This is a genomic window from Enterobacter sp. PL_is514, from assembly GCF_055816715.1.
In genome coordinates this window covers 336321-393737 of record NZ_JBVPGN010000027.1, presented here as the reverse complement: position 1 = coordinate 393737, position 57417 = coordinate 336321, and the positions used below count along the sequence as shown (strand labels likewise).

Below are 57417 nucleotides of genomic sequence, written 5' to 3'. Positions count from 1 at the left end.
AAAAAAAGCCTTGTCACCAAAAACCTTGAGTTCCAGCGGCTTCAGTAAATACCCGGAATCATTGAAGGATGAATACAGGGATTTATTGTCAATAATCAGTGCATTTCCTTCGACCATGGATGGGTCGCATTTCGTCAGCACTTTCCAGTCTCGCGCCGTGGTCAGAACGGTTTTCCAGCCATAACGCTTAAAGCCATCGATGGCAAAATTAAGGCGAAACAATTCCGACTGCTCGATAATGCTTCTGGTGCATTTTTTAAAGAGGGCATACAGCACTTTTTCCAGATTGGCTGCTATCCCTTCCGCCCGGGCTCTTTTTATTAATCCGGTTAATTCTGGTGCGATACTTTTAGGAAAACGTTTATCTTTCCAGGCTTTGTTCAGCCAGTTCGAAATAAAAACGTGTTCACTCACCTGATTTGTTGCTTTACCTTCCTGTCTGGCTAGGCCCAATGCCACCAAGGCACACCAGGCGAAGTGACCTAACTGGTCGGTGGTTTGTGATTCAAAGGTATCCAGCATTTTAGTGCCCCCTCAGTACTCAAAAGGGAGGGATTCCGGCGACCGGTCAGAACCGGAACCCCTTATGGTTTACTTATTCCAGATTGGCATGACGAGCAAACATGTCTTCATACTCGATTCCTTTGCGACGCATGATGGTGAGCACGATGCTGTCGCAGGTCAGGAACAGTAACTGTTCAAACGACGACCCCAGAGGCTGGATAGTTGGGATCCCCTTCCCTTCACCACTTTTGCGCGTCGAGCCCGGCAGTTTGATGACGGCGCTGGCCAGCTTGCCAATGCTTGAGTCGTCATAGATGGAGATCAGAGCAATCTTCGCTTTCTGGGCAACCGCTTTCTGCGCCATGGAGACCAGACTACCGGTTTCACCCGAGCCGGAGCCAATGATCAGCAGGTCACCTTCTTTCGCCGGCGGCGTGATGGTTTCGCCAACAAGATAGGTCTCATAACCGAGGTGCATCAGACGGTTCGCGAAAGCGCGGATCATAAACCCTGAGCGACCGGCACCTGCCAGAAACAGTTTGTTTGCTCCTTCAATTTCAGCAATCAGCTTGTCGACGTCAGCCTGATTAACATGTTCAGCCAGACCAGTCAGCTCCTGCAGAATTTCACGTAATTCTTTCGCCTGCATAATCAAGCTCCCTTACGCATTGCCGCTTTGATAGCAGCAGCTTCTTTTGCAGGATCAGGGTTGTGAGTGATGCCTGAGCCTACAATGATGATGTCGGGATTCAGAGCTACATATTTTGCGACCGACTTAGAGTTGATACCGCCGGCAACAGAAATTCCAGCTTCACGAGTGTGCTCAACCATTACACGCAGATCTTCGATGGGCTCGCGTCCTGCGGCCTGTTGGTCAGCACCGGTGTGAACAGACAGAATATGGGCTTTGACTTCTTCCAGCTGGCGGATACGTTCTGGCATGTTTGGTACGCAAATCATGTCAACAACGACTTTTTTGCCCATTTTGTTTGCAATATCTACACAACCTTTCACGGTCAGGATATCGGTGACGCCCAGAACGGTGGCGTAGTCCGCACCCGCCTTGAATGCCATTTCAGATTCGTAGTAACCGGCATCCATGATTTTCAGGTCGGCCAGCACCTCCAGTTGCGGGAAACAGCGTTTAATTTCGGTAACCGCCTTCAAACCTTCGTGGATAATAAACGGGGTACCAACTTCTACGATGTCAACGGACTCTTTTACTTTGTCCAGGAATAACAGCGCTTCGGATAACGGCATTTCGTCCAGTGCTAATTGAAGTTTCATTTGTGCCTCTCTTATTTCTGCAGTTCTTTAAAAGTCAGGAAATTTTTAACAATCTGTTTTGCCAGCGGCGCTGTGGCAGGGATGTTTGAATATTTCTCGATTGCAGCTTCAATGCCGTTCTCCGCAATAGCTCGCTGCAATTCAACCGCCTGTTCATCTTCTTCGTTGACGAAGGCATAAGCGGCAGCGATCACTTTCGGGTACAGCTGTTCTTCACCGAACAAATTCCAGTATGCTTTCGCTGGGGCTACCAGACGGTCGGTGTCGTTCACCTTACGAATCGGAGAGCGGCAAACGCGACGGGTATCATCTTTCACGGTACCGGAAGTCCAGATGGCAATGGTCTTTTTGATGTAGTGCTTCATCTCATCTTCACCAAAGCCATATTCTTTGATCATGACCTGTGCCGATTCCCACATCAGATCTTCCACCTGCTTAACGATTTCGGCATCGGCGAAACCGTCCTGTACATACGGGTAGCCTTTCAGGTAGCTGAGGTAACCGGCTGCAGCATGTCCGCAGTTCACGACATACAGTTTGCGTTCAATGAACGGCTTCAGGGTTTCCACATAGTCTGCACCCTGGATAGGCTGGCTTTTCGGATCAACCAGCGCGCTGCTTTCGATCATCAGCTCACAGTTGGAATCGATATCAAGACAGGTTTCACCGTTACGAACGTTGGTCAGCGCCAGACGGTCAACGGAGGTGTTCACAAAGTTACTGACCTGATGCAGCTCTGCGTCAGTAATGATGCCGGTGTTAACCACTTCACGACGCAGGCGATCGGAGGCAAACAGGGCGTTTTCACAGGCCAGGACGTTGATTTTCGGCTGACCGGAAACCAGACGCTGTTTCAGACCTTTCGCCACCACGGCTGCGATTTTCGGCAGGTTATCTGCCCACACGGAGGTGGTGAGAATATCGCACTCTTCAATGGCCTTAATAGCTGCATCCTGTTCGTCTACCAGGTAAATACCGGCGACGTTGGTGACTTCACGTTTTGAATAGCCTTTATCGATCCAGTAAAAGTAATAGCTTCCGTTCTTGTTAATCGCGTCAATCATCGGCTTATTAACGTCGAGGAACGTAATGAAATAGCCTGAGTTATTCAGCAGATCACCGATAAAACCGCGACCGATGTTACCTGCACCAAAATGGACAGCTTTCATACCAACTCCTTCTGAAATATTTCGAGAATTTCTTGAGCACTTTTCGCCTGCAGGATCTCGTCAACGTTCTCCTGCTCTGAACAAATCATTGCAATCTGACCCAGGATGTCCATGTGCTGGCCATCCCGGCCAGCAATACCAATAATCAGTTTGGCGACATCGTGTTCGGAGTACTGAACACCTTCAGGCACCACGACCACAGAAATCCCTGATTCTTTGATGAAACCTTCGCTTCCGGAAATCCCGTGTGGCACAGCAACATTATTTCCTACGTAAGTCGAAATAACCGCTTCGCGCTGTAACATACAATCGACATATTCCGGAGCAACGTAGCCATTTTCTACAAGAATACGTCCGGCTGCCTTTATCGCTTCATCACGATCCTGGAATGAGGCGGATAACGTAATATTGTCAAGTTTTAAGATTTCCATAATTATCCTTATGCGTTGTTTTCTTTTACCTGGTGAATAATTTCGTCGTACTGTGTTGCTTCCACAAAGTTACGGATACCCATGAAAGAAACATTCGGTCTGCTGACATTGGATTTCGCCCGCTTCATTAAGTCGAAGTGCGTAATAATGAGATCCACGTCGTCAGGCAGATTACTGATGGAAGCATTTTTGACTTCGACACCTTCAATCTGCGCCTTTTTGAGGCGGTTACGGAGTACGGATGCCCCCATCGCACTGGAGCCCATTCCGGCATCACAGGCCACGATGATTTTCTTGATCTTCACACCAGGCACTACCGTATTCTGCGCATCTACAGCTGCAGCAGCAGGCGTGTTTTCAGAAACTTCCACAACATTCTCAGCTGTCGCTGCGGCGGCCAGTTCCTGTGCTTCCAGCTCCGCATCACGGCGAGCATCCATTTTCAACAGGGCACCGGCAATGGCCATGGACACCAGGCAGCCAATTCCGTAACCAAGAATGTTGGCGATGAAGGACCCTTTCGGTGTCATCATCAGGAAAGCGATGATACTGCCCGGGGATGGGATACCTACCACACCACCGTCCATCGTCTGGAAGATGAACAGGGAAACCATGCTGCCGACGATTGGCGCGATGATCAGTTTTGGTTTCATCAGGACGAACGGGAAGTAAATCTCACCGATACCGCCAATGAAGTGGATAAGCGCAGCAGGTGCGGCTGATTTTCTCGCCATGCCGCGACCAAAGAACATGTATGCCAGCAGGACACCCAGTTGCGGACCACCGTTCGCTTCCACGAGGAACAGAATCGACTTGCCGTGTTCTACCACCTGCTGTATACCCAGCGGCGCCATGATGCCGTGGTTAATCGCGTTGTTCAGGAACAGAACACAGGCAGGTTGAACAAAGATCGCGGTAAACGGAATCAGACCTTTATTCAGCGCCCAGTACACGCCCTGTGCTAGCGTGGACAAAATGACAGAGAAGATGGGTTCAACAACCGCATAACCCGCCACCATCAGCAGCGCGGCAACAATACCGATACTGAAGTTGTCGATAAGCATTTCAAAGCCAGGCTTCACCTTTCCTTCAAACAGCTTATCCACTTTCTTGATTATCCAGGCCGCCAGTGGCCCCATCACCATCCCACCAACCAGCATGGTAATGTCGGAGCCAATCACAACGCCCATGGTGGCTGCGGCACCAATAACACCTCCGCGTTTACCATAGACGTTATACCCGCCGGTATAGCCAATCAGCGCAGGTAATAAATAGGTGATGGTCGGTCCTACCAGTTTGGCCAGATATTCATTCGGGAACCAACCGGTCGGAATAAACAGTGCAGTAATGAGACCCCAGGCAATGAAGACACCAATATTTGGCATAACCATTCCACTGAGGAAATTCCCCATTCTCTGTATTTTAACTTGCAGAGAAACTTGTTCTTTGCTCATGGCTTAATACCCTTGTAAGTGTAGAGGTAGGTACTGTTCATTTGGGTTTATTTTGTACGTCCTGTAGCATGCTTAATATCAAACTACCGTCCAGAGTGCCGTAGATATAAAAAGGAATAATCTGCACATCCCGGCAATAATCATCTGCGGACAGATGAAAGTCTTTCAAAAGAAATTCCAGGTGAGGCGCAATTAAGACTGAATCATATTCACTGAGGGCTTTCTTAAAATCAGACTCCGGACGATTTTCCACAATCACATCCAGGCCAATTTTTGCAGCCGCTTTTCTGACATTAATCGCCAGAAATGCGCTGGAAGCTCCGCTACCGCAAATAAGACATACCTTCTTCGCTGCGCCAGGCATCGTTTATTCTCCCAGTCCTGAAGCAATTCCTTCGGAAATAGCTTCAATTGCCTTTCTGGCATCTTCACCTGTTGCCTCCACACGAATTGTGTGACCACTACGTACACCTATTCCCATCAGCTTCATCAGGCTCTTGGCATTAACCGGCTTCCCGGCGGAGGTGACGTTGGCAATCTGAATATCGCTGCTGAACTGTTTGGCTATATTAACCAGCACAGCCCCGGGGCGAGTATGCAAACCACTTTTGTTGTGAATGACAAATTCGGCTGACTCAGGATTCATCTTTCTTCTCTCTTGAGGTTATTAATTTTATGGCAATACTAATGCAGAAACCGTGCCATATTTTTATTCCATATAAAAATCAACAACATAAATCTTAAAAAAAATGTGTTTTAAACGTGTTGCTGAAAAAGTAATGTTGTACCCATGTGTTTTCAGACAGATAGACACACTTTTGAAAATCACGATCTCAGCCACAAATAGCAGCAGAAGTGTGACTGTGATTGAAAATATTGATTAGGGTGGAGGCCGAATTGCGGCACGGTGCAGGCCAACAACATCTGCGCCGGTGCCGTTTATTACCTTATGAAGGATATCCTTATGCCGTCTCTCTTTTCTGTTTTCAGCGCCGGTGAAATTCACTTCGGGCGTGGGCAGCTTGATACTGTTGCCGGATGGGTTGCTCAGCGTTCGGAGCGGGTGATGCTGGTTCACGGCTCTTCTTCTGCACGCGCGGCTGTGCTGCTCGGACAATTAGCCGGGGCCGGGCTCGATGTCCATACATTCTCCGTAGCCCGGGAACCCAGTCTGGAAGATATCCGGAATGGTGTTGAACAGGCTCGCGAAGCCAGTATTGAAGTGATCGTCAGTTTAGGAGGCGGTGCCGTCATTGATGCAGGCAAAGCTATTGCGGCTCTGGTGCCAGCCAACGGCAGCATCATTGAATATCTGGAAGTGATCGGGAACGGACGTTTACTGGAATCTGCTCCCCTGCCCTTCGTGGCCATTCCGACCACGGCAGGCACCGGGGCGGAAGTCACCAAAAACGCGGTCATTAATGTTCCTGAACAACGCCGGAAGGTAAGTCTTAGGGATAAACGCATGCTGCCCGATCTGGCCGTGGTCGATCCGTCATTAACAGACAGAACACCACGATCAGTGACCCTGGCCTCGGGGCTGGACGCCCTCACCCAGGTGATCGAACCATATGTATGTAACCGGGCTAATACATTCACCGATATGCTGTGCCGTGATGCTATTCCCCGCGCGATGAATGCCCTGAGAACACTGACGGAGAAAGAATGTACCACCAGTCGGGATGAAATGGCCTGGGTCAGCCTGTGTGGTGGTCTGGCACTGGCTAACGCCGGGCTGGGAGTGATCCACGGTCTGGCCGGTCCGCTCGGGGGGTTATGTGATGCTCCCCACGGAGCGCTATGCGGTACGCTGCTGCCCTATGGCCTGGAATTGAATCTGGAAAATGTCGCGTCAGAAGAAAGCCTTAGCCGCCTCGAAGAAATTCGTGACGCCCTGGCGCTCAGCTTTAGTGTCCCTACCACACAGGCTTTCACAGCCCTTGCGGACTGGAGCCATCGCCACGGACTGGGTACCCTCAGGGAACTCGGTGTACCTTATGAGGCACTTGAGGCGGCAGCGGAAGCGGCACTCAATGCCTCATCCATGCGCGCCAATCCGGCGAAACTAAGTCAGTCGCAGCTGCTCAGTCTGCTGCATAAGGCCTGGTAATGAGAGGGCCCGAGAACCGGGCCCACTGACGTTCATGAGAGGAAGAGCGTTTCCACATCCTGCCAGCTATTAACCCTCCGGTATCCTTCCGTATCAAGGTTATGGGGGGCAGAAAACAGGATCCCTTCTCCCTGGAAGGTTAGAAAATGTCGCGGTGTGTCATCGATCAGGTAATCAGCATGAACAATGCTCTTGTTGCCACAAAACACCACGTTTTTAGGGCTGATGAAGGGGAAATTTTCCTGGAGCCAGTGATACTTGGCATTAAAAGAACCCGGCCAGTCCATGGCGGCACTGGTAATAAAGATTTCGTACCTGTTATGCAGAGCTTCCACCACCCTCTGACTGTCCGGGATCACCGGCATATCGCGGAAAAAACCGTCCTCACAAATCATTGCCCGCATCTCCGCCAGCAGTTGTGGACGGAACTCCTCAACCGTTTTGCCGGCCAGATCGGTGACCGTAATGTTTTCACAGAAACGGGCATTAAAGGAAGCAATAAACTTGCAGTTGAAATCGGCGATAACTTCATCCATGTCGATGGCAATTCTTTTCATAAAACCCGGATCCTTTTACTTGTTTATCGGATGAGGCTTAGGTGCGCTGGCTCCTGACGAAAAACGCCAGGTCAGAATAGCGTAGATTTATTTCTCAGGGGAAACCTGATCCGGCCTTAAATGGCCAGTAATGCATTCATGTCCGAACCACCTCCCCCGCGAATGTTGACTGAAGATAGAGTTATGCAGGAAGTAAGTCTGAGCGAACAGGCCGTTTTCATTACGGCCCTAATGTGAGAGTGCTTAACGGGCTTCACGCATTTGTTGTTTGATGGCTGCCGCTTCGTCTGCGGGGGCCGGGTGATGAATCAGACCTGCGCCGACAATGATGATTTCCGGACGCAGATCAATGTACTTCCAGACGCGACGACTGTTGATCCCTCCCGCGACAGCAATCTCAGCCCTCTTCGTGTGGGCGACCAACAACTGTAAATCTTCTATTGGCTCCCGACCGACGGCCTGTTGATCAACACCGGTATGAACAGACAGGACATGAACTCCCATATTTTCAAGTTCTGTGATACGTGTCGGCAGGTCGTTAACACACATCAGATTTGCCACCACTTTTTTCCCTAATTGACCCGCAATGTCAAGGCAGCCTTTGATCGTCAGCGGATCGGTGACACCGAGTACCGTGACATAATCAGCGCCGGCGCGATACGCTTTTCCCGCTTTGAAATAACCGTCATCCATGATTTTTAGGTCTGCCAGAATTTCGAAGTGTGGAAAACATCTCTTTATCTCGGAAACTGCCCTAAGCCCCTCACGAATAATGAAAGAGGTGCCAATTTCAATGATATCGATTGAATCTTTTACTTTATCAAGAAGAATAAGGGATTCTGACAATCCCAGTCCGTCCAGTGCAAGTTGCAGTTTCATGTGAACCTCTTTTCCTTTGGCCTGCAATATCACTGGTGAATAACAGGAATTATGCAAAAATCCTGAAACGAGTAACTTGCTTTATTTTGGCCTTATCATGCAGATGATCATATTGTTTAGCCTTTTATAAAAGCAAGTCTCATGCCACACAGTCATTAATACATTTCATCATGTTGTATTGTAAGGTTATTTTTGTGGACTGAATTACCTAATTGACACGTAAACAAACACTATAAGGAATGTATTCGAAACACGTTGATACACATCAACAGATTGTGACTAAAACTTTGCTTTATAACATTACCGTAACGTAATTCTGGACATTTATTTGTTTTCTGACATGATCCCGTCGATGAGACAGCCAGGTATAACTTGAAAAGGTTAACTATTTTACACACGTTTTAATTCTATCTGCATTAACCATTTCTGCTAATGCTCTGGATATATCCAGTTATATTTATCCAGAATATAAAAAAGGGAACAGCATGAACAACATAAATTTTTTATTCTGTATTTCTCTAATTATTTCAGCGATAGTAGTTAAAGGCATTCTTTCATTAAAGATGTTTTTTTCCAGAAAGCAAAGCACAACGCAGCTTGTTAACATGGGACGTTATAAAATAAAAGCGTCCAAGTACTGGGTTGGTGAGGCTATAGGATGGTTTTTGTTTGCCTTTTTTTTGATAATTATAGTTTCAATACTAAAGTAAACTTTAATCAGTTTAATTATCTTTTTCTGACAATCTCGGTCTCAGGTCTCGCAGGAAATAGAAGTTTTTCCTACACCTCCCTTACCGATAAAAAACAGGTAATGCGGGATATTCTGTAAGAATTTCATATGTCCTCCTGACATACTCAGCAACAGGAAGTATTGCCACCACAGCAGTTGGTGGGAGCTAATCCCACTTTCTCCAGCAGAATGCCGAACCAGCGAGCCAGCTCAGCACGTTTTGGATACCGCCCTGCCATCACCGTTTCGCCGCCCAACAGCAGTAGCCGAAGCCCTTCTGCTCGAGATGCTTCGAGTAATGCTTTCGCTTTCTCATTCTGAATAAAGCTCATGGGCTGCTGCGCCAGGTTGTAACGCTCAACCTGTACGACACGTCCTTTCAGCCACTGCACATCTGCAGAAAAATCAACCAGAACCTGATCGACATCTGAGCCACATACGCAGGTACAGTAGCACATTGCCGGGTCAAACATCGTTAAGGTCCTCATTCTGAATACCTAACATTTGAAAAAACATATATGTTCAGGCAAATTTTTTAGATGCAAACAGCCTTACCGCTACCAGAGCAGTTTGCCGATGCTAGCTTACGGGCGATGGCCTGTATGTCGTCCTGTTGGCTTAACCAAGCCTGCTCAATCACCTGAGCGGCCCAGGAAGGAATATGCGGGGATAAACGGTAGTGAACCCACTTGCCCTGTTTGCGATCCAGTAATAGACCACTCTCCCTGAGCATCGCCAGATGGCGTGAGATCTTGGGCTGTGACTGATCCAGCGCTGTACAGAGATCACACACGCACAGCTCTCCCATCTCTCTGAGCAGCAACACAATGCCTAGGCGGGTTTCATCGGAGAGGTTTTTGAAGAGTTGTAATGCTGTAAAAATCATAGTCGTTCCCCTACCTATCTGGCTCTATGATACTCGGCTAAAGATTACTTGCAAGATCATATACGGTAAAACAAATATATAGAATAAATAGCGAACGCACAAACTTGTGCGTTCGCTATTAACTAAAGGAATCATTCAGTAAGCCGACAAGTATCGACAAAAATATCGAGGTTTAAATCCAAAGGTTTTGATAAAAATGCTCTCTCATGCTTCCCATCACCAATAAAGAATAAATTCGTACCATCAGGAAAGTATCGATTCTTAATATCTTTCACCTTGGCTCTTCGGAATGCATTTACATCTTTACCATCTTTCAAGAGGTTATCTTCAGAATACTCAGATATCGATATAAATGATTGAGTATCTGTCGGAAGATTTCTTCCAACAAACGAAAGTATGAGATCAAAATTTCTGTCGTCGATATCTTCTTTTAGAATCGCATCAAGCATAAATGGAAGTCGATGTATATTGTCTGTTTCTCTTATTAAAGAATTTAATGCAAAATGATATGACATTACAGTTTTGTGAAGCTCAACGCCTTGAAAAGGGAACGAGTTTATTTTATAAAGATCTGTATATCTAGGTTCTGTTACATTGAATAACTGCATGTCATTAAGATATTTTTTAAATATCCCCTTGAAATCTTTTTCTTTGTTAAACCGCTCGACAAAAAGAGACTGCTCCTCTCCCATCCCATCAATCAACCCTTTAATTTCATCAGACCTTTTTGTATGTTCTTCTATCTCTTCATGAATATTGCTTAACAGACGTATGTTTGCTTTATTATCGATCCATGTATTAACAGATATATTTTGTGATTTTTTCTCAAGAAAATATGAATAGTTTGAAGATATATCAATTTCTAACTTTTTAATCTTCGCAAGTGAACTATTAATATCAGACTGTATCTTTTGTATTTTATTATTTATTTGCTCTGATAGTTTATCAGTATCATTGATGTTTTGATAATAACCATATAACCCCTCTAGGGAATAAGAAAGTATTTGCGTACATGCAGGACAACGGTCAATATTGTTATAGTTTTGGTTTTTGATATTTCTTTTAGTTCTTCTTAGGATCTTGACATGATTTTTAGTTAAGGATAATTTATTACACAAACTCGTATATACATCACGTTCTTCGTCTAATGATGCAACTAAATTTATATAATCATCAATATACTTCTGTGCCTCATCGCCGAATTCTTCATCCAGTAATTTAGAAACAACAAAGTGAGGCTCAGTGCTATATTTACTCAATGAGGAGATCTTCGACTGAAGTTGCGCCCGCTCTTTTGTTAACTTATAAAAATATTCTTTATCAAAAGAATTTTCTATGCCAAGATAATAATCAAGATACGTGTCTTTAAAGTCCTTATAAAAACCAAGGTTAGAGAATGACTCTCTTAAATAAACCCACCCTACAGATTGAGAAATATAGTAAGGCAGGAACATACATTCTATCGATGCTTTTTTTAGCTCCCCCTTCTGTTCTAAAAGCATGTTAAAATCAAATAATTGAGATAACATTTCCTTAAGTTTCACATGTTCAACTCGACCATCAGAGTCAATACCATGAAAACTAAAAAGATCCCCCCCATCCTCTTTTAAATATATGCTACCGAGCTCTCTTACTATTATATATTTTTTATCTACACCTCCTTTAGTGATGCTGAAATCCAATCTGAACGTAGGTTTGTATCGAATAATTTCGCTCAAACCATCTTTAACATCATTAATTCCAAAGGTAAATAAAATGCTCTGTATTAAAGTACTTTTACCCGAGGTATTACACCCACTTATTATGTTTATTTTATTTGAAAACTTTTGGTCGTAATATAAATTATGACTTTCAGAGACAACAAACAATCTATCAAACTTTATAATTGTCTTCATGGTATACCTTAATCGTAGCACTCAACGTAAGAACACAGAACTGCAAAAAATGTATCAATATTATCCAAGTTTATAGAATGAGATTTTCTAATATTATCAACATATGCAGTTAATGCATCTTGCAGAGAAATATATTGAGTTGTGTAATCATTATTTCTAACAAAGTCTTTAATAATTTGATAATCGTAATTACTCATATCCTTGAGTAGTTCAAAAGAGTTAAGTATATAGTTTTCATGATTTTTCTGTATGCTAAGTGGTATTCTAAATTTCATTGAGAATTGCTTTGCTTCGGCACGCCAATAGTCGAATGCCTTTTGCTGTGAATCAATAATATTCATGACTTTTTTTATATCTTCGCCTTCAACCCTTTTTGTTGGATCAAGCAGGCATATTTCCTGCCCTTGGTTATATACAGTCTCTACATCCCTAAATAGAGTAAGTATTACATCAATAGCTGCTTTCGGATCAGCTATATGAGGGAATTTTCTAACCATGAGTCCAATAAGAGATTCTTTTTGTTTCGCAGCAGTTCTTGGGAAATCGACCCACTGAATATGTAAGTTATCTAACTCTTGCCGATGAAAAACCGAAGATTCTTCATTGCAAACTTCTGTTATTCTATTTTCGATTTTAACTTTAATACTTTCATGTAAATCATTATAAACACAGGTGGAGTTTTGCTCATTTATCTTTACTATCTGCTCAGTAGCACCTTCAGCTTTTAACTTCTTCAGAGGCGAGTATTTTAACTCTATTTCTGTATTTGATATAAATGTTAACTGATGCCTATAATCCTCACTTTTTTCGAAAGAGTCATTTTTAAGATTATCCCCAACTAATAGAATTTTAGATACCATCTCAGAAAATCTAGCATCGATAGTCCATATTTTTCCGCTAAGTTTTTTTGCTTGGTAGGCATATATCTCGTTAATATAAGCTAAACAGTCAGTTTTATAGCAAAAAAGAAAATCATCATGATGTTCAATACAAATAAAGAAGTTTTTGTCAATGAAAGAATTAAAATTATCTAACAAAAGATATAATGCACAGTTTCTTTGAAACTCGAAACCAGTTAAGGCATCTACCCCAGCATTTACCGCTTTATTTTTAGCCACCTCATTCTCCTACAATAGCTAAAAATTCCAATTGTTATCCAGCTGATTTAGTGGATGCAAATGAAACAATTTAAGGCGATATGTATCACGAAAATCAAAAAAAATAAAATTATAGAATCATATTTAGTGATCCAATGCACTGTTTAATATACTGTTTTTTTATACAGCAATGAACAATAATGACCTTGGAAAAAGGAAAGACATCAAAAACTCGTTTTCCCTATTCTCAGACTTATACAAACTTAGTTAAACACGCTTCGACATAATCCCCATACCACTGCATCATCTCCTTCCTCCCCTCCAGATATTGAGCATGGTTATACGTTCCACGAATTGAGTTCTTATCGACGTGAGCCAGTTGTAACTCAATCCAGGCAGAGTTGAATCCCTGCTCATGCAAAATGGTACTCATCGTGTGGCGGAATCCATGCCCTGTAACGCGCCCGGCATAGCCGATACGCCTTACCAACACAGTTAATGCCATATCACTCATTGGTTTCTTAGGATTATTACGTCCAGGGAACAGCAACGCTCCTGCTCCAGTCATGGGTTTAAGCTGATTAAGCAGGTCAATTGCCTGGCTTGATAACGGAACCAGATGAGGTCGGCGCATTTTCATTCGCTCTGCTGGCACGTTCCAAACCTTCCGCTCAAAATCAAATTCCTGCCACTCCGCTTGCCTCAACTCCCCAGGCCTTACTCCTGTCAGAATAAGTAATTGCATCGCAATCTTAACAAGCACACTACCGGCATAGGTGTTCAGAGTCCGAAGAAACTCTGGCAATTCATCCTGGGTTAAAAAAGCATAGTGCTCTTTCTCATGAGGAGTCACGGCGCTGGCTAGATCTGGTGCTGGATTGTACTCGGCCCTGCCAGTCACAACAGCATACTTCCAGACTTCTCCACAGCGCTGGCGAACCTTACGGACCTTCTCAGTTGCCCCTCTAGCTTCTATCTTTGAAAGAACTGCAAGCAACTCCATCGGCTTGATATCTTTGATTGGCCGGTGACCGATATAAGGGAACACATCCTTTTCAAAGGTTCTCAGCATCTCTTCGCGGTAGGAGACAGACCAGCGGTCATAGCGACGCTGATACCACTCCCGCGTGATAGCCTCAAAAGAGTTTTCTGCGTCTTGTTGACGACTTAGTTTCTCAATTTTCCGTTCAAGAGAAGGATCGTTGCCAGCCGCTAATGTCCTTTTAGCATCCTCTCGCTTGCTTCTGGCTTCAGCTAAAGAAACATCGGGGTAAACGCCAATAGCGAGCAGTTTCTCTTTACCTAGTGAACGGTACTTGAGACGCCAGTATTTTTTGCCATTGGGATTAACCAGCAGGTAAAGACCACCACCATCAGCCAGTTTGTAGGGCTTCTCTTTAGGTTTTGCAGTTTCAACCTGACGAGCTGTCAGCTTCATTGGGGGTACCTCTCAGCAGGGGGTACAATTATACCCCCATCCATACCCCCACATTGAGCTTGACCCTGGGGGAGTACAATTGAGTTCAATAGACTAATAGAATGCTATAACTGCTTATTTATCAAGGGAAAATTGAGTTGGGTAGACTTCAGGAGACTGGAGTTTGGAGCGGGCGAAGGGAATCGAACCCTCGTATAGAGCTTGGGAAGCTCTCGTTCTACCATTGAACTACGCCCGCTTTGAGGTGCGTAAGGCATTATAGACCTTACGCACCTTCATACAAGCCTCTTCACAACTAACCGGCGATTAAATAATCACTTAGCACTTCGGTTTGCTGCCGGGCGCAGGAAGATAGCGCTGCGGATCGATGGCCGTCGCCTTATAGCGAATCTGGAAATGCAGCTTCACCGCATCCGTACCGGTGCTGCCCATGGTGGCAATCTTCTGCCCGGCTTTGACGTTCTGCCCGTTGTTGACCAGCATCGTGTCGTTGTGCGCATAGGCCGTGATGTAGTCTTCCCCATGCTTAATCATGATCAGGTTACCGTAGCCGCGCAGCTGGTTACCGACATAAACCACCTTCCCGGCTCCGGAGGCATAAACCGGCGTACCGCGCGCAGCGGCGATATCAATACCCTTGTTACCACCTTCAGAGAGTGAGTAAGGGGCAACCACTTTACCGCTGGCAGGCCAAATCCAGCAGCGCTGTCCAACCGGCGGCCATGACGATTGCGGCACCTGATAGGACGGCGTCACTTTGGCGGTTTTGCCTTTCGAAGAGGACTTTTTACCCGAGGACGATCCGCCGCTCACCTTCAGCTGCTGCCCCACCTCGATGGTGTAGGGCGGAGAAAGGTTATTCATCCGCGCCAGATCCTTCACGCTGGTCCCCGTTGCGCGCGAAATCCGGTATAGGGTGTCCCCGCGTTTGACGGTGTAGACCGAACCGGAATAGCTTCCCGTATCCGAAGATTTGCTTCCTGAACAGCCTGCCAGGAATAGCGTCAGCGTCAGGCAAAAAACAGCGGTAATGGGATTTTTCGTCAGGCTTCCTGCAAACAAAACAGATCCTCGGTCAGCGTGAATGGCGCCCTATGATAACAGCCAAAACGAACAGGGGTCATGCCCTTTTCCGCTCTACGAGCCAAACCGTTCGTATAAGAATGCAGTATAATGCTTCGGCTGATGGTGCTGAACCACTCGGCATTTTGGCACTGGAGCATCAATGAGTATTCAAGAACACGTTATTTTGGTAAACGACCAGGGAATGGTGATTGGCACTCAGGAAAAATATGCCGCGCACACGTTACATACCCCGCTGCATCTGGCGTTCTCTTCCTGGCTTTTTAACGCAAAAGGCGAATGTCTGATCACCCGGCGCGCCTTAAGCAAAAAAGCCTGGCCCGGCGTCTGGACCAATTCCGTCTGCGGCCACCCGCAGTCCGGCGAAGAGACGATACAGGCGATAATCCGCCGCTGCCGCTTTGAAGTGGGCGCGGAACTGGCCGATATCACCGCCGTCGCCCCTGAATTTCGCTATCGGGAAACCGACCCGTCCGGGATCGTGGAAAACGAAATTTGCCCGGTATTCGCCGCCCGCATCACCAATGACGTGACGATAAACGAAGATGAAGTGATGGACTATCAGTGGGTTGAGCTGGACGCGCTATTCCGCGCGCTGGACGCGACGCCCTGGGCATTTAGCCCGTGGATGGTCATGGAAGCGACGACCGCCCGCGAAAAACTCAAAGCCTTCGCGGCGCAATAAAAAAGCCCCTTTCGGGGCTTTTTTTACATCTTAATGTCTTATTTCACCGGGCGCATCGCCGGGAACAGGATCACGTCGCGGATGGTGTGGCTGTTAGTGAACAGCATTACCATACGGTCGATACCAATCCCCAGACCCGCCGTTGGTGGCAGGCCGTGCTCCAGCGCGGTCACGTAGTCTTCGTCGAAGAACATCGCTTCGTCGTCGCCTGCCGCTTTCGCGTCAACCTGATCCTGGAAGCGCTGAGCCTGGTCTTCCGCATCGTTCAGCTCGCTAAAACCGTTACCGATTTCACGGCCGCCGATGAAGAATTCGAAGCGGTCAGTGATCTCCGGGTTCTGGTCATTACGACGCGCCAGCGGAGAGACTTCAGCCGGGTACTCGGTGATGAAGGTCGGCTGAATCAGGTGCGCTTCGGCCACTTCTTCGAAGATCTCGGTCACGATACGGCCCAGACCCCAGCTCTTCTCAACCTTGATACCGATGCTGTCGGCGATCGCTTTCGCAGAATCGAAGTTATCCAGATCCGCCATGTTGGTTTCAGGACGGTATTTCTTGATCGCTTCGCGCATGGTCAATTTTTCGAAAGGCTTACCGAAGTCGAAGACTTCTTCACCGTAAGGCACTTCGGTGGTGCCCAGAATGTCCTGAGCCAGGGTGCGGAACAGGGATTCGGTCAGCTCGATCAGATCTTTGTAATCCGCATACGCCATGTAGAGTTCCATCATGGTGAACTCTGGGTTATGACGAACGGAGATACCTTCGTTACGGAAGTTACGGTTGATTTCGAACACGCGGTCAAAACCACCAACCACCAGACGCTTCAGGTACAGTTCCGGCGCGATACGCAGGTACATGTCCAGGTCCAGGGCGTTGTGATGAGTGATGAACGGACGCGCAGACGCGCCGCCAGGGATCACCTGCATCATCGGGGTTTCCACTTCCATAAAGTCGCGGTTCACCATGAACTGGCGGATACCGGCCATGATCTGGGAGCGAATTTTGAAGGTCTTGCGGGATTCATCGTTAGAGATGAGATCCAGGTAGCGCTGACGATAGCGCGCTTCCTGATCCTGCAGGCCGTGGAATTTGTCCGGCAGCGGGCGCAGGGCTTTGGTCAGCAGACGCAGCTCGGTGCAGTGGATAGACAGTTCACCGGTTTTGGTTTTGAACAGTTTACCTTTCGCGCCCAGGATATCGCCCAGGTCCCACTTCTTGAACTGCTCGTTGTAGATGCCTTCCGGCAGATCGTCACGGGAAACGTACAGCTGAATACGGCCACCAACGTCCTGCAGGGTCACGAAGGAAGCTTTACCCATGATACGACGGGTCATCATGCGGCCTGCAACGGCCACTTCGATATTCAGCGCTTCCAGCTCTTCGTTCTCTTTCGCGTCGAAGTCAGCGTGCAGTTGGTCTGAGGTGTGGTCACGACGAAAATCGTTCGGGAACGGCACGCCCTGCTCGCGCAGCGCTGCCAGCTTCTCGCGGCGGGTTTTCAGTTCGTTGTTAAGATCGACTACCGCGTCAGCGCCCTGTGCTTGTTGTTCAGACATGTTGGTTCCTCATAACCCTGCTTTCAAACTTGCTTCGATAAATTGGTCCAGGCTGCCGTCCAGCACCGCCTGCGTGTTGCGGGTTTCAACCCCGGTACGCAGGTCTTTGATGCGGGAGTCATCAAGGACGTAAGAACGGATCTGGCTGCCCCAGCCGATGTCGGACTTGTTGTCTTCCATCGCCTGTTTCTCAGCATTTTTCTTCTGCATCTCCAGCTCATAAAGCTTCGCTTTCATCTGCTTCATGGCCTGGTCTTTGTTCTTATGCTGGGAACGGTCGTTCTGGCATTGCGTGACCAGCCCGGTTGGAATGTGGGTAATACGCACCGCCGATTCCGTACGGTTAACGTGCTGGCCGCCCGCGCCGGATGCGCGATAAACGTCGATACGCAGGTCCGCCGGGTTAATTTCGATATCGATATCTTCGTCAACTTCCGGGTAAACGAACGCGGAGCTGAAGGAGGTATGACGACGGCCGCCGGAGTCGAACGGGCTCTTACGCACCAGGCGGTGAACGCCGGTTTCAGTACGCAGCCAGCCGTAGGCGTAGTCACCGATGATCTTGATGGTGACGGATTTAATACCGGCCACTTCACCTTCAGACTCTTCGATAATTTCAGTTTTGAAGCCGCGCGCTTCTGCCCAACGCAGGTACATGCGCGTCAGCATGCTGGCCCAGTCCTGCGCTTCAGTACCGCCAGAACCTGCCTGAATATCAAGATAGCAGTCAGCGCTGTCGTATTCGCCGGAGAACATGCGACGGAATTCAAGCTGCGCCAGCTTCTCTTCCAGCACGTCGAGTTCTGCCACGGCTTCGTTAAAGGTTTCTTCGTCGTCGGCTTCGACGGCCAGCTCCAGCAAACCGGAAACATCTTCCAGCCCCTGGGCCATTTGATCCAGCGTATCTACGATAGCTTCGAGAGAGGAACGCTCTTTACCCAGCGCCTGTGCGCGTTCAGGTTCGTTCCAGACGTCCGGCTGTTCCAGCTCGGCGTTTACTTCTTCAAGACGCTCTTTCTTGGCATCGTAGTCAAAGATACCCCCTAAGAACGTCAGAGCGCTCCGTGAGGTCCTGAATACGGTTTTTTACCGGATTAATTTCAAACATGGTCTGTTTTCTTTTATGGACTTGTCAAAATGCGGTGATAAGAGCGGGATTGTACCGAATCCACGCCCTTTTTTATAGAGATTACTGCCGCTAAATTGGCCAGATATTGTCGATGATGATCTGAAGGGTGCGGTTACCGCGAAACTCGTTGATGTCCAGTTTGTACGCCAGCTCGACCTCGCGTACGCCGTTGTCCGGCCATACCGCCGTATCAACGTTAAAGGCAATGCCGTCCAGCAGCGGGCCGCCGCCCACGGGCTCGACCATCACTTTTAGATGACGTTCGCCGACGATACGCTGTTGCAGCAGGCGGAAACGGCCGTCGAACAGCGGCTCCGGGAACATCTGCCCCCATGGACCGGCATCGCGGAGCATTTGCGCCACGTCCATCGTCATCTCAAGCGGTGAAAGCTCACCATCGGACACCACTTCCCCCTGCAACAGGGCCGGGTCGATCCAGTCGGTGACCAGTTCACCAAACAGCCGCTGGAACTCGTCGAATTTCGCCTCTTCCAGCGACAGGCCCGCCGCCATTGCATGGCCGCCAAACTTGAGCATCAGGCCCGGGTACAGCGTATCGAGGCGCTCCAGGGCATCACGCATGTGCAGACCCTGGATTGAGCGGCCAGAGCCTTTGAGCGTGCCGTCGCCCGCGGGGGCGAACGCGATCACCGGACGGTGGAAACGCTCTTTAATGCGCGACGCCAGAATACCGACCACGCCCTGATGCCACTCTGGATGGTACATCGCCAGGCCGCCCGGCAGCGTATCGCCGCTGCGCTCAAGTTTTTCGCACAGGGTCAGCGCCTCGGCCTGCATCCCCTGCTCAATCTCTTTGCGGGTCTGGTTCAGGGCGTCCAGCTCGTTGGCCAGCACGCGCGCTTCACCGATGTTGTCGCACAGCAGCAGCGCCACGCCGACGGACATATCGTCCAGCCTTCCGGCCGCGTTCAGACGCGGCCCGAGGGCAAAGCCCAAATCGCTTGCCGCCAGCTTGAGCGGATCGCGGTTGGCAATCTCCAGCAGCGCCTTGATCCCCGGACGGCACTTGCCTGCCCGGATGCGGCTTAAGCCCTGCCAGGTCAAAATGCGGTTATTGGTATCGAGCGGCACCACGTCCGCGACGGTACCCAGCGCCACCAGATCGAGATATTCGGCCAGGTTCGGTACGGCAATACCGCGGGAGTCGAACCAGCCCTTATCGCGTAACAGGGTACGTAACGCCAGCATCAGATAAAACGCCACGCCCACGCCTGCGAGGGATTTCGACGGGAAATCGCAGTCGCGCAGGTTGGGATTAATAATCGCTTCCGCATCCGGCAGCGTTTCGCCCGGCAGATGGTGATCGGTGACCAGCACCGGGATCCCCAAAGCGTGAGCATGATCGACGCCCGCATGGGAAGAGATCCCGTTATCGACGGTCATGATCATCTGTGCACCGCGGGCGTGGGCCTGATCGACCACTTCCGGGCTGAGGCCATAGCCGTCTTCAAAACGGTTCGGCACCAGATACGTGACGTTATCGCAGCCCAGCGCGCGCAGGCTGAGCACGCTCAGCGCGGTGCTGGTTGCGCCGTCGGCGTCGAAATCCCCTACCACCACAATCCGCGTTCCCTCACGAAGCGCGTTGTAGAGCATTTCAGTGGCTTTTTCGATACCGCTCAGCTGCTGCCAGGGCAGCATCCCTTTCACGCTGCGTTCAAGATCCTCAGCGCTACGCACGCCGCGGCTGGCGTAGAGGCGCTTAAGCAGCGCCGGGAGTTCGTCTGGCAAATCAACCGGTTCAACCGCCTCGCGGCGGCGCAATTTTATTGGGGCTTTCACGCGGATTATTTACCACCAAACTGTTTCTGGTGCGCGTCGAGGAACTCTTTCATCTCTTTCGGTCCCTGATAGCCTGGAACGACATAGCCGTTGCTCAGGACAATCGCTGGCGTACCGTTAACGCCAAACTGCACGCCAAGCGCGTAGTGGTTAGCAATATCAATGTCGCAGGAGGCCGGCTTAACGCCTTTGCCGTTCATCGCGTCGTCAAACGCTTTGTTGCGGTCTTTCGCACACCAGATGGCCTTCATGTCCTGCTCTGGCTGGCTCTGCACGCCCGCGCGCGGGAAGGCCAGGTAACGCACGGTAATACCCAGCGCGTTGTAATCTTTCATCTCTTCATGCAGCTTGTGGCAGTAGCCGCAGGTGATGTCGGTGAAGACGGTAATGACGTGTTTTTCCTGCGCCGCCTTATAGACGATCATCTCTTTTTCGAGCGCGTTCAGGTTTTTCATCAGCAGCTGGTTGGTGACGTTCACCGGCTGCGCGCCGCTCACGTCGTACATTGGCCCCTGAATAATGTGTTTGCCGTCTTCGGTGACGTACAGCACGCCGCTGCTCGTCAGCACCGTTTTCATGCCGGCAACCGGTGCAGGCTGAATATCGCTGCCGGTGACGCCAAGCTTAGCGAGCGACTGTTTGATGGCGGCGTCGTCCGCATGGGCGAAACCGGTAAAGGAGGCTGCCAGCAGGGTGAACAGCGCGAAAGACTTTTTCATATGTGATCCTGTTACAATTCGTCGGCACTCACGCACGAGGGTGGTGCTGTTGGTGTAGCTGCCGCAGGCGTTCCGTCGCGACATGGGTGTAAATTTGCGTCGTGGAAAGATCGCTGTGCCCCAGCAGCATCTGCACCACACGTAAATCAGCGCCGTGGTTTAACAGATGCGTCGCGAAGGCGTGACGCAATACGTGCGGCGAAAGCTTTTCACTGTCGATACCCGCCAGTGTGGCGTAATGCTTGATGCGATGCCAGAACGTTTGCCGCGTCATCTGCTGCGCGCGCTGGCTTGGAAACAGGACGTCGATAGACGTACCATTGAGCAGCCACGGACGACCATGCTCCAGGTACGTTTCCAGCCAGTAAACCGCCTCTTCACCCAGCGGAACCAGCCTTTCCTTGTTTCCTTTACCGATGACGCGCACCACGCCCTGACGCAGGCTGATGTCGCTCATCGTCAGACCAACCAGTTCCGAAACGCGCAGGCCGGTAGCATACAATAGCTCAAGCATGGCTTTATCGCGTAACTCCAGCGGCAGGTCAACTGCCGGTGACTGCAATAATCTCTCAACTTGTGCTTCGCTGAGATCTTTCGGCAGCCGCTGCGGGAGTTTAGGGGATGCCAGCAGCGCGCTGGGATCGTCCTCGCGGATCTTCTCACGATAGAGATGCTGGAACAGCCGACGCATGGCGCTGAGTAAACGTGCGGAACTGGTGGCTTTATAGCCCCCCGCGATACGTTCCCCCAGCAGCGCCTGCAAGTCGTCACGCTGTGCACTCGCAAGGGATAACCCCCGGTGCGCAAGCCACTCCACCAGCATGGTGAGATCGCGACGGTAGGCGCTAAGGGTATTCTCGGCCAGGTTTTTCTCCAGCCACAGCGCGTCGAGAAACTGTTCGATCAGTGCGAGATCCTTTTCCACATCAGCCCCTTTGATTCTGCAGTCAGGCCATTATGCCTGATTGCGACCGGTTTCTGGTACACTACGCGCAAAGTCAAAGCAAGAATTGAGATAGTTACGCGATGAATATTGGTCTGTTCTATGGTTCCAGCACCTGCTACACCGAAATGGCGGCAGAGAAAATTCGCGACATCATTGGTCCGGAACTGGTGACGTTGCATAACCTGAAAGATGACGCGGTCGCTCTGATGGAACAGTACGATGTGCTGATCCTCGGCATCCCAACCTGGGATTTTGGTGAGATACAGGAAGACTGGGAAGCCATCTGGGATCAACTCGATTCAGTCAATCTCGACGGCAAGATCATTGCCATGTACGGCATGGGGGATCAGCTGGGGTACGGGGAGTGGTTCCTGGACGCGCTCGGCATGCTGCACGATAAGCTGGCGCCGAAAGGGGTATCGTTCATCGGCTACTGGCCAACCGAAGGTTACGAGTTCACCAGTAAAAAGCCGATTATTGCCGACGGCGAGCTGTTTGTTGGGCTCGCGCTGGATGAAACCAACCAGTACGATCTCAGCGATGAGCGCCTGCAAAGCTGGTGCGAGCAGATCCTGGGCGAAATGGCAGAGAAGTTTAGCTAACGCGCGTTACCCCTGCGTCGTCTGTTGTAGCAACATCCGGCGCAGGTCTCGCCACTCGGCAGCATCCATACTGTCAGCCGCCAGCCAAAGATGCTGGCAACGCCCGCCGTCCACCTTGCGTAACCGTAACATCATGCCGCAGTTGAGCATCCAGGGCATACCGAGAATATCCCACTCTTTTCCCTGCCAGCGCAGGCGGGAATCCATCAGTAGCTTGATCTCTCCCTGACGGGCATTAATGCGACGCTGGCTGCGTACGCTGTCAAACACGACAAACGAGAGTAACAGCAGCCACAGCGGCGTATAGCTCAGCGGCCACGGCATCAGTAACACAAAGGCCGCAACCAGGCCGTGGAGCAACAAAGACATCCACTGCGAGCGCCACGAGACGCGAAGATCAGATTGCCACAGGACCACGTTCCCGATTCCGTGTTTGAATTAATTGCACCATCCGTTGCAACTCGGTGTCGGCGGGTTTGCCGTGGTTCATCAGCCAGTTGAATAAATCCGGATCGTCAGACTCAAGCAGTCGAACAAACAGACGCTTATCATCGTCGCTTAAGGTGTCATACTCATATTCGAAGAAAGGCATGATGGAAATATCAAGTTCACGCATGCCGCGGCGGCACGCCCAGTGAATACGGGCCTTGTTGTTAATATCCATGTTCAGTTTCCTGCATTACGTTTGGCACAGTCGGTACCCCCTTCAGTGTTCTTTATTTCTCTACGGGGACACCAGCTAGTGTAACGTGTTTTTGACCGTTTCATTACTGGAATATTGCGATCGCCGAGCAGGCTTCCAGAATAATCCCCACAAAGACAGCGGATTACATTATTTTGCGTAGCGCTACGCATAACCGGTTTAAGGCACAAATGGTCTGCTGAAAGCGCTTGCATTGCCTGCAGGCTCTTTTACCATTAGGCATTATCAAAGCGTTAAGCAATTCAGGATATCGTTATGGCCTTTACACCATTTTCTCCTCGCCAGCCCGCCGCCTCTGCGCGTCTGCCGCTGACGCTTATTTCTCTTGATGACTGGGCGCTGGCAACGCTCACCGGTGCCGACGCCGAAAAATACCTGCAGGGCCAGGTGACCGCCGACGTCAGCCAGATGACTGAACACCAGCACCTGCTGGCCGCGCATTGCGACCCAAAAGGCAAAATGTGGAGCAATCTGCGTATCTTCCGCCGCCAGGACGGCTTTGCCTTTATTGAGCGCCGCAGTCTGCAAGAGGCCCAGCTCAAGGAGCTGAAAAAGTACGCGGTCTTTTCCAAAGTTACTATCACCCCGGACGACGAACATGTCCTGCTGGGTGTGGCCGGTTTCCAGGCGCGTGCGGCGCTGAAAAATCTGTTCAGCGAACTGCCGGATGCGGAAAAGCAGGTGGTCAGCGAAGGCGCGACATCCATCCTGTGGTTTGAACACCCGGCGGAGCGTTTCCTGTTAGTTACGGATGCGGCAACTGCCGAACGCGTCACCGAGGCGCTGCGCGGCGAAGCACAGCTCAACAACAGTCAGCAGTGGCTGGCGCTGAACATCGAAGCGGGTCTGCCGATCATTGACGCCGCAAACAGCGCGCAGTTTATTCCTCAGGCAACCAACCTGCAGGCGCTGGGAGGAATCAGCTTTAAAAAGGGCTGTTACACCGGCCAGGAGATGGTCGCGCGTGCGAAATTCCGCGGGGCAAACAAACGTGCGCTGTGGACGCTGGCGGGCCATGCCAGCCGTGTACCTGAAGCGGGTGAAGACTTAGAGCTGAAGATGGGTGATAACTGGCGCCGCACCGGCACCGTATTAGCCGCTGTACAGCTGGATGATGGACGTCTTTTGGTTCAAGCCGTCATGAACAACGACATGGAGGCTGACAGCGTGTTCCGCGTGCGTGACGATGCGAACACACTGAGCATCGAGCCGCTGCCGTATTCTCTGGAAGAGTGATGCTGTATCGCCCGGTGGCGCTGCGCTTACCGGGCCTACGGTTTTGGTGTCCTCCCTCTCCCTGTAGGAGAGGGCCGGGGTGAGGCACGGTGTAAAAAACTACACCTGCCCCACATACAGATAAATAGCCAAAAAGTGGCACACGCTGCCGCCCAACACAAAGCCGTGCCAGATGGCATGGTTGTACGGGATGCGCTTGCAGACGTAGAAGATCACGCCGAGCGAGTACACCACACCGCCTAAGGCCAGAAGCGTCACGCCCCCTACCGACAGTTTGACCGCCAGTTGATACACCACAATCAGCGACAGCCAGCCCATCGTCAGATAGGTGACCAGTGACAGCACCTTAAACCGGTGTGCTATGGTCAGCTTAAACAGGATCCCCAGCAGTGCCAGGCTCCAGATAACAATCATCAGGCCACGCGACAGCGGCGAGTTAAGCCCCACCAGCAAAAACGGCGTGTAGGTGCCTGCAATAAGAAGATAGATAGCGCAGTGGTCAAATTTCTTGAGCCACGTCTTGGCCCGCTGATGCGGGATCGCGTGATACAGCGTCGACGCCAGGAACAGCAGGATCATGCTCCCGCCATACAGGCTGTAGCTGGTAATGGCCATCGCGCTGGCATTGGCGTCCACCGCCTGCACCAGCAATAACACTAAACCGACAATCCCAAACACCAGGCCAATGCCGTGGCTGATGCTGTTGGCTACTTCCTCAGCCAGCGAATATCCCTGTGCGATTAATGGTCTGCTCACCATACAAAACTCCGGGAAAACAAAAGATGATTATTCATCGCATAACTATGCTAACTGAGAATGATTCCAGTGAACACCTGTTAGCTAAAATAATTTCATTTCAAAATTTATACCTAAAAATCATAGATATAAAGAAATCTTTCACCTAACAATTGTTCACACAAAAATTTAATCATTATGAATCAAGAGCATAAAAATGGATCCTGCCGTCCGGGTGCATGTTATGATGTGACGATGAGGTCAGAATAAGAGTTATGCCATTGTGAGTATGTTCACCCACTCCGCCATTGCCAGTCTCAATAACCTGGAGATGATGGTCTACAACTATGTCATAAAAAATCGTGACAAAGTCATGTACATGACCATCCGCGAGCTGGCGGATGCGGCAGACGTCTCAACCACCACTATCCTGCGCTTTTGCCGCAAGCTTAACTGCGAAGGCTATTCTGAATTCCGCGTGCGCTTTAAGCTTTATCTTGAACAGAACGAGCCCCAGCAGGCGAACTTCGGTGCCAGCGAAATTATCAGCTTTTTTAAAAGCGTGAATAATGAAGAGTTCGACGCGTTATTAGATAGTGCGGTCGATATTATTTTATCGTCGGAACGTATTATATTTGTCGGCGCAGGGACATCGGGCTCGCTTGCAAAATATGGTGCACGTTTCTTTTCTAATATCGGGAAATTCAGCAACCATATTGATGACCCTTATTTCCCGGTCACCAATGATATGGCGAAAAATGCGCTGGCGATCGTGCTCTCCGTCTCGGGCGAGACCGAGGAGATCCTGCGCTTCGCCAGCCAGTTCAGCCTGCATCACTGCAAAGTGCTCTCCATTACCAGCCATGAGCACTCGCGCCTCGCAAAGCTGGCGGACTTTAACCTCTCCTGGCATGTTCCTCAGACGCGTATTGCAGGCGTCTACGACATCACCACGCAAATTCCCGTCATTTATATTCTGGAGTCTCTGGGACGTAAACTGGCGAAGAAACTCACAGAATAAAACACCCTGTTTTTTTGATGTGACAAATCACATTATGCACACCTTGTTATATCGTGACATTTAATTTCGCTCTGCTAGACTCGATGCCAATAAGCCATTTATTGAGAATAGCAGCGATGAAAAAATTGACCTTACCAAAAGATTTTTTATGGGGCGGCGCGGTTGCGGCTCACCAGGTAGAAGGCGGCTGGAACAAAGGCGGTAAAGGGCCAAGCATTTGCGATGTATTGACCGGCGGCGCACACGGCGTACCGCGCGAAATCACGCAGGACGTGGTGCCGGGGAAATATTATCCCAATCATGAGGCGATTGATTTCCACGGCCATTATAAAGAAGACATCAAGCTGTTTGCCGAGATGGGCTTCAAGTGTTTCCGCACCTCTATTGCCTGGACGCGTATCTTCCCGAACGGTGACGAAACGCAGCCAAACGAAGAAGGGCTGAAGTTTTACGACGACATGTTCGATGAGCTGCTGAAGTACAACATTGAACCGGTAATCACCCTCTCCCACTTCGAAATGCCGCTGCACCTGGTGAAGGAGTACGGTAGCTGGACCAACCGTAAAGTGGTCGATTTCTTTGTGCGCTTCGCGGAAGTGGTCTTCGAGCGCTACAAAAACAAGGTCAAATACTGGATGACCTTCAACGAAATCAACAACCAGCGCAACTGGCGCGCGCCGCTGTTCGGTTACTGCTGCTCGGGCGTGGTCTATACCGAACATGACAATCCGGAAGAGACCATGTACCAGGTCCTGCACCATCAGTTTGTGGCCAGCGCCCTGGCGGTGAAAGCCGCGCGCCGCATTAACCCAGAGATGAAAGTCGGCTGCATGCTGGCGATGGTGGCGCTCTATCCGTTCTCCTGCAAACCGGAAGACGTGATGTTCGCCCAGGAATCAATGCGCGAGCGCTACGTCTTTACCGATGTCCAACTGCGCGGCTACTACCCGTCCTACGTGCTGAACGAATGGGAGCGCCGTGGCTTCTCCATTAAAATGGAAGCGGATGACGAGCAGATCCTGCGTGAAGGCACCTGCGACTACCTGGGCTTCAGCTACTACATGACCAACGCGGTGAAGGCGGAAGGCGGTACCGGCGATGCCATTTCCGGTTTCGAAGGCAGCGTACCGAACCCGCACGTGAAGGCCTCCGACTGGGGCTGGCAGATTGACCCGGTAGGCCTGCGCTATTCCCTGTGCGAACTGTACGAGCGTTACCAGAAACCGCTGTTTATCGTGGAAAACGGCTTCGGCGCCTACGATAAAGTCGAAGAGGACGGCAGCATCAACGATGACTATCGTATCGACTACCTGCGTGCCCACGTGGAAGAGATGATCAAAGCCGTGACGCACGATGGCGTGGATCTGATGGGCTGTACGCCATGGGGCTGTATCGACTGCGTATCGTTCACCACCGGCCAGTACAGCAAGCGCTACGGCTTTATCTATGTGAACAAGCACGACGACGGCACGGGCGACATGTCGCGTTCCCGTAAGAAGAGCTTCGAGTGGTATAAAGGCGTGATTGCCAGCAACGGCGAGGCGCTGTGATTTTTTGCCCGGTGGCGCTGCGCTTACCGGGCCTACTACTCGTGTAGGCCGGGTAAGGCGAAGCTGCCACCCGGCTTTTATTTCCCGCCCGCCAGCTCTATAAAACTGCCCGTTACGTACGACGCCTTCTCGCTCAGCAGCCAGACAATCGCCTGGGCGACCTCTTCCGGCTGGCCGCCGCGCTGCATCGGCAGCAATGATTTCACGCGATCCACCCGCCCCGGCTCTCCGCCTGAGGCATGGATATCGGTATAGATCAGACCCGGACGGACGCAGTTAACGCGAATGCCCTGCGCCGCGACCTCAAGCGATAAACCCGTTGTCAGCGAATCCACCGCCCCCTTCGACGCGGCATAATCCACATATTCACCCGGCGCGCCCAGACGTGACGCCGCGGAAGAGACATTCACTATCGCCCCGCCCTTGCCGCCGTGTTTGAAGGACATGCGCTTTACCGCTTCCCGGCAGCAGAGGAAGTAGCCCGTGACGTTGGTCGCCAGGACGCGGTTAATGCGCTCAGCGGAGAGATTCTCGATAGTGGATTGCTCAAACAGAATCCCCGCATTATTCACCAGCGCGGTCAGCGGCTCACCTTCACGATCGAGGCTATTAAACATCGCCAGCACCTGAGCTTCATCGCTGATGTCTGCACGGACGGCAAAGGCTTTACCGCCTGCATCCACAATCTGCCTGATGACGTCCGTCGCGGCGTTAATGTTGTGATGATAGTTCACCGCCACGGTGTAGCCTTCGCGAGCCAGCTGCAGCGCGGTGGCTTTCCCGATGCCGCGGCTGGCGCCGGTGACCAGTGCAATTGCCATTATCTTCTCCCAATAAAAAAGCCGGGTGGCGGCTTCGCCTTACCCGGCCTACGTTACTACAGCAGCAATGTTACTGGTATTCGCTCATCGGCACGCAGGAGCAGAACAGGTTACGGTCGCCGTAGACGTCATCAAGACGCTTCACGGTCGGCCAGTATTTGTTCGCCACGCCTGCCGGGAAGACCGCCAGCTCGCGGGAATAGCCGTGGTTCCACTCTGCCACCATTTCGTGCTGGGTGTGCGGGGCGTTAACCAGCGGGTTATCTTCCAGCGTCCACTCGCCGTCCTGCACGCGGTCGATCTCCATGCGGATGGCCAGCATCGCGTCGATAAAGCGGTCCAGCTCGGCTTTGCTTTCAGATTCCGTTGGCTCCACCATCAGCGTGCCCGCAACCGGGAACGACATGGTTGGCGCGTGGAAGCCGTAGTCGATCAGACGCTTGGCGATATCCAGCTCGCTGATGCCGGTCTGCTCTTTCAGCGGACGAATATCCAGAATGCACTCGTGCGCCACGCGACCGTCGCGGCCGGTATAGAGCACCGGGAAGGCGGACTTCAGGCGAGTCGCAATATAGTTGGCGTTCAGGATCGCCACCTGGCTCGCCTGCTTCAGCCCTTCCGCGCCCATCATGCGGATATACATCCAGCTGATTGGCAGGATAGAGGCGCTACCGAACGGTGCCGCTGAGACCGCGCCCTGACGGGTCAGCATGCCTTCAATCTGCACCACGCTGTGGCCCGGCACAAACGGCGCCAGGTGCGCTTTCACGCCGATAGGCCCCATGCCCGGGCCGCCACCGCCGTGCGGAATGCAGAAGGTTTTGTGCAGGTTCAGGTGCGACACGTCCGCGCCGATAAAGCCCGGCGAGGTAATGCCCACCTGAGCGTTCATGTTTGCGCCGTCGAGGTATACCTGACCGCCGAACTGGTGCACGACTTCACACACTTCACGGATGGTCTCTTCGTACACGCCGTGAGTGGACGGATAGGTCACCATGATGCAGGAAAGCTTGTCGCCCGCCTGCTCGGCTTTCGCACGCAGGTCGGCCAGATCGATGTTGCCGTTCTTATCGCACGCCACCACCACGACTTCCATGCCCGCCATCTGGGCAGAGGCCGGGTTGGTACCGTGGGCGGAGCTTGGGATCAGGCAGATATCGCGGTGACCTTCGTTGCGGCTTTCGTGATAGTGACGAATCGCCAGCAGGCCCGCGTACTCGCCCTGCGCGCCGGAGTTCGGCTGCATGCAGAGCGCGTCATAACCGGTCAGCTTCACCAGCCAGTCAGAAAGCTGGTTGATCATCATGTGATAACCTTCCGCCTGCTCTGGCGGGCAGAACGGGTGCAGTTCGGAGAATTCAGGCCAGGTGATAGGGATCATCTCTGCCGCGGCGTTCAGCTTCATGGTGCAGGAGCCCAGCGGGATCATCGCCTGGTTCAGCGCCAGATCCTTGCGCTCCAGGGAGTGCATATAGCGCATCATCTCGGTTTCGCTGTGATAGCGATTAAAGACCGGATGCGTCAGGATGGCGTCGTTACGCAGCATGCTGTCCTGAATGGAGCGGCTGTCAAGCGCAACTTCTTTGTCGAGCGCATCAATGTCCAGACCGTGCGCGTCACCCAGCAGCACGCTGAACAGGTTCAGGATATCGTCACGGGTGGTGCTTTCATCCAGCGTAATGCCGACGGCGTTGTGGATGTCGCTGCGCAGGTTAATCTCTGCCGCATTCGCACGCGCCAGCACGGCGGCTTTGTCCGCCACGTCCACGCACAGGGTGTCGAAGTAGTGAGCGTGGCGCAGCTTAAGGCCTTTCTGCTGCAGACCGCAGGCCAGAATATCGGCCAGGCGGTGAATGCGGCTGGCAATGCGTTTCAGGCCAGCCGGGCCGTGGAACACGGCGTACAGGCTGGCGATGTTTGCCAGCAGCACCTGTGAGGTACAGATGTTGGAGTTCGCTTTCTCGCGGCGGATATGCTGCTCGCGGGTCTGCATCGCCATGCGCAGCGCGGTGTTACCGGCAGCATCTTTTGAGACGCCGATAATACGGCCAGGCATGGAGCGTTTGAATTCATCTTTCGCGCCGAAGAACGCCGCGTGCGGGCCGCCGTAGCCCATCGGTACGCCGAAGCGTTGTGCGGAGCCGAATACGATATCTGCGCCCTGTTTACCCGGCGCCGTCAGCAGCACCAGCGCCATAAAATCGGCGGCAACGCTGACAACCACTTTGCGGGATTTCAGCTCGGCAATCAGCGCGCCGTAGTCGTGTACTTCACCCGTCGTACCTACCTGCTGCAGCAGCACGCCGAAGACGTCCTGATGATCCAGCACTTTGTCAGCGTCGTCGACGATCACGTCAAAGCCGAAGGTCTCTGCGCGAGTACGCACCACGTCCAGCGTCTGCGGATGCACGTCCGCCGCGACGAAGAAGCGGTTGGCATTTTTCAGCTTGCTCACGCGTTTTGCCATCGCCATCGCTTCGGCGGCGGCGGTGGCTTCATCCAGCAGAGAAGCAGAGGCGATATCCATGCCGGTCAGGTCCAGCGTCACCTGCTGGAAGTTCAGCAGCGCTTCCAGACGGCCCTGGGAAACTTCTGGCTGATACGGGGTGTAAGCGGTGTACCAGCCCGGGTTTTCCAGCATGTTGCGCAGGATAACCGGCGGCAGCTGCACGTTGGTATAGCCCATGCCAATGTAAGACTTATAGCGCTTATTCAGGCCGGCAATAGCCTTCAGCTCCGCCAGCGCGGCGAATTCCGTAGTGGCTTCCCCCACCTGAGGCGGCGTGGCAAGCTGGATGTCTTTTGGCACAATCTGGCCGATCAGTGCGTTTAATGAATCCGCGCCAACCGTCTTCAGCATCTCCTGCTGTTGCTGAGCATCCGGCCCAATGTGACGTTCAATGAAGGCGCCACGGTTTTCAAGCTGGCTTAAAGTCTGTGTCATGAGCGATGGTTCCTGAAACGTGCAATGAATGTGTTTTCTCCCTCTCCCTTAGGGAGAGGGATAATGGCTTACTCGTCTTCTAACAGTGCTTCGTACGCGGTCGCATCCAGCAGCGCGGCAACCTGGGATTCGTCGCTGGCTTTGATCTTGAAGATCCAGCCGCCTTCATAAGGCTCGCTGTTCACCAGCTCTGGCGAATCGCTCAGCGCGTCGTTGACGGCAACGATTTCGCCGCTCACAGGGGCGTAGATGTCAGAGGCCGCTTTTACGGACTCCGCCACGGCGCAGTCGTCGCCCGCGCTAACGGTCGTGCCCACGTCAGGCAGGTCAACAAACACCATGTCGCCCAGCAGCTCTTGCGCGTGCTCGGTGATCCCTACGGTGTAAGTGCCGTCCGCCTCTTTGCGCAGCCACTCGTGTTCTTTGCTGTATTTCAGTTCTGCTGGCACATTGCTCATTGAAGTTCTCCTGATAAAAATGATTAGGCGACCGGCTTACCGGCGCGAACAAAAATCGGTTTGGTTACGTTGACCGGCATTTCACGGTTGCGGATTTGCACCACCGCCGTTTCGCCAATCCCCGCCGGCACGCGTGCCAGTGCAATACTGTAGCCCAGCGTCGGTGAGAAGGTTCCGCTGGTGATCACGCCTTCGCGAGGATTGCCGTCAGCATCGGTAAAGCGCACCGGCAGTTCGCCGCGCAGCACGCCCTTCTCGGTCATCACCAGGCCCACCAGCTGTTCGGTGCCCTTCTCGCGCTGCATCTCCAGCGCTTCACGACCAATAAAGTCACGGTCAGCCGGTTCCCACGCGATGGTCCAGCCCATGTTGGCGGCCAGCGGAGAGACGCCTTCATCCATCTCCTGACCGTAAAGGTTCATCCCCGCTTCCAGACGCAGCGTATCGCGCGCGCCCAGGCCCGCAGGCTTCACGCCCGCTTCCACCAGCGCACGCCAGAAATCAGCGGCCTTCTCGTTTGGCATGGCAATTTCGTAGCCCGCTTCACCGGTGTAGCCGGTGGTGGCGATAAACAGATCGCCCGCCTGCACGCCGAAGAACGGCTTCATGCCAGCGGTGGCTTTACGCTGCTCGTCGTTAAACAGAGAGGCGGCTTTCGCCTGCGCGTTCGGCCCCTGCACGGCGATCAGCGACAGATCGTCACGGACGGTGATGTCGATGGCATAAGGTTCGGCGTGTTGGGTGATCCAGGAGAGGTCTTTTTCGCGGGTGGCGGAGTTTACAACGAGGCGGAAGAAATCTTCAGTGAAGTAATAGACGATAAGGTCATCAATCACGCCGCCCGAGGCATTCAGCATGCCGGTATAGAGCGCTTTACCCGGCGTCTTCAGTTTGGCGACGTCGTTTGCCAGCAGATAACGCAAAAACTCCCGGGTGCGGCTACCGCGCAGATCGACAATCGTCATGTGGGACACGTCGAACATACCGGCATCGGTGCGCACCGCGTGGTGCTCATCAATCTGCGAGCCGTAGTGCAGCGGCATCATCCAGCCATGGAAGTCCACCATGCGGGCGCCGCATAACACGTGTTGTTCGTACAAAGGAGTCTGTTGAGCCATCTTGTCCTCGTTGAAAAATTCACCGTGAAACCCGGTATCGGCACCGCGTTCGGGCACCGACGCAAACGTTCTCTTTTACCTGAACTTACCACCGAAACCGGCGGTTAACCATAAGGCAAAATGGGTCATCACATTAGCTTATGACCAAAAAACGCTAAAAAGCCTACAGAGTTATTCACTGGAAAAATGCGATTAACCCCGCACAAAATCAACAATGATCTAACAGGGTTTAGCACATGGTGATATTTCATGCGGAAAATCGGGCCGAATTTCCGTAACGAGAAAAACGCGACATTAGATTATCTAATGCGAAAAATGACGTGAAATTAGAATATTTCAAACGAGGGAATTTCCCCGGCGCAGAGGCCGGGAAAAGAAAGTGTGACAGGGGTCTAAATTAACGTAGCCAGTCCGGCAGGTCGTTAAGACCCATCGCCTGACGGAGGAGTTGGGGTTTCACGCCCGGAAGGGTGTCAGCAAGCTTGAGTCCGATGTCGCGCAGCAGTTTTTTCGCCGGATTCGCCCCGGCAAACAGCTCGCGGAAGCCCTGCATGCCCGCCAGCATCATCGCCGCACTGTGCTTGCGGCTGCGCTCGTAGCGGCGCAGATAGAGATGCTGCCCGATGTCCTTCCCTTCGCGATGCAGGCGACGCAGCTCCTCGACCAGCTCCGCCGCGTCCATAAAGCCAAGGTTAACGCCCTGCCCGGCCAGCGGATGAATGGTATGCGCCGCATCCCCCACCAGCGCCAGACGGTGCGCGGCAAACTGACGCGCGTAGCGGCCGGTTAACGGGAACACCTGACGCTCGCTTTCAAGCGTGCACAGGCCAAGGCGGTTATCAAAGGCCACGCACAGCGCCTGGTTAAAGGCGTCCGGCGTTGCCTCCTGCATCTGCTGGGCTTTCTCCGGCACCAGGGACCAGACAATCGAGCACAGGTGCGGATCGGCAAGCGGCAGGAACGCCAGTATGCCGTCGTTGTGGAAAATCTGGCGCGCCACGCCGCCGTGCGGCTCTTCGGTGCGGATCGTTGCCACCAGCGCGTGATGACGATAGTCCCAGAAGGTCAGCGGGATATCGGCTTTATTACGCAGCCAGGAGTTGGCACCGTCAGCACCGACCACCAGACGCGCGGTCAGCATGTCGCCGCTCTGCAGGGTGATAAACGCCTCGTTTTCGCCCCACGCCACCTGCTGGATCTGCGCAGGCGCAATCAGGGTCACGTCGCTGCACTGCTGTGCTTTCTGCCACAGCGCGTGGTGGATCACCGCGTTTTCAACAATGTGACCCAGATGGCTATAGCCCATGCTTTCATCATCAAAAGCAATATGACCAAAGCTGTCTTTATCCCACACTTCCATGCCGTGATAGCAGCTGGCGCGCTGCGCCACAATATCTGACCAGACGCCAAGGTGCGTCAGCAATTTCTCGCTGGCGGCATTGATCGCCGAGACGCGGAGTTCCGGCGGGGCATCCGGGGCAACGGGCTGAGGCTGCTTTTGCTCCAGCACCGCCACGCGCAGGCCGCTGCCCTGTAAACCACAGGCCAATGCCAGCCCGACCATACCGCCGCCAACGATGGCAACATCAACATTTTGCACGGTGATAACTCCTTAACGCGCGACCCAACCCAGGGTCCGCTGCGCCAGCACGTCACGTGCCGGAATGAATAGTTCCATCGCCATCAGCCCGAGGTTGCGGCCCGCAACCAGCGGTGCCCAGCGATTGGCAAAAAGATGGACCAGACCATCGGTCACACCGATGGTGGCCTCTTTATCCGCCTGGCGGCGCTTCTGGTAATGGCTCAGCACCGAATACGCCCCGCAGTCTTTTTGCTCACCCCACGCCTGCGAAAGGGTTTCCGCCAGGCTCATGACGTCGCGTAAACCAAGGTTGAACCCTTGCCCCGCGATGGGGTGCAGCGTCTGAGCGGCGTTACCGACAAGCGCCAGACGATGGGAGATGGACTGAGAGGCCGTAGTCAACGAAAGCGGGTAGACCGCCCGCTGGCCGGCATGGGTGATACGCCCCAGCCGCCAGCCAAAGGCTTTTTGCAGCTCGGTACAAAAACGTTCGTCTGACCAGGCCTTCACCTCTTCAGCCTTATCCTGCGAATGACACCACACCAGGGAACAGCGCCCGTCCGACATCGGCAGCATCGCCAGCGGGCCATGCTGCGTAAAGCGCTCAAACGCCCTGCCGTCGTGGTCAGCTGCGGTAGCGACGTTCGCAATGACCGCCACCTGGCCGTAAGGCTGCTGGCGCCACTCCACGCCACACTGGGTGCCGAGCGATGAGCGCGAACCGTCCGCGGCGACCAGAAGCTGGCCTTCAAGGACGGTGCCGTTTTCCAGCGTCACGCTAACCGACGCCTCACTACGGCTCACGCTGGCCACGCGCGCCGGACAATGCAGCGTAACGCCCGGCGCGTCCTGAAGCAGGCGGAACAGACGCAATCCGACGTCATGCAGCTCAACAACCTGCCCAAGAGCATCAATACGATAATCCTGCGCGTCCAGGGTGACAAAGCCAGCATGGCCGCGATCGCTGACGTGAACGGTTTTAATTGCCGTGGCGCAGTCGGCAATGGCCTGCCAGATGCCAATGCGGGAAAGCTGCTGGCAGGTTCCCTGCGCGAGCGCAATGGCGCGGGCATCAAAACCGGGGTGGTTGGACGCCTCTGGCGCAACGGCTTCCACCAGGTGCACCGGAAGCTGGCCTTTCGTCAAATGTGAAATGGCCAGTGCCAGCGTAGCCCCGGTCATGCCGCCGCCAACGATAATCACGCTCATGCGCGTGCCGCTGCCATCAGCGCCTCAATATCGTCAGCGTTTTTCACGACGCTCGCGGTCAGGTTTTCGTTACCGGTTTCGGTAATCACGATGTCGTCTTCAATACGAATGCCAATCCCGCGGTACTCTTCAGGCACGTCGGCATCCGGCGCGATATACAGACCCGGCTCCACGGTTAACACCATGCCCGGCTCCAGCACGCGCGAACGGTCGGTGCCGTAAGCGCCAACGTCATGCACGTCCAGCCCCAGCCAGTGGCTCAGGCCGTGCATAAAGTACGGTCGATGCGCATTTTCAGCAATCAGGGTATCTACGTCCCCTTTCAGGATACCGAGCCTGACCAGACCGGTAATCATGATGCGCACCACTTCACCGGTCACTTCCTGGATGGAGGTACCCGGACGATACAGCCTGAGCGCCGTCTCAAGGGATTCGAGAACAATGTCGTAAATCGCGCGCTGTGCCGGCGAGAATTTACCATTCACCGGGAAGGTCCGGGTGATGTCCCCTGCATAGCCCTGATATTCGCAGCCGGCGTCAATCAGCACCAGATCGCCGTCGCGCAATGCGCTTTCGTTTTCGGTGTAGTGCAGAATGCAGCCGTTTTCCCCGCCGCCAACGATGGTGTTGTAGGAGGGATAGCGCGCGCCGTGGCGGTTAAATTCGTGGTGAATTTCGCCTTCCAGCTGGTATTCGAACATCCCGGGACGGCATTTCTCCATCGCGCGGGTGTGCGCCAGCGCGCTGATTTCGCCCGCACGGCGCATCAAATTCAGCTCTTCTTCAGACTTGAACAGGCGCATCTCATGCACCACCGGACGCCAGTCCGTCAGCGTGGCCGGTGCGGACAGGTTCTGGCGCGAGCCTTTGCGCAGCTTATCCAGCGCGGTGAAGACAATCTCATCGGCGTACGCATATTCGCCCTGCGCGTGATAGAGCACGTCGAGGCCGTTAAGCAGCTGATAGAGCTGCTGGTTGATTTCGCTAAACGCCAGCGCGCGGTCAACGCCCAGCTTTTCCGGTGCGGCCTCTTGCCCTAAGCGGCGGCCAAACCAGATTTCGGCCGTCAGATCGCGCACGCGGTTGAAAATCACGCTGTGGTTGTGGGTGTCATTGCTCTTAATCAGCACCAGTACCGCTTCCGGCTCGTTAAAGCCGGTGAAGTACCAGAAGTCGCTGCTCTGGCGATAGGGATATTCGCTGTCGGCGCTGCGCGTCACTTCGGGGGCAGCAAAAATCAGCGCGGCGCTGCCCGGCTGCATTGTTGCCAGCAGCGCCTGACGGCGGCGCGAATACTCTTGACTTGAGATAACCATGACACCCTCCTGTGCGTTATTTTTCTTAATGTAAGGTTGGCTTGCGGACTTCCGGCGCAGTCGGCTGTGAGCGCGTGAAGTTGTCGTGGCACAGCAGTGCCGCCACGCGCACGTACTCGATAATCTCTTCAAGCGACATTTCCAGCTCTTCCTGGTCTTCGTCTTCATCGTAGCCAAGCTGGGCGATGTTACGCAGGTCGTCGATCGCTTCACCCGCTTCGCCGGTGACTTTATCCAGTTTAGGCTGCGTCACGCCCAGCCCCAGCAGATAGTGGTTTACCCAGCCGGCCAGCGCATCGGCGCGATCGAACACGCTGACGTCGTCGCCTTCAGGCAGATAAAGCTGAAAAAGGAAGCCATCGTCTTCCAGCGAATCACTGATGGCGGCATGCATTTTACGCAGCGCTTCCGCCAGCTCGTGACCAAACGCCAGCCCTTCATTCGTGAGGTCGTGGATCAGCGGCTGCCATGAGCTGTCGCTGTTTCCGCCGCACAGCATGCCACTGATCAGACCGTGCATTTCGGCAGGGGTTAAACCGACTCCCTGCTGGTTCAGTAACTGGTTTAAATCCTTGTAACCAGGCATTTCGTTCTGTATAGACATGAGCATTCGTCGTCAAAGGGGGGAAGTTTCATGATATGCTACCACTTTGGACCCTGGTGATACCAGAAAAGGGCTTGTATCTTCACATCAGGGTAGCTATAGTGTCGCCCCTTCGCAGCCCCCGGGGCAGTAAGCGAAGGCAGCGCAGTCAATCAGCAGGAAGGTGGCATGTCTGCACAACCCGTCGATCTCCAGATTTTTGGCCGTTCACTGCGAGTGAATTGTCCGCCTGAACAAAGGGATGCTTTGAATCAGGCAGCGGACGATTTGAATCAGCGGTTGCAAGATCTAAAAGAACGCACTAGAGTCACAAATACTGAGCAGCTGGTTTTCATCGCCGCGTTGAACATCAGCTATGAACTGACTCAGGAAAAAGCGAAGACCCGCGACTACGCGGCAAGCATGGAGCAGCGCATTAAAATGCTCCAGCAGACCATAGAACAGGCATTGCTTGATCAAGGTCGCAATCCCGAAAGACCGGGACCAAAGTTTGAATAACACTTCTCAGTTGACTATGGTAGAGTAACTGTGAAGACAAAATTTCTCTGAGATGTTCGCAAGCGGGCCAGTCCCCTGAGCCGATATTTCATACCACAAGAATGTGGCGCTCCATGGTTGGTGAGCATGCTCGGTCCGTCCGAGAAGCCTTAAAACTATGACGACACATTCACCTTGAACCAAGGGTTCAAGGGTTACAGCCTGCGGCGGCATCTCGGAGATTCCCTCTCTTTTCTTCTACCGACTACCATGACTCAATTCCCTGAAGTTTCTGCTTCACGCCAGGATATCCGTCAGCTCATTCGTCAGCGCCGCCGTGCGTTAACCCCCGATCAGCAAGCGCATTTTGCCCAGCAGGCCGCCGCCCGTATGATGGCGTATCCCCCTGTCGTAATGGCGCACACCGTTGCGCTGTTTCTGTCATTTGATGGAGAGCTGGATACCCAACCGCTGATAGAGCAGCTCTGGCGCGCCGGGAAGAAAGTCTACCTGCCGGTGCTGCACCCGTTTAGCGACGGTAATCTGCTGTTTCTGCACTACCACCCGCACAGCGAGCTGGTGGTGAATCGCCTGAAAATCACCGAGCCGAAACTCGACGTGCGCGACGTGCTGCCGCTGTCACAGCTGGATGTGCTGATTACGCCGCTGGTGGCGTTTGATGAACAGGGCCAGCGTTTAGGGATGGGCGGCGGTTTTTATGACAGGACGCTGCAAAACTGGCAGCAGTACGGGGTGCAGCCGGTGGGTTACGCGCATGATTGTCAGGGCGTGGAGGCGTTGCCGGTAGAGAAGTGGGATGTGCCGTTGCCGGCGGTAGTGACGCCATCGAAGTTGTGGGAGTGGTGAAACAGGCAGCCTGATGCCCTCACCCCAGCCCTCTCCCACAGGGAGAGGGTGAAAACATAAAAAACGGTAACTATCGTTACCGTTTTGCATTTACCTCGCACCATCAGTACAGCAGACGCGCGCGAATCGTCCCCGCAATAGACTTCATGCTCAGCAATGCTTTCTCGGCAACATCGTCATCCGCTTCGATATCAATGACCACGTAACCCATCTGCGAGTTCGTTTGCAGATACTGCGCGGCGATGTTGACGCCCTGCTCGGCAAAGATCTGGTTGATGGCGGTCAGCACGCCCGGACGGTTTTCGTGGATGTGCAGCAGACGACGACCACCGTGCAGCGGCAGAGACACTTCCGGGAAGTTCACGGCAGAGAGCGTAGAACCATTGTCGGAGTATTTGCTCAGCTTACCCGCCACTTCCAGACCGATATTCTCCTGCGCTTCCTGGGTCGAACCGCCGATGTGTGGCGTCAGGATCACGTTGTCGAACTCGCACAGCGGAGAGGTAAACGGATCGCTGTTGGTGGCTGGCTCCGTCGGGAACACGTCGATGGCCGCGCCCGCCAGATGCTTACGCTTCAGCGCATCAGCCAGTGCCGGGATATCGACAACCGTGCCGCGCGCGGCGTTAATCAGCAGTGAGCCCGGCTTCATCAGCGCCAGCTCTTCCGCGCCCATCATGTTTTTGGTGGACGCATTTTCCGGCACGTGGAGGCTCACCACGTCGCTCATGTTCAGCAGATCAGAGAGGTGTTGAACCTGGGTGGCGTTACCCAGCGGCAGCTTGCTTTCGATATCGTAGAAAAACACGTGCATGCCCAGGGATTCAGCCAGAATACCGAGCTGCGTACCGATGTGGCCGTAGCCGATAATCCCCAGCTTTTTACCACGCGCTTCATAGGAGCCAGACGCCAGCTTGTTCCACACGCCGCGGTGCGCCTTGGCGTTCGCTTCAGGAATGCCGCGCAGCAGCAGCAGCAGTTCGCCAATCACCAGCTCCGCCACGGAACGGGTGTTGGAGAACGGGGCGTTGAAGACGGGAATACCGCGTCTGGCGGCAGCATTCAGGTCAACCTGGTTGGTACCGATGCAGAAGCAGCCGATAGCCACCAGCTTTTCCGCCGCAGCAATAACGTCTTCAGTCAGGTGAGTACGGGATCGCAGGCCAATGAAGTGGGCATCACGGATGGACGCTTTCAGCTCTTCGGTATCGAGCGCCCCTTTGTGAAATTCGATGTTGGTGTAACCTGCCGCACGAAGGCTATCGATTGCTTTTTGATGCACGCCCTCGACCAGCAGGAATTTAATCTTGTCTTTCTCCAGTGATACCTTTGCCATTTACCCGACCCTGTTTTTGTCTGAACTGATGTTGTGCTGGATATGAATCCGCTGTAGCCAACATATCAAAAAAAACTATTGCAGCAATATGAACGTTTGCGTCGGCACTCTGAAGAAAAGTCATACAGAGCAAAATGTCAGAGGAAAATGCTATGGAAATTTACAAACGCGGCAGGATCGGCAAAAGAGGCTCAAAAACGTGACACAAGTCACCGAATTTAGCTTTTCAAAAATTTTTTAGCGGGGGGAGGACTCCCCCCGTCAGATCATTTTACGATGGTTTTCACGCCGTCAGCGGTGCCGATCAGTGCCACATCCGCGCCACGATTGGCGAATAGCCCTACGGTCACTACGCCTGGGATAGCGTTGATGGCATTTTCCAGCGCAATCGCGTCGAGAATTTCCAGACCGTGAACGTCGAGGATCACGTTACCGTTGTCGGTGACTACGCCCTGACGATATTCCGGACGACCGCCCAGCTTCACCAGCTGACGGGCAACCGCGCTGCGGGCCATTGGGATCACTTCGACCGGCAGCGGGAAATTGCCCAGAATGTCGACCTGCTTGGAGGCGTCTGCGATGCAGATAAACTTGTCCGCAACGGAGGCGATGATTTTTTCGCGCGTCAGCGCCGCGCCGCCGCCTTTGATCATCTGCATGTGGCCGTTGATTTCATCCGCACCATCAACGTAAATCCCCAGACGATCCACTTCGTTGAGATCGAAAACGGTAATGCCGAGGCTTTTCAGCTTTTCCGTGGAAGCATCAGAGCTGGAAACCGCGCCCTCGATCTGCCCCTTCATCGTGCCCAGCGCATCGATAAAGTGTGCCGCGGTTGATCCCGTACCGACACCGACAATGGTACCCGGCTGTACGTACTGGAGAGCGGCCCATCCTACTGCTTTTTTCAGTTCATCCTGCGTCATGATCGTTTTGCCTGTGGTGTGAAAACTCAGGGCGCATTATAGAACACGTCGAATGGAATTCGTCTGCCACAAAGGGAAAATTGTGTCATAGTGCAGAATAAGCAAAATTAAGGAGCCAGCCAGAGCAATGAAACGTCCGGACTACAGAACACTACAGGCACTTGATGCAGTTATTCGTGAACGAGGTTTTGAGCGCGCGGCGCAAAAGCTTTGCATCACGCAGTCCGCCGTATCACAGCGTATCAAACAGCTTGAAAATATGTTCGGTCAGCCGCTGCTGGTGCGTACCGTGCCGCCACGGCCAACCGAGCAGGGACAAAAGCTCCTCGCCCTGCTGCGCCAGGTTGAACTGCTGGAAGACGAGTGGCTGGGTGACGAACAAACGGGCTCTACGCCGCTGCTGCTCTCTCTGGCGGTCAACGCCGACAGTCTGGCGACCTGGCTGCTGCCGGCCCTGGCGCCGGTATTAGCTGACTCCCCTATCCGCCTGAATTTACAGGTTGAAGATGAAACCCGTACCCAGGAGCGCCTGCGTCGCGGTGAGGTAGTTGGGGCAGTCAGTATCCAGCCTCAGGCGTTGCCGAGTTGCCTTGTCGATCAGTTAGGCGCACTGGATTACCTGTTTGTGGGTTCAAAAGCCTTTGCCGAGCGCTACTTCCCGAACGGCGTCACCCGCGCGGCGCTGCTGAAAGCCCCTGCCGTGGCGTTCGACCATTTGGACGATATGCATCAGGCGTTCCTGCAGCAAAACTTCGATCTGCCGCCGGGCAGCGTGCCGTGCCATATCGTTAACTCGTCTGAAGCCTTCGTGCAGCTTGCGCGTCAGGGCACCACCTGCTGCATGATCCCGCATCTGCAGATTGAGAAAGAATTGAAAAGCGGTGAGCTGATTGACTTAACGCCGGGGCTGTATCAGCGTCGGATGCTCTACTGGCACCGTTTTGCGCCGGAAAGCCGGATGATGCGCAACGTCACTGACGCGCTGCTGGCGTACGGGCACAAGGTGTTGAGACAGGATTAAAAAATAAGCCGGGTGGCGGCTTCGCCTTACCCGGCCTACAGATTACTGAGCCGGTTTCGGCTGTGCTGCAACGGGTTCCAGCTGGAAGACCACATCCACCTGATCGTCGAACTGAATAGTTGGCTGCTCGTAAGTTTCCTGAGCGGACACCGGGGCTGCATCAGCCTTCATCATCCGTACCATCGGGCTTGGCTGGTAGTTAGAGACGTGGTAACGCACGCTGTAAACCGGGCCGAGCTTGCTCTTAAAGCCAGAAGCCAACTGTTCCGCCTGGTGAATGGCATCATCAATCGCCGCTTTACGCGCTTCGTCTTTGTATTTCTCCGGTTGCGCAACGCCCAGCGACACGGAACGAATTTCGTTCAGACCCGCCTTCAACGCACCGTCCAGCAGCGAGTTAAGCTTATCCAGCTGACGCACGGTCACTTCAACGGTACGCACGGCGCGGTAGCCTTTCAGGATGCTTTTACCATTCTGATAGTCGTAATCGGGTTGAGTACGCAGGTTCGCGGAGTTGATATCTTTTTTGCCGACACCGTTCTGCTCGAGGAAAGAAAGGTATTGCGCAACACGATCGTCAGCCTGCTTCTTGGCAGATGCCGCATCTTTCGCAGCCACATTGACTTCAATTGCCAGGGTTGCAACATCGGGTACCGCGTCCACGCTTGCGGTGCCAGAAGTGACGATGTGCGGGCCATCCGGCAGTTCACTTGCCTGCGCCGACACCGCACCAAAACTTACTAATGCCGCCAGGGCCATCACCTTAAACTTCACTGTTATTCCTCCATGTTGCGAAGAGTGCCCATTAACAGGGCGCATGCCAGCAAGCTTAGCGGGTCTTGTTCAGTTGTCCATAAGACAAGGATTAGTTGAACAATTCCTGAACGTGGTGAATCCCCTCTTTTGCCAGCTGAAAGGCAATAAACCACATCACCAGCCCCACCAGGGTATTAATGATGCGCTGGGCTTTGGCCGTACGCAGACGGGGTGCCAGCCATGCCGCCAGAATGGCGAGACCGAAGAACCAGAGGAACGAGGCGCTGACTGTACCGAGCGCAAACCAGCGTTTCGGCTCTACGTCCAGTTGACCGCCCAGGCTGCCCAGCACCACAAAGGTGTCCAGATAAACATGCGGATTAAGCCAGGTGACCGCCAGCATGGTGACGATAATCTTCCAGCGGCCCTGCTTCATGACCTCCGCGCTCGCCAGTTCGAGGTTGCTGCTCATCGCCGTTTTCAGGGCACCAAAACCATACCAGAGCAGAAACGCCACGCCGCCCCAGGTGACCAGCGCCAGCAGCCAGGGAGACTGCATCAGCAATGCACTGCCGCCAAAAATCCCGGCACAGATCAGCAGTAAATCGCTTACCGCGCACAGCAGGGCAATCATCAGATGATACTGGCGGCGGATGCCCTGGTTCATCACGAATGCATTTTGCGGGCCGAGCGGAAGGATCATGGCCGCGCCTAATGCAAGCCCTTGAAAATAATAAGATAGCATGACGATTTTCTCGCAGTGTTGTTCTGGAAGCCGACTATACTGCGCGAATCACATTAGAGGAAATGGATAATTTTAATTGGGGATTAGCGGGGCTTATAAAAATAAAGCCCGGTGGCGCTAGCGCTTACCGGGCCTACGGGTGACGTTATTCTGCTTCCTTAACTTTTTTGACGTTTACGTCCATCTGCGGGTACGGGAAGCTGATGCCGTTGGCGTCGAAGTCGCGCTTAATGCGTTCCAGCACGTCCCAGTACACGTTTTGCAGATCGCTGCTCTTGCTCCAGATACGCACCACGAAGTTAATGGAGGACGCGCCCAGTTCATTCAGGCGAACCGTCTGCTCTTTGTCTTTCAGAATGCGATCGTCTGAAGCAATGATGTTGCTAATCAGCGACTTCACCTGATCGATATCGGAGTCGTACGCCACGCTGATAATCAGCTCATTACGACGCACCGGCTCACGGGAGAAGTTAATGATGTTGCCCGCGATGATTTTCCCGTTCGGCACGACCACGATGCGGCCATCGACGGTACGCATGGTCGTTGAGAAAATCTGCACCTGCAGCACGGTCCCGGCAATGCCGCCAAGGTCAACGTATTCGCCGGAGCGGAACGGACGGAAGGTGACCAGCAAAACGCCTGCCGCCAGGTTTGAAAGCGAGCCCTGCAGCGCCAGACCAATGGCCAGACCGGCGGCACCGAGAACGGCAATGACGGAGGCGGTCTGCACGCCCACGCGGCCCAGCGCCGCAATCAGCGTAAAGGCGATAATGCCGTAGCGCACCAGTGCGGAGAGGAAGTCAGCCACCGTGGCGTCAATGTGACGGGCCAGCATGACGCGGTTAACCGCGTTCGATACGATACGCGCCACGATCATCCCGACGATGATGATGGCAATCGCCGCGACGATGTTCACGGCATAGCTCAGCAGCAGCGCCTGGTTACGCACCAGCCAGTTACCGGCGTTATTGATGCTGTCTACAACATCGAGTTGTTCCATTTATTCTTCCTTTTGTTAAACCAAAACACAAAATCCATCCCCCATGGAGACAGGCAGGTCCGTAAAGGGTAAACAAAAAGCGCAAGTATTGCCAAACAGATCACAAAAACCGGTCCGGCAGGGTATTGAAAAAGCATAAAAAAAGGCCCGCATTTGCGGGCCTTCTGATGCTGTTAGCAGCTCAAATTACAGAACGTCGATCGCGTTCAGTTCTTTGAAAGCCTGCTCCAGACGGGTCACCATGGACGTCTGGGCAGCGCGCAGCCATACGCGTGGATCGTAGTATTTCTTGTTCGGCTGGTCTTCGCCTTTCGGGTTGCCCAGCTGGCCCTGCAGGTAAGCTTCGTTCGCTTTGTAGTACTGCAGGATACCGTCCCATGTTGCCCACTGGGTGTCGGTATCGATGTTCATTTTCACTACGCCGTAGCTTACGGAGTCTTTGATTTCCTGAGCAGAAGAACCGGAACCGCCGTGGAAGACGAAGTTCAGGCTGTTGTGCGGCAGGTTGTGTTTCTTGGAAACGTATTCCTGAGAATCACGCAGGATGGTTGGGGTCAGAACCACGTTGCCTGGTTTGTAAACGCCGTGTACGTTACCGAAGGACGCTGCAATGGTGAAGCGTGGGCTGATTTTGCTCAGCTCGGTGTAAGCGTAATCAACGTCTTCTGGCTGGGTGTACAGTGCAGAAGCGTCCATGTGGCTGTTGTCCACGCCGTCTTCTTCACCACCGGTGCAACCCAGTTCGATTTCCAGGGTCATGTCCATTTTGGCCATGCGCGCCAGGTACTTAGAGCAGATTTCGATGTTTTCGTGCAGTGACTCTTCAGACAGGTCGATCATGTGAGAAGAGAACAGTGGCTTACCGGTTGCCGCGAAGTGTTTTTCACCCGCGTCCAGCAGACCGTCGATCCACGGCAGCAGTTTCTTCGCGCAGTGGTCAGTGTGCAGGATAACTGGAACACCGTAGTGCTCAGCCATCTGGTGAACGTGGTGCGCACCAGAGATAGCGCCCAGGATTGCAGCACCCTGAGGAATGTCAGTTTTCACGCCTTTACCTGCGATGAACGCAGCGCCGCCGTTAGAGAACTGAACGATAACTGGAGCTTTAACTTTAGCAGCAGTTTCCAGTACGGCGTTGATGGAGTCGGTACCCACGCAGTTAACTGCTGGCAGAGCGAAGTTGTTTTCTTTAGCTACCTGGAACACTTTCTGTACGTCATCACCAGTGATAACGCCAGGTTTTACGAAATCAAAAATTTTAGACATGTTGCTTAGTCCTGTATCTTCGGCCGTTAGAAAAGGTGCGAGCTCTTAAAAGCGCGCTGAAAATTGGGCAGGTTTCCCTGCCCTTGAATGGCTTACTTCTTAGCGCGCTCTTCGAGCATTGCTACTGCTGGCAGTACTTTGCCTTCCACGAATTCGAGGAATGCGCCGCCACCAGTGGAGATGTAGGAGATCTTGTCAGCGATACCGAACAGGTCGATTGCTGCCAGGGTGTCACCACCGCCTGCGATAGAGAACGCTTCGCTGTCTGCGATAGCGTTAGCAACGATTTCAGTCCCTTTGCGGAAGTTCGGGAATTCGAACACGCCTACCGGACCGTTCCACAGGATAGTTTTTGCGTTTTTGAGGATTTCAGCCAGTTTCTGTGCAGAAACGTCGCCCAGGTCCAGAATCTGCTCTTCATCTTTGATGTCGTTTACAGACTTCAGAGTCGCGGTTGCGGTTTCGGAGAACTCGGTCGCGACGCGAACGTCAGTTGGAACCGGGATATCGCAGGTGCTCAGCAGGCGTTTGGCTTCGTCAACCAGGTCTGCTTCGTACAGGGATTTACCCACGTTGTGGCCCTGAGCGGCAACGAAGGTGTTCGCGATACCACCGCCAACGATCAGCTGGTCAGCGATTTTAGACAGGGAATCCAGAACGGTCAGTTTGGTAGAAACTTTAGAACCACCAACGATAGCCACCATTGGACGAGCAGGTTCTTTCAGTGCTTTACCCAGCGCTTCCAGTTCGTCAGCCAGCAGAGGACCGGCACACGCTACGTCTGCGAATTTACCGATACCGTGGGTTGACGCCTGCGCGCGGTGAGCCGTACCGAAGGCATCCATCACGAATACGTCGCACAGTGCAGCATATTTTTTGGACAGGGTCTCGTCGTCTTTCTTTTCGCCTTTGTTGAAGCGAACGTTTTCCAGAACAACCAGTTCACCGGCTGCAACGTCAACGCCGTCCAGGTAATCTTTCACCAGGCGAACCGGGTTGGACAGTTTGTCTTTCAGGTAATTAACCACTGGCAGCAGAGAGAACTCTTCGTTGTACTCGCCTTCAGTTGGACGACCCAGGTGGGAGGTGACCATCACTTTCGCGCCCTGCTTCAGAGCCAGTTCGATGGTTGGCAGAGATGCACGGATACGCGCGTCGCTGGTCACTTTGCCATCTTTAACCGGTACGTTCAGATCGGCACGGATGAAAACGCGTTTACCAGCCAGATCCAGATCGGTCATCTTAATTACAGACATGGTGAATCCTCTCGTTGATTCTTAAAGTTTTGCAGACGCACGATGCGTCTTACCTGAAACCTTGAGCGGCCATTGCTAACGTGGTGTCGAGCATTCGGTTAGCAAAGCCCCATTCGTTATCACACCAGACCAGCGTCTTGATAAGGTGTGCACCACTAACCCTCGTTTGCGTGCCATCAACGATGGCGCTGTGCGGGTCGTGGTTAAAATCTACTGAGACCAACGGTAATTCCGTATAGTCAACTATACCATGAAATGCCCCCTGTGCCGCTTTTTGCAGCAACAGGTTGACTTCACAGGCTTTTACCGGTTTTTTCACCGTCACGCTAAGGTCGATTGCAGTGACGTTAATCGTTGGAACACGCACGGCAATCGCTTCAAAGCGGTCATTAAACTGCGGAAAAATTCGGGTGATCCCTGCCGCCAGTTTCGTATCCACCGGAATGATTGACTGGCTCGCCGCGCGAGTGCGTCGTAAATCCGGATGGTAGGCGTCGATAACCTGCTGATCGTGCATGGCGGAGTGAATCGTGGTCACGGTGCCGGATTCAATGCCATACGCATCGTCTAACAGTTTGATGACCGGAATAATGCAGTTGGTGGTACAGGAGGCGTTGGAAACAATGCGGTGTTCGGCCTGCAGCTCATGCTGGTTGACGCCAAACACGACGGTCGCGTCGAGGTCGTTACTGCCGGGATGAGAAAACAGGACTTTTTTCGCGCCGGCAGCCAGATGCGCTTCGCCATGTTCGCGGTTGCCGTAGACACCGGTACAGTCAAGCACCACATCCACACCCAGTTCACGCCAGGGTAGCCCGGAGATGCTGTTCTCATGCAGCACACGAATAGCGTCGTCACCCACAAAGAGCTGATCTCTTTCCTGGCGCACATCCCAGGCAAATCGTCCGTGGCTGGTGTCGTATTTCAACAAATGCGCCATGCCCGTAGCATCCGCCAGTTCATTGATTGCCACCACGGTTATTTCCGCCCGACGTCCGGATTCATACAAAGCACGAACCACATTACGTCCGATGCGACCGAAGCCATTAATCGCTACGCGTACGGTCATAGATCTCCTGCAAAGCAATCCCTGAGTTTGAGGTGGCTGAAAGAGTAATCCAGCTACGCCCGAAGGGGAATCCTTGCTGTCACAAACTGCGATTGATTGGTCAATTGTCGAACATTTAATCGACTGAAACGCTTCAGCAAGAATAAGCGAATCGGGGAATAAAAGGAATGTCTGTCCAGATGAATAAGCGAGCTATATGACTTGCGTCACATTTTAGGTGGAATAATTTACGGCGAGGTAAAAGCAAAACGGTAACCGAGAGGTTACCGTTTTTAGTGTTTGCACCCTCTCCCGGTGGGAGAGGGCTGGGGTGAGGGCATCAGCCCGCACCGTACAAACGATTACAGCAGTTCTTTCGCTTTCGCGACAACGTTCTCAACGGTGAAGCCGAATTCTTCGAACAGCTGCTCTGCCGGAGCAGACTCACCGAAGGTGGTCATACCGACGATAGCGCCGTTCAGGCCCACGTATTTGAACCAGTAGTCAGCGATACCCGCTTCCACTGCCACGCGAGCGGAGACCGCTTTAGGCAGCACGGATTCACGGTAAGCGGCATCCTGCTTGTCGAACGCGTCGGTAGACGGCATGGAAACCACGCGCGCCTTCACGCCTTCGGCAGTCAGTTTTTCCCACGCTGCCACAGCCAGTTCAACTTCAGAACCGGTGGCGATGAAGATCAGCTCTGGCTGGCCCGCGCTATCTTTCAGCACGTAACCACCGCGAGCGATGTTCGCCAGCTGCTCAGGGGTACGCTCCTGCTGCGCCAGGTTCTGACGGGAGAGGATCAGCGCGGTTGGGCCGTCCTGACGCTCAACGCCGTATTTCCACGCCACCGCGGATTCAACCTGGTCACACGGACGCCATGTGCTCATGTTCGGGGTCACGCGCAGGGAAGCCACCTGCTCTACCGGCTGGTGAGTTGGACCATCTTCGCCCAGACCGATGGAGTCGTGGGTGTAGGCCATCACCTGACGCTGTTTCATCAGCGCGGCCATACGCACGGCGTTACGAGCATATTCAACGAACATCAGGAAGGTAGAGGTGTACGGCAGGAAACCACCGTGCAGAGAGATACCGTTGGCAATCGCAGTCATACCGAATTCACGTACACCGTAATGGATGTAGTTACCGGCAGTGTCTTCGTTGATTGGCTTAGAACCGGACCACAGGGTCAGGTTAGATGGCGCCAGGTCAGCGGAGCCGCCGAGGAATTCAGGCAGCAGAGGACCAAACGCTTCAATCGCATTCTGAGACGCTTTACGGCTCGCGATTTTAGACGGGTTCGCCTGCAGCTTAGCGATGAACTCGTTCGCTTTCGCGTCGAAGTCAGACGGCATGCCGCCTTTCATACGACGGGTGAATTCAGCCGCTTCCTGCGGGAACGCTTTCGCGTAAGCAGCGAACTTCTCGTTCCAGGCCGCTTCTTTCGCCTGGCCCACTTCTTTTGCATCCCACTGAGCGTAGATCTCAGATGGGATTTCGAATGCAGGGTGTTTCCAGCCCAGCGCTTCGCGGGTCAGTGCGATTTCCGCGTCGCCCAGCGGCGCGCCGTGGGAGTCGTGCGTACCCGCTTTGTTCGGCGAACCGAAGCCGATGATGGTTTTGCACATCAGCAGGGACGGCTTGTCCGTCACCGCGCGCGCTTCTTCTACTGCACGTTTAATCGAGTCAGCATCGTGGCCATCAACGCCACGCACAACGTGCCAGCCGTAGGCTTCGAAACGTTTAGCGGTGTCGTCGGTGAACCAGCCTTCAACGTGACCGTCGATGGAGATACCGTTGTCGTCATAGAACGCAACCAGTTTGCCCAGCTTCAGGGTACCTGCCAGGGAGCACACTTCGTGAGAAATGCCTTCCATCATGCAGCCGTCGCCCATGAACGCGTAGGTGAAGTGGTCAACGATGTCGTGACCAGGACGGTTGAACTGCGCCGCCAGCGTCTTCTCAGCAATCGCCATACCCACAGCGTTAGCAATACCCTGACCCAGCGGGCCGGTGGTGGTTTCTACGCCAGCGGTGTAGCCCACTTCCGGGTGACCTGGAGTTTTAGAGTGCAGCTGACGGAAGTTTTTCAGCTCTTCAATTGGCAGATCGTAGCCGGTGAGGTGCAGCAGGCTATAGATCAGCATAGAGCCGTGGCCGTTAGACAGTACGAAACGGTCGCGGTCAGCCCATGACGGGTTCTGTGGGTTGTGGTTCAGGAAATCGCGCCACAGGACTTCGGCGATATCAGCCATACCCATAGGGGCCCCTGGGTGGCCGGATTTGGCTTTCTGTACTGCGTCCATGCTCAGCGCACGAATAGCATTAGCAAGCTCTTTACGTGAGGACATTTTAACTCCAGATCGGACTGTTAAAGGCCATGCCCTTGACGACAGCGCGTTTTGGGCTACGCCGGAAAAAAGTGCCAACAATGTAACCCAAGCCGCAAGTCATGTACATGGAGCATTCTTTTGCTTGTTAAGAAATCTCTGGATCATGCTCGCATGTTGCGCAATCTGCTCGCCCGGCTCTGTCGATATTCCTTATACTTAGCCCGACACCGGCTTCGCTGACGGTGCACTTTTCGGATTTTATTCAGATTAACGAGTACGGAAGCAACCTCATGAAAATGCGTGCAATAGTGCTGGCCTTGGGTACAACGCTCCTGCTGAGCGGCTGTCAGAATATGGATTCTAACGGTCTGATGACGTCAGGCGCAGAGGCCTTTCAGGCCTATTCCCTGAGCGATGCGCAGGTGAAAGCGCTGAGCGACCAGGCCTGTAAAGATATGGACGGAAAAGCCACGCTTGCGCCGGCTAACAGTACCTACACGCAGCGTCTGAATAAGATTGCTTCTGCGCTGGGCGACAACATCAACGGCCAGCCGGTGAACTACAAGGTGTACATGGCGAAAGACGTGAACGCCTTCGCGATGGCGAACGGCTGCATCCGCGTCTATAGCGGGCTGATGGACATGATGACCGACAACGAAGTGGAAGCGGTCATCGGCCATGAAATGGGCCACGTTGCCCTGGGCCACGTGAAGAAAGGGATGCAGGTTGCTTTAGGCACTAACGCCATCCGCGCTGCGGCGGCCTCAGCGGGCGGTATCGTTGGCAGCCTGTCGCAGTCGCAGCTTGGCGACGTGGGTGAAAAGCTGGTTAACTCCCAGTTCTCCCAGCGTCAGGAGTCCGAAGCGGATGATTACTCCTACGATCTGTTGCGCAAACGCGGCATTAATCCATCAGGTTTAGCCACCAGCTTTGAAAAACTGGCCAAACTGGAAGCGGGACGTCAAAGCTCCATGTTTGACGATCACCCAGCCTCAGAAGAGCGCGCACAGCATATTCGCGACCGTATGGCCGCAGACGGAATTAAATAATTTTACCGGGAGGCATATTTGCCTCCCTTTTATTTCGCATGAATTGTTAACTTAACAGCACGTATCGATAACACCCCTGCAAGCCCCGCCAAATCTACCCTGCCACATTGAAACACCTGGTCACATAATTATTGCAAAGGTCACTTTTTCCGGTAATTATCACTTCCGCAGTTATTCAAATTAATATATCCAGACAGAGACGTTCCCTCCGTGAAAAAAGAATTATCATTAATTGCTTTAAGTTTATTTGCCGCATTACCTGCCGCTGCAAGCCAGCAATCCGACAGTCAGGGTTTTATTGACGACAGCCATCTGGATCTGTTTTTACGCAATGCCTATATCAGCCGCGACTACCATCAGGGCCAGCAGGACAAAGCCGAATGGGGTCAGGGGATCATCGCCACGTTTGCATCCGGCTATACCGAAGGGCTGGTGGGCTTTGGTGTGGACGGAATTGCTCAATACGGCGTGCGCCTGGACGGCGGCCGGGGCAAAAGCGGCGCAGGCGGCATCGACTTCTTTAAACAGGAAGATGATGGCCGGGCAAAATCCGATCTGGCAAAGTTTGGCGCTACCGCCAAAATGCGCATATCGAACACCGTGCTGAGCTACGGGAATCAGCGTCCTGAGCTGCCCATCGTCAATGCCGACAGCTCCCGCCTGCTGTTTGAAAGCTACACCGGCACCATGCTCACCTCGAAAGAGATCGACGGTCTGGAAATCAACGCCGGTTACTTCACCGACGAGCAGCGTAAAAGCGATGACCGCCACGACAGCGGGCTGAAGAGCCTCTCCTTCGGCGGCGCAAGCTACCAGTTCAACGACCAGTTCAGCGGCGCGCTTTACGCCTCTCATAATGAAGAGGTGATGAACAAGCAGTATCTGGGTCTGAACTTCAAACAGCCGTTTAGCACCGGGCAGCAGCTGGTGCTCGACTTCAACGGCTATAACTCCCGTCTGGACCAGGGTTACGCTGACAGCATCGACACGGGCCGCAGCAACGCTATCTGGAGCCTGGCGGCGAGCTACATCTGGGATATTCACACGTTCAAAGTGGCCTACCAGCAGAGCAGCGGCAGCACCGGCTACAACTATGGCGGCTATCGCGACCAGGGCGGCGTGGGTGACGGCGGTAACACCATCTGGCTGGCGAACTCCTACTGGTCTGATTTTAACGGCGAAGATGAACGTTCCTGGCAGGCATCCTACGGTCTGGACTTTGGCGGCCTTGGTTTACCGGGCCTGAGCTGGACCACCGCCTACGTGCGCGGCGATAACATCAAAACCGCTGAAACCAGCAACGGTAAAGAGCACGAGTGGTTTAACCAGATCCAGTACCAGGTGCAGGATGGCCCGGCGAAGGATCTGAAACTGAAACTGCGCTACTCCGTGCTGCGCGTCTCAAGCAACGCCAGCGACTATAACGTGGGCGGGGACGAAATCCGCGCTTACGTGGAATACCCGTTTAACGTGTTCTAAAGGCAATAAAAAACCTCTCCATGGAGAGGTTTTTTTCACGCCAGGAGAGGCTTATTCGCCTTTTTTAGCAGCCTGGATGTAGAGCATTTCCAGTGCCAGGGTCGCTGCGGCCAGCGCAGTGATTTCGGACTGGTCATACGCAGGCGCCACTTCCACCACGTCCATCCCGACAATGTTCAGATCCTTCAGGCCGCGTACCAGCTTGATGGCGCGGTCTGAGGTCAGGCCGCCGATCACCGGCGTACCGGTACCCGGTGCAAATGCCGGATCCAGGCAGTCGATGTCGAAGGTCAGATACACAGGCATATCACCCACGATCTGCTTCACCTGCGCGAGGATGTCATCTACGCCGCGATCGTTAACCTGACCCGCATCCAGCACGGTGAAACCGTTGTCCTTGTCGAACTCGGTGCGAATACCGATCTGCACGGAGTGGTTCGGGTCGATCAGACCTTCGTTCGGCGCGGTGAAGAACATGGTACCGTGGTCAAACTCACAGCCGTTCGCGTAGGTGTCGGTATGCGCATCAAAGTGTACCAGCGCCATTTTACCGAAGTGCTTCGCGTGGGCGCGCAGCAGCGGCAGGGTCACGAAATGGTCGCCGCCGAAGGAGAGCATGCGCTTACCGGCAGCCAGCAGCTTCTCGGCGTGCGCCTGCAGCTTTTCGCTCATCTCACGCGCGTCACCAAAGGCATACACCAGGTCACCGCAGTCCACCACGTTCAGGCGCTCGCGCATGTCGAAGTTCCACGGGAAGCGGTTATGCTCCCAGGCCAGGTTAGTGGAAACCTGACGAATCGCCGCCGGGCCGTGGCGACCACCCGCACGGCCAGATGTTGCCATATCGAACGGCACGCCGGTGATCACCCAGTCCGCGTCGCTGTCGTACGGCTGGAAGTTCATTGGAAGGCGTAAAAAACCAAACGCGTTAGATACCAGAGAGTTATCGTACTGATGACCTAAAGTGCTCATGTCCTGACCTCTTTTAAAGTCGATACATTAAAAACAGATGAAAAAAAATCCCCTCCGCGTCGTTAAACCCGACGAGGAAGGGATTGATTCGTAAATCGCTTATTGGGGCGAATTATCGCCGGTAATGCATACGGGTTCAAGTGAGTATAGGGCATTGTGCGGGCTGATGCCCTCACCCGACCCTCTCCCACAGGGAGAGGGAGGTTTTCCTACTCGTCTTCCAGGTAGGTGTACCCGTACAGACCCGCTTCAAACTCTTCCAGGAATTGCTGCTGCAGCGCATCGTCCAGCCCGGTGTTTTTCACCTGGTCGCGGAACTGCGTCAGCAGGGTTTTCGGATCCAGCTGAACGTATTCCAGCATGTCCGCCACGGTATCCCCTTCGTCAGACAGCTCAACTTCCACGCTGCCGTCAGGGAAGACAAACACGTCAACCGCCTCGGTATCACCGAACAGGTTGTGCATGTTGCCGAGGATCTCCTGATACGCGCCGACCATAAAGAAGCCCAGCATCGGCGGGTTCTCCGGGTCGTACTCCGGCATTGGCATCGTCGTTGCGATACCGTCGCCGTCAACGTAGTGGTCGATAGCACCGTCGGAGTCACAGGTGATGTCCAGCAGCACCGCACGACGTTCCGGGGCGTGGTTCAGCCCTTCCAGCGGCAGAACCGGGAACAGCTGATCGATACCCCAGGCATCCGGCATTGACTGGAACAGCGAGAAGTTGACGTAAATCTTATCCGCCATACGCTCCTGCAGCTCGTCGATAATCGGACGGTGCGCACGGTTGCTCGGGTCGAGCTGTTTCTGCACTTCATGGCACATGTTCAGATAGAGCTGCTCCGCCCACGCGCGCTCCTGCAGGCTGAAGGTGCCTGAGGAATACCCCACGTGGATGTCATGCAGGTCCATCTGGCTGTCGTGCAGCCATTCGCGCAGGGAACGACGCGTGCCCGGCTCGTGCATTTCCTGCCAGGTTTCCCACATGCTTTGCAGGGAGCGCGGGGCATCGTCTGCCGGAGGCGTCGCTTCGGTGATTTCGCTACGCTCAACGCCGATGATGTTAGAGACCAGCACCGTATGGTGCGCGGTGACCGCGCGGCCGGATTCGGTGATTACCGTCGGGTGCGGCAGGCCGTTCTCTTCACAGGCATCGCCGATCGCCCAGATGATATTGTTCGCGTATTCGTTCAGGCCGTAGTTCACGGAGCAGTCCGACTGCGAGCGGGTCCCTTCGTAGTCCACGCCCAGGCCGCCGCCCACGTCGAAGCACTGAATGTTCACGCCAAGCTTGTGCAGCTCAACGTAGAACCGCGCGGATTCACGCACGCCGGTGGCGATGTCGCGAATGTTGGCCATCTGCGAGCCGAGGTGGAAGTGCAGCAGCTGAATGCTGTCGAGACGACCGCGCTCGCGCAGGATTTCCACCAGCTGCAGCACCTGGTTCGCCGCCAGGCCGAACTTGGATTTTTCGCCGCCGGAGGACTGCCATTTACCGGAACCCTGTGACGCCAGACGCGCACGCACGCCAAGGCGTGGCACCACGTTCAGACGCTCGGCCTCTTCCAGCACGATGGCGATTTCGGTCATCTTTTCGATAACCAGATAGACCTTGTGGCCCATCTTCTCGCCAATCAGTGCCAGACGAATGTATTCACGGTCTTTATAGCCGTTACAGACGATCACCGAACGGGTCATGCCCGCATGCGCCAGAACCGCCATCAGCTCCGCTTTGGAGCCAGCCTCCAGCCCCAGCGGCTCGCCGGAGTGGATCAGGGATTCAATCACGCGGCGGTGCTGGTTTACCTTGATTGGGTAAACCAGGAAGTAGTCGCCTTTATAGCCGTAGGACTCACGCGCGCGCTTGAAGGCGGCGTTAATAGAACGCAGGCGATGTTGCAGGATCTGCGGGAAGCAGAACAGTGCAGGCAAACGCTGGCCCTGAGCTTCACGGGCTTTCACCAGTTTAGCAAGGTCCACGCGCGCTTCAGGGACGTCGGGATCCGGGCAGACGCTGATGTGGCCCAGTTCGTTGACGTCGTAGTAGTTATTGCCCCACCAGGCAATATTGTAAGTGCGCAGCATCTTGCTGGCTTCCTCGGAGCTCATCGCAACCTCCTGCATAGAACGTAGTACACCCTGTTCGCCCGCTGACGAAGGCGAAAAAGAAGACATGTCGTCAGACATAGCGAACCTCAACTCTTTGTATTAAGTGTAAAACAGTTGACTACTATCGCAGCGTTATACGGCGATAACAACCCATAAACGGCTCCGTTTCCCAGCAGAGTATGCTGAAATCCAGACCGTGCGACCGGTTTCTTATTCATATCATTGTAAAACACGTATCCGAACTCTGTATGACAAGGTTCGGCGAAACCACGAGAAAACTCTTGTATTAACAAGAGCGCCCTTGTTCAGTTTTCACAAAGCGTGACCGGCCCTGGAATCCTGAGAAGCGCCGAGATGGGTATAACATCGGCAGGTTTGCAGACTAGAAATGCGGGTTGCGGGAATCAAATACGCGCCAGAACGGCTGCGCTGAATTAGCGGAAAACGATGGTTCATTATCTCGTATCACCTCCACGGCCGCCTCTGCTGAAACGGACCCCAAGCCAAAGCTAAAAGTT

Annotated in this window: 56 protein-coding genes, 1 tRNA gene, 1 other RNA gene and 1 pseudogene (1 of these 59 cut by a window edge); 12 read left to right on the top strand and 47 right to left on the bottom strand. The window is 53.3% G+C overall.

The window, feature by feature from the left end:
• The 8 genes from AC0TNG_RS06080 to AC0TNG_RS06045 form a co-directional block, all read right to left on the bottom strand.
• Positions 1–522, bottom strand: partial view of a DUF2913 family protein gene (locus tag AC0TNG_RS06080; protein ID WP_151085496.1) — the 5' portion only. Its footprint begins 183 nt before the window's first position; 522 of the gene's 705 nt are visible here — the first part of the coding sequence; the start codon lies at positions 520–522; its stop codon lies beyond the left edge, outside the window.
• A 73-nt stretch (positions 523–595) separates the two neighbouring features.
• Positions 596–1153 (bottom strand): 6-phospho-3-hexuloisomerase, encoded by a 558-nt coding sequence (hxlB, locus tag AC0TNG_RS06075; RefSeq protein WP_064172019.1) that lies wholly within the window; start codon positions 1151–1153, stop codon positions 596–598.
• Positions 1154–1155: 2 nt separating this feature from the next.
• Complete coding sequence (gene hxlA / locus AC0TNG_RS06070) at positions 1156–1791, bottom strand: 3-hexulose-6-phosphate synthase (protein ID WP_061376392.1); 636 nt, start codon at positions 1789–1791, stop codon at positions 1156–1158.
• 11 nt (positions 1792–1802) lie between these two features.
• A complete protein-coding gene (locus AC0TNG_RS06065) occupies positions 1803–2960 on the bottom strand; it encodes a mannitol dehydrogenase family protein (protein ID WP_139396732.1) in 1158 nt (385 codons plus the stop codon).
• On the bottom strand, positions 2957–3391 hold the full coding sequence (locus AC0TNG_RS06060) for a PTS mannitol transporter subunit IIA (RefSeq protein ID WP_064172017.1): 435 nt from the start codon (positions 3389–3391) through the stop codon (positions 2957–2959). Before AC0TNG_RS06060 ends, AC0TNG_RS06065 begins: the two co-directional genes overlap by 4 nt.
• 8 nt (positions 3392–3399) lie before the next feature.
• Positions 3400–4845, bottom strand: a complete 1446-nt coding sequence (locus AC0TNG_RS06055; protein ID WP_139396729.1) for a PTS mannitol transporter subunit IIBC — start codon at positions 4843–4845, stop codon at positions 3400–3402.
• Positions 4846–4882: 37 nt separating this feature from the next.
• Complete coding sequence (locus tag AC0TNG_RS06050; RefSeq protein WP_064159927.1) at positions 4883–5209, bottom strand: PTS sugar transporter subunit IIB; 327 nt, start codon at positions 5207–5209, stop codon at positions 4883–4885.
• 3 nt (positions 5210–5212) lie between these two features.
• Positions 5213–5491, bottom strand: a complete 279-nt coding sequence (locus AC0TNG_RS06045) for an HPr family phosphocarrier protein (protein ID WP_064159926.1) — start codon at positions 5489–5491, stop codon at positions 5213–5215.
• Positions 5492–5809: 318 nt separating this feature from the next.
• On the opposite strand from AC0TNG_RS06045, the gene AC0TNG_RS06040 reads away from it, so the two are divergent.
• Positions 5810–6955 (top strand): iron-containing alcohol dehydrogenase, encoded by a 1146-nt coding sequence (locus tag AC0TNG_RS06040; protein ID WP_248165635.1) that lies wholly within the window; start codon positions 5810–5812, stop codon positions 6953–6955.
• Positions 6956–6987: 32 nt separating this feature from the next.
• Here the strand turns inward: AC0TNG_RS06040 and AC0TNG_RS06035 are convergent, their stop codons facing one another.
• The 10 genes and pseudogenes from AC0TNG_RS06035 to actS all read right to left on the bottom strand — a co-directional run bounded on the left by AC0TNG_RS06035 (position 6988) and on the right by actS (position 15499).
• On the bottom strand, positions 6988–7512 hold the full coding sequence (locus AC0TNG_RS06035) for a 5' nucleotidase, NT5C type (RefSeq protein WP_064159924.1): 525 nt from the start codon (positions 7510–7512) through the stop codon (positions 6988–6990).
• Positions 7513–7755: 243 nt separating this feature from the next.
• The gene (gene hxlA, locus AC0TNG_RS06030) at positions 7756–8391 is read right to left on the bottom strand and encodes a 3-hexulose-6-phosphate synthase (protein ID WP_064159923.1); all 636 of its coding nucleotides are present in this window, start codon (positions 8389–8391) and stop codon (positions 7756–7758) included.
• 754 nt (positions 8392–9145) lie between these two features.
• A pseudogene (locus AC0TNG_RS06025) lies at positions 9146–9229 on the bottom strand (ArsA-related P-loop ATPase); the annotation flags it as partial.
• Positions 9230–9246: 17 nt separating this feature from the next.
• Positions 9247–9609: an arsenite efflux transporter metallochaperone ArsD gene (gene arsD / locus AC0TNG_RS06020; RefSeq protein ID WP_248165633.1), complete on the bottom strand. Its 363-nt coding sequence runs from the start codon at positions 9607–9609 to the stop codon at positions 9247–9249.
• A gap of 47 nt (positions 9610–9656) precedes the next feature.
• Positions 9657–10007 carry an As(III)-sensing metalloregulatory transcriptional repressor ArsR gene (gene arsR, locus AC0TNG_RS06015; RefSeq protein WP_064159920.1) on the bottom strand — a complete coding sequence of 117 codons (351 nt, stop codon included), beginning with the start codon at positions 10005–10007 and terminating at the stop codon, positions 9657–9659.
• 131 nt (positions 10008–10138) lie between these two features.
• Complete coding sequence (locus AC0TNG_RS06010; RefSeq protein ID WP_248165631.1) at positions 10139–11902, bottom strand: P-loop NTPase family protein; 1764 nt, start codon at positions 11900–11902, stop codon at positions 10139–10141.
• An 8-nt stretch (positions 11903–11910) separates the two neighbouring features.
• A complete protein-coding gene (locus tag AC0TNG_RS06005; protein ID WP_079951695.1) occupies positions 11911–13020 on the bottom strand; it encodes a dsDNA nuclease domain-containing protein in 1110 nt (369 codons plus the stop codon).
• A gap of 232 nt (positions 13021–13252) precedes the next feature.
• Positions 13253–14437, bottom strand: coding sequence for a tyrosine-type recombinase/integrase (locus AC0TNG_RS06000; RefSeq protein WP_064159883.1), 1185 nt, complete (start codon positions 14435–14437; stop codon positions 13253–13255).
• 164 nt (positions 14438–14601) lie between these two features.
• Positions 14602–14675, bottom strand: a tRNA-Gly gene (locus tag AC0TNG_RS05995).
• A gap of 80 nt (positions 14676–14755) precedes the next feature.
• Positions 14756–15499 (bottom strand): amidase activator ActS, encoded by a 744-nt coding sequence (gene actS / locus AC0TNG_RS05990; RefSeq protein WP_024906588.1) that lies wholly within the window; start codon positions 15497–15499, stop codon positions 14756–14758.
• A 163-nt stretch (positions 15500–15662) separates the two neighbouring features.
• Between actS and idi the strand changes: the two genes are divergently transcribed.
• Entirely contained in the window at positions 15663–16205 is a 543-nt protein-coding gene (gene idi, locus AC0TNG_RS05985) for an isopentenyl-diphosphate Delta-isomerase (RefSeq protein ID WP_032650117.1), read from the top strand.
• Positions 16206–16243: 38 nt separating this feature from the next.
• Here idi and lysS read toward each other — a convergent pair whose 3' ends face one another.
• From lysS to xerD, 5 genes are all read right to left on the bottom strand, one after another.
• Positions 16244–17761: a lysine--tRNA ligase gene (lysS, locus tag AC0TNG_RS05980; RefSeq protein ID WP_248165629.1), complete on the bottom strand. Its 1518-nt coding sequence runs from the start codon at positions 17759–17761 to the stop codon at positions 16244–16246.
• 9 nt (positions 17762–17770) lie between these two features.
• Positions 17771–18869 (bottom strand): peptide chain release factor 2 gene (gene prfB, locus AC0TNG_RS05975; protein WP_096059326.1). Its coding sequence is split into 2 segments (ribosomal slippage): positions 17771–18793 and positions 18795–18869, totalling 1098 coding nucleotides; the frame shifts between segments, so codons are not numbered across the junction.
• A gap of 90 nt (positions 18870–18959) precedes the next feature.
• Entirely contained in the window at positions 18960–20693 is a 1734-nt protein-coding gene (recJ, locus tag AC0TNG_RS05970) for a single-stranded-DNA-specific exonuclease RecJ (RefSeq protein WP_048991824.1), read from the bottom strand.
• Between the two features lie 5 nt (positions 20694–20698).
• A complete protein-coding gene (gene dsbC, locus AC0TNG_RS05965; protein WP_024906584.1) occupies positions 20699–21412 on the bottom strand; it encodes a bifunctional protein-disulfide isomerase/oxidoreductase DsbC in 714 nt (237 codons plus the stop codon).
• 28 nt (positions 21413–21440) lie between these two features.
• Positions 21441–22337, bottom strand: coding sequence for a site-specific tyrosine recombinase XerD (xerD, locus tag AC0TNG_RS05960; protein ID WP_023309098.1), 897 nt, complete (start codon positions 22335–22337; stop codon positions 21441–21443).
• A gap of 101 nt (positions 22338–22438) precedes the next feature.
• On the opposite strand from xerD, the gene fldB reads away from it, so the two are divergent.
• Positions 22439–22960, top strand: a complete 522-nt coding sequence (gene fldB, locus AC0TNG_RS05955; RefSeq protein WP_023309099.1) for a flavodoxin FldB — start codon at positions 22439–22441, stop codon at positions 22958–22960.
• 6 nt (positions 22961–22966) lie between these two features.
• On the opposite strand, the gene AC0TNG_RS05950 is transcribed toward fldB, so the two are convergent.
• On the bottom strand, positions 22967–23377 hold the full coding sequence (locus AC0TNG_RS05950) for a protein YgfX (protein ID WP_021242050.1): 411 nt from the start codon (positions 23375–23377) through the stop codon (positions 22967–22969).
• Positions 23358–23624: an FAD assembly factor SdhE gene (gene sdhE, locus AC0TNG_RS05945; protein WP_006178375.1), complete on the bottom strand. Its 267-nt coding sequence runs from the start codon at positions 23622–23624 to the stop codon at positions 23358–23360. Before sdhE ends, AC0TNG_RS05950 begins: the two co-directional genes overlap by 20 nt.
• 294 nt (positions 23625–23918) lie before the next feature.
• Between sdhE and ygfZ the strand changes: the two genes are divergently transcribed.
• The gene (gene ygfZ / locus AC0TNG_RS05940; protein WP_157189698.1) at positions 23919–24899 is read left to right on the top strand and encodes a tRNA-modifying protein YgfZ; all 981 of its coding nucleotides are present in this window, start codon (positions 23919–23921) and stop codon (positions 24897–24899) included.
• Between the two features lie 99 nt (positions 24900–24998).
• Here the strand turns inward: ygfZ and trhA are convergent, their stop codons facing one another.
• Positions 24999–25658 (bottom strand): PAQR family membrane homeostasis protein TrhA, encoded by a 660-nt coding sequence (gene trhA / locus AC0TNG_RS05935; protein WP_023333307.1) that lies wholly within the window; start codon positions 25656–25658, stop codon positions 24999–25001.
• 265 nt (positions 25659–25923) lie between these two features.
• On the opposite strand from trhA, the gene AC0TNG_RS05930 reads away from it, so the two are divergent.
• Together AC0TNG_RS05930 and AC0TNG_RS05925 are read left to right on the top strand one after the other, a co-directional pair.
• Positions 25924–26655, top strand: coding sequence for a MurR/RpiR family transcriptional regulator (locus tag AC0TNG_RS05930; protein WP_032650129.1), 732 nt, complete (start codon positions 25924–25926; stop codon positions 26653–26655).
• A gap of 116 nt (positions 26656–26771) precedes the next feature.
• Complete coding sequence (locus AC0TNG_RS05925) at positions 26772–28205, top strand: 6-phospho-beta-glucosidase (protein WP_473713192.1); 1434 nt, start codon at positions 26772–26774, stop codon at positions 28203–28205.
• Between the two features lie 77 nt (positions 28206–28282).
• Here AC0TNG_RS05925 and AC0TNG_RS05920 read toward each other — a convergent pair whose 3' ends face one another.
• The 8 genes from AC0TNG_RS05920 to AC0TNG_RS05885 all read right to left on the bottom strand — a co-directional run bounded on the left by AC0TNG_RS05920 (position 28283) and on the right by AC0TNG_RS05885 (position 38257).
• The gene (locus tag AC0TNG_RS05920) at positions 28283–29026 is read right to left on the bottom strand and encodes an SDR family oxidoreductase (RefSeq protein ID WP_024906577.1); all 744 of its coding nucleotides are present in this window, start codon (positions 29024–29026) and stop codon (positions 28283–28285) included.
• Positions 29027–29096: 70 nt separating this feature from the next.
• On the bottom strand, positions 29097–31970 hold the full coding sequence (gene gcvP / locus AC0TNG_RS05915) for an aminomethyl-transferring glycine dehydrogenase (protein ID WP_024906576.1): 2874 nt from the start codon (positions 31968–31970) through the stop codon (positions 29097–29099).
• Between the two features lie 68 nt (positions 31971–32038).
• Entirely contained in the window at positions 32039–32428 is a 390-nt protein-coding gene (gcvH, locus tag AC0TNG_RS05910) for a glycine cleavage system protein GcvH (protein WP_008499718.1), read from the bottom strand.
• A 23-nt stretch (positions 32429–32451) separates the two neighbouring features.
• Entirely contained in the window at positions 32452–33546 is a 1095-nt protein-coding gene (gene gcvT, locus AC0TNG_RS05905) for a glycine cleavage system aminomethyltransferase GcvT (protein WP_048991676.1), read from the bottom strand.
• A 397-nt stretch (positions 33547–33943) separates the two neighbouring features.
• A complete protein-coding gene (gene ubiI / locus AC0TNG_RS05900) occupies positions 33944–35146 on the bottom strand; it encodes an FAD-dependent 2-octaprenylphenol hydroxylase (RefSeq protein ID WP_024906574.1) in 1203 nt (400 codons plus the stop codon).
• A 12-nt stretch (positions 35147–35158) separates the two neighbouring features.
• The gene (ubiH, locus tag AC0TNG_RS05895; protein ID WP_370884342.1) at positions 35159–36337 is read right to left on the bottom strand and encodes a 2-octaprenyl-6-methoxyphenyl hydroxylase; all 1179 of its coding nucleotides are present in this window, start codon (positions 36335–36337) and stop codon (positions 35159–35161) included.
• Positions 36334–37647: a Xaa-Pro aminopeptidase gene (gene pepP / locus AC0TNG_RS05890; RefSeq protein ID WP_473713214.1), complete on the bottom strand. Its 1314-nt coding sequence runs from the start codon at positions 37645–37647 to the stop codon at positions 36334–36336. Before pepP ends, ubiH begins: the two co-directional genes overlap by 4 nt.
• 31 nt (positions 37648–37678) lie before the next feature.
• A complete protein-coding gene (locus AC0TNG_RS05885) occupies positions 37679–38257 on the bottom strand; it encodes a YecA/YgfB family protein (protein WP_024906571.1) in 579 nt (192 codons plus the stop codon).
• Positions 38258–38425: 168 nt separating this feature from the next.
• On the opposite strand from AC0TNG_RS05885, the gene zapA reads away from it, so the two are divergent.
• From zapA to AC0TNG_RS05870, 3 genes are all read left to right on the top strand, one after another.
• Positions 38426–38755: a cell division protein ZapA gene (gene zapA, locus AC0TNG_RS05880; RefSeq protein WP_006811891.1), complete on the top strand. Its 330-nt coding sequence runs from the start codon at positions 38426–38428 to the stop codon at positions 38753–38755.
• A gap of 41 nt (positions 38756–38796) precedes the next feature.
• A non-coding RNA gene (ssrS, locus tag AC0TNG_RS05875) (6S RNA) lies at positions 38797–38980 on the top strand.
• A gap of 24 nt (positions 38981–39004) precedes the next feature.
• Entirely contained in the window at positions 39005–39601 is a 597-nt protein-coding gene (locus AC0TNG_RS05870; RefSeq protein WP_061714502.1) for a 5-formyltetrahydrofolate cyclo-ligase, read from the top strand.
• A 103-nt stretch (positions 39602–39704) separates the two neighbouring features.
• Here the strand turns inward: AC0TNG_RS05870 and serA are convergent, their stop codons facing one another.
• Together serA and rpiA are read right to left on the bottom strand one after the other, a co-directional pair.
• On the bottom strand, positions 39705–40937 hold the full coding sequence (gene serA, locus AC0TNG_RS05865; RefSeq protein ID WP_024906569.1) for a phosphoglycerate dehydrogenase: 1233 nt from the start codon (positions 40935–40937) through the stop codon (positions 39705–39707).
• Positions 40938–41203: 266 nt separating this feature from the next.
• Positions 41204–41863, bottom strand: a complete 660-nt coding sequence (gene rpiA / locus AC0TNG_RS05860; RefSeq protein ID WP_014885151.1) for a ribose-5-phosphate isomerase RpiA — start codon at positions 41861–41863, stop codon at positions 41204–41206.
• A gap of 127 nt (positions 41864–41990) precedes the next feature.
• Between rpiA and argP the strand changes: the two genes are divergently transcribed.
• Positions 41991–42884, top strand: a complete 894-nt coding sequence (gene argP / locus AC0TNG_RS05855; protein ID WP_008499727.1) for a DNA-binding transcriptional regulator ArgP — start codon at positions 41991–41993, stop codon at positions 42882–42884.
• A gap of 42 nt (positions 42885–42926) precedes the next feature.
• Here argP and AC0TNG_RS05850 read toward each other — a convergent pair whose 3' ends face one another.
• The 7 genes from AC0TNG_RS05850 to tkt form a co-directional block, all read right to left on the bottom strand.
• Positions 42927–43658, bottom strand: a complete 732-nt coding sequence (locus AC0TNG_RS05850; protein WP_024906567.1) for an oxidative stress defense protein — start codon at positions 43656–43658, stop codon at positions 42927–42929.
• Positions 43659–43749: 91 nt separating this feature from the next.
• Positions 43750–44385 carry an arginine exporter ArgO gene (argO, locus tag AC0TNG_RS05845; protein ID WP_021242063.1) on the bottom strand — a complete coding sequence of 212 codons (636 nt, stop codon included), beginning with the start codon at positions 44383–44385 and terminating at the stop codon, positions 43750–43752.
• Between the two features lie 145 nt (positions 44386–44530).
• Positions 44531–45385 (bottom strand): small-conductance mechanosensitive channel MscS, encoded by an 855-nt coding sequence (mscS, locus tag AC0TNG_RS05840; RefSeq protein WP_024906566.1) that lies wholly within the window; start codon positions 45383–45385, stop codon positions 44531–44533.
• A gap of 186 nt (positions 45386–45571) precedes the next feature.
• Positions 45572–46651, bottom strand: a complete 1080-nt coding sequence (gene fbaA / locus AC0TNG_RS05835; RefSeq protein WP_008499731.1) for a class II fructose-bisphosphate aldolase — start codon at positions 46649–46651, stop codon at positions 45572–45574.
• Between the two features lie 92 nt (positions 46652–46743).
• Positions 46744–47907: a phosphoglycerate kinase gene (gene pgk, locus AC0TNG_RS05830; protein ID WP_024906565.1), complete on the bottom strand. Its 1164-nt coding sequence runs from the start codon at positions 47905–47907 to the stop codon at positions 46744–46746.
• A gap of 49 nt (positions 47908–47956) precedes the next feature.
• Positions 47957–48976, bottom strand: a complete 1020-nt coding sequence (gene epd, locus AC0TNG_RS05825) for an erythrose-4-phosphate dehydrogenase (protein WP_023333324.1) — start codon at positions 48974–48976, stop codon at positions 47957–47959.
• Positions 48977–49317: 341 nt separating this feature from the next.
• On the bottom strand, positions 49318–51309 hold the full coding sequence (gene tkt / locus AC0TNG_RS05820) for a transketolase (RefSeq protein ID WP_473713193.1): 1992 nt from the start codon (positions 51307–51309) through the stop codon (positions 49318–49320).
• 272 nt (positions 51310–51581) lie between these two features.
• Here tkt and loiP point away from each other — a divergent pair, with 272 nt between their 5' ends.
• Together loiP and AC0TNG_RS05810 are read left to right on the top strand one after the other, a co-directional pair.
• Complete coding sequence (loiP, locus tag AC0TNG_RS05815; protein WP_021242066.1) at positions 51582–52340, top strand: metalloprotease LoiP; 759 nt, start codon at positions 51582–51584, stop codon at positions 52338–52340.
• A 210-nt stretch (positions 52341–52550) separates the two neighbouring features.
• Complete coding sequence (locus tag AC0TNG_RS05810) at positions 52551–53819, top strand: OprD family outer membrane porin (RefSeq protein WP_024906562.1); 1269 nt, start codon at positions 52551–52553, stop codon at positions 53817–53819.
• Positions 53820–53870: 51 nt separating this feature from the next.
• On the opposite strand, the gene speB is transcribed toward AC0TNG_RS05810, so the two are convergent.
• From speB to AC0TNG_RS05790, 4 genes are all read right to left on the bottom strand, one after another.
• The gene (gene speB / locus AC0TNG_RS05805; RefSeq protein ID WP_008499737.1) at positions 53871–54791 is read right to left on the bottom strand and encodes an agmatinase; all 921 of its coding nucleotides are present in this window, start codon (positions 54789–54791) and stop codon (positions 53871–53873) included.
• A gap of 209 nt (positions 54792–55000) precedes the next feature.
• Positions 55001–56977 (bottom strand): biosynthetic arginine decarboxylase, encoded by a 1977-nt coding sequence (speA, locus tag AC0TNG_RS05800; protein ID WP_024906561.1) that lies wholly within the window; start codon positions 56975–56977, stop codon positions 55001–55003.
• 8 nt (positions 56978–56985) lie between these two features.
• Positions 56986–57117, bottom strand: a complete 132-nt coding sequence (gene yqgB / locus AC0TNG_RS05795; RefSeq protein WP_127312443.1) for an acid stress response protein YqgB — start codon at positions 57115–57117, stop codon at positions 56986–56988.
• A gap of 94 nt (positions 57118–57211) precedes the next feature.
• Positions 57212–57355 carry a hypothetical protein gene (locus AC0TNG_RS05790; RefSeq protein ID WP_419716730.1) on the bottom strand — a complete coding sequence of 48 codons (144 nt, stop codon included), beginning with the start codon at positions 57353–57355 and terminating at the stop codon, positions 57212–57214.
• Positions 57356–57417 lie beyond the last annotated feature (62 nt).

Coding starts and splice junctions, on each gene's coding strand:
- AC0TNG_RS06060 (WP_064172017.1), bottom strand. CDS start 3,391: ATGGAAATCTTAAAACTTGACAATATTACGTTATCCGCCTCATTCCAG.
- yqgB (WP_127312443.1), bottom strand. CDS start 57,117: ATGAATAAGAAACCGGTCGCACGGTCTGGATTTCAGCATACTCTGCTG.
- AC0TNG_RS05870 (WP_061714502.1), top strand. CDS start 39,005: ATGACTCAATTCCCTGAAGTTTCTGCTTCACGCCAGGATATCCGTCAG.
- AC0TNG_RS05920 (WP_024906577.1), bottom strand. CDS start 29,026: ATGGCAATTGCACTGGTCACCGGCGCCAGCCGCGGCATCGGGAAAGCC.
- AC0TNG_RS06050 (WP_064159927.1), bottom strand. CDS start 5,209: ATGCCTGGCGCAGCGAAGAAGGTATGTCTTATTTGCGGTAGCGGAGCT.
- ubiH (WP_370884342.1), bottom strand. CDS start 36,337: ATGAGCGTGATTATCGTTGGCGGCGGCATGACCGGGGCTACGCTGGCA.
- hxlB (WP_064172019.1), bottom strand. CDS start 1,153: ATGCAGGCGAAAGAATTACGTGAAATTCTGCAGGAGCTGACTGGTCTG.
- gcvT (WP_048991676.1), bottom strand. CDS start 33,546: ATGGCTCAACAGACTCCTTTGTACGAACAACACGTGTTATGCGGCGCC.
- speA (WP_024906561.1), bottom strand. CDS start 56,977: ATGTCTGACGACATGTCTTCTTTTTCGCCTTCGTCAGCGGGCGAACAG.
- argO (WP_021242063.1), bottom strand. CDS start 44,385: ATGCTATCTTATTATTTTCAAGGGCTTGCATTAGGCGCGGCCATGATC.
- AC0TNG_RS06040 (WP_248165635.1), top strand. CDS start 5,810: ATGCCGTCTCTCTTTTCTGTTTTCAGCGCCGGTGAAATTCACTTCGGG.
- dsbC (WP_024906584.1), bottom strand. CDS start 21,412: ATGAAAAAGTCTTTCGCGCTGTTCACCCTGCTGGCAGCCTCCTTTACC.
- AC0TNG_RS05790 (WP_419716730.1), bottom strand. CDS start 57,355: ATGAACCATCGTTTTCCGCTAATTCAGCGCAGCCGTTCTGGCGCGTAT.
- AC0TNG_RS05925 (WP_473713192.1), top strand. CDS start 26,772: ATGAAAAAATTGACCTTACCAAAAGATTTTTTATGGGGCGGCGCGGTT.
- gcvP (WP_024906576.1), bottom strand. CDS start 31,970: ATGACACAGACTTTAAGCCAGCTTGAAAACCGTGGCGCCTTCATTGAA.
- fbaA (WP_008499731.1), bottom strand. CDS start 46,651: ATGTCTAAAATTTTTGATTTCGTAAAACCTGGCGTTATCACTGGTGAT.
- arsD (WP_248165633.1), bottom strand. CDS start 9,609: ATGAGGACCTTAACGATGTTTGACCCGGCAATGTGCTACTGTACCTGC.
- AC0TNG_RS06000 (WP_064159883.1), bottom strand. CDS start 14,437: ATGAAGCTGACAGCTCGTCAGGTTGAAACTGCAAAACCTAAAGAGAAG.
- hxlA (WP_061376392.1), bottom strand. CDS start 1,791: ATGAAACTTCAATTAGCACTGGACGAAATGCCGTTATCCGAAGCGCTG.
- serA (WP_024906569.1), bottom strand. CDS start 40,937: ATGGCAAAGGTATCACTGGAGAAAGACAAGATTAAATTCCTGCTGGTC.
- epd (WP_023333324.1), bottom strand. CDS start 48,976: ATGACCGTACGCGTAGCGATTAATGGCTTCGGTCGCATCGGACGTAAT.
- AC0TNG_RS05885 (WP_024906571.1), bottom strand. CDS start 38,257: ATGTCTATACAGAACGAAATGCCTGGTTACAAGGATTTAAACCAGTTA.
- pgk (WP_024906565.1), bottom strand. CDS start 47,907: ATGTCTGTAATTAAGATGACCGATCTGGATCTGGCTGGTAAACGCGTT.
- AC0TNG_RS06035 (WP_064159924.1), bottom strand. CDS start 7,512: ATGAAAAGAATTGCCATCGACATGGATGAAGTTATCGCCGATTTCAAC.
- hxlA (WP_064159923.1), bottom strand. CDS start 8,391: ATGAAACTGCAACTTGCACTGGACGGACTGGGATTGTCAGAATCCCTT.
- gcvH (WP_008499718.1), bottom strand. CDS start 32,428: ATGAGCAATGTGCCAGCAGAACTGAAATACAGCAAAGAACACGAGTGG.
- mscS (WP_024906566.1), bottom strand. CDS start 45,385: ATGGAACAACTCGATGTTGTAGACAGCATCAATAACGCCGGTAACTGG.
- lysS (WP_248165629.1), bottom strand. CDS start 17,761: ATGTCTGAACAACAAGCACAGGGCGCTGACGCGGTAGTCGATCTTAAC.
- arsR (WP_064159920.1), bottom strand. CDS start 10,007: ATGATTTTTACAGCATTACAACTCTTCAAAAACCTCTCCGATGAAACC.
- rpiA (WP_014885151.1), bottom strand. CDS start 41,863: ATGACGCAGGATGAACTGAAAAAAGCAGTAGGATGGGCCGCTCTCCAG.
- loiP (WP_021242066.1), top strand. CDS start 51,582: ATGAAAATGCGTGCAATAGTGCTGGCCTTGGGTACAACGCTCCTGCTG.
- trhA (WP_023333307.1), bottom strand. CDS start 25,658: ATGGTGAGCAGACCATTAATCGCACAGGGATATTCGCTGGCTGAGGAA.
- AC0TNG_RS06065 (WP_139396732.1), bottom strand. CDS start 2,960: ATGAAAGCTGTCCATTTTGGTGCAGGTAACATCGGTCGCGGTTTTATC.
- argP (WP_008499727.1), top strand. CDS start 41,991: ATGAAACGTCCGGACTACAGAACACTACAGGCACTTGATGCAGTTATT.
- speB (WP_008499737.1), bottom strand. CDS start 54,791: ATGAGCACTTTAGGTCATCAGTACGATAACTCTCTGGTATCTAACGCG.
- fldB (WP_023309099.1), top strand. CDS start 22,439: ATGAATATTGGTCTGTTCTATGGTTCCAGCACCTGCTACACCGAAATG.
- idi (WP_032650117.1), top strand. CDS start 15,663: ATGAGTATTCAAGAACACGTTATTTTGGTAAACGACCAGGGAATGGTG.
- AC0TNG_RS06055 (WP_139396729.1), bottom strand. CDS start 4,845: ATGAGCAAAGAACAAGTTTCTCTGCAAGTTAAAATACAGAGAATGGGG.
- AC0TNG_RS05930 (WP_032650129.1), top strand. CDS start 25,924: ATGTTCACCCACTCCGCCATTGCCAGTCTCAATAACCTGGAGATGATG.
- tkt (WP_473713193.1), bottom strand. CDS start 51,309: ATGTCCTCACGTAAAGAGCTTGCTAATGCTATTCGTGCGCTGAGCATG.
- sdhE (WP_006178375.1), bottom strand. CDS start 23,624: ATGGATATTAACAACAAGGCCCGTATTCACTGGGCGTGCCGCCGCGGC.
- ygfZ (WP_157189698.1), top strand. CDS start 23,919: ATGGCCTTTACACCATTTTCTCCTCGCCAGCCCGCCGCCTCTGCGCGT.
- AC0TNG_RS06045 (WP_064159926.1), bottom strand. CDS start 5,491: ATGAATCCTGAGTCAGCCGAATTTGTCATTCACAACAAAAGTGGTTTG.
- AC0TNG_RS06010 (WP_248165631.1), bottom strand. CDS start 11,902: ATGAAGACAATTATAAAGTTTGATAGATTGTTTGTTGTCTCTGAAAGT.
- zapA (WP_006811891.1), top strand. CDS start 38,426: ATGTCTGCACAACCCGTCGATCTCCAGATTTTTGGCCGTTCACTGCGA.